The organism is Streptomyces sp. NPDC041784, from assembly GCF_055591025.1.
Genome location: NZ_JBVJAB010000001.1, coordinates 674,633 through 728,506, shown reverse-complemented (window position 1 = coordinate 728,506; position 53,874 = coordinate 674,633). Strand labels below are relative to the sequence as shown.

At 70.9% G+C, this 53,874-nt stretch carries 59 protein-coding genes, 1 tRNA gene, 2 pseudogenes and 1 riboswitch (2 of these 63 only partly in view); of the genes and pseudogenes, 32 read left to right on the top strand and 30 right to left on the bottom strand.

The annotated features are described in order from the left end of the window. The 5 genes and pseudogenes from ACZ6D7_RS03240 to ACZ6D7_RS03220 form a co-directional block, all read right to left on the bottom strand. Window positions 1-813 carry the 5' portion of a glycine betaine ABC transporter substrate-binding protein gene (locus tag ACZ6D7_RS03240; protein ID WP_469482813.1) on the bottom strand. 159 nt of this gene lie to the left of the window's left edge, so 813 of the gene's 972 nt are visible here — the first part of the coding sequence; the start codon lies at window positions 811-813; its stop codon lies off the left edge, out of view. A 92-nt stretch (window positions 814-905) separates the two neighbouring features. Beyond that, a pseudogene (locus ACZ6D7_RS03235) lies at window positions 906-1,697 on the bottom strand (ABC transporter permease); the annotation flags it as partial. Further along, window positions 1,694-2,875 carry a betaine/proline/choline family ABC transporter ATP-binding protein gene (locus ACZ6D7_RS03230; RefSeq protein WP_469482811.1) on the bottom strand — a complete coding sequence of 394 codons (1,182 nt, stop codon included), beginning with the start codon at window positions 2,873-2,875 and terminating at the stop codon, window positions 1,694-1,696. The pseudogene ACZ6D7_RS03235 and the gene ACZ6D7_RS03230, both read right to left, overlap by 4 nt. Next, window positions 2,868-3,515, bottom strand: coding sequence for an ABC transporter permease (locus tag ACZ6D7_RS03225; protein ID WP_469482808.1), 648 nt, complete (start codon window positions 3,513-3,515; stop codon window positions 2,868-2,870). The genes ACZ6D7_RS03230 and ACZ6D7_RS03225 overlap by 8 nt, the downstream gene beginning before the upstream one ends. A 33-nt stretch (window positions 3,516-3,548) precedes the next feature. Continuing rightward, window positions 3,549-4,028 (bottom strand): Lrp/AsnC family transcriptional regulator, encoded by a 480-nt coding sequence (locus tag ACZ6D7_RS03220; protein WP_469482806.1) that lies wholly within the window; start codon window positions 4,026-4,028, stop codon window positions 3,549-3,551. 122 nt (window positions 4,029-4,150) lie between these two features. Here ACZ6D7_RS03220 and hppD point away from each other — a divergent pair, with 122 nt between their 5' ends. After that, window positions 4,151-5,296 (top strand): 4-hydroxyphenylpyruvate dioxygenase, encoded by a 1,146-nt coding sequence (gene hppD / locus ACZ6D7_RS03215; RefSeq protein WP_469482804.1) that lies wholly within the window; start codon window positions 4,151-4,153, stop codon window positions 5,294-5,296. Between the two features lie 17 nt (window positions 5,297-5,313). Here hppD and ACZ6D7_RS03210 read toward each other — a convergent pair whose 3' ends face one another. Further along, on the bottom strand, window positions 5,314-6,732 hold the full coding sequence (locus ACZ6D7_RS03210) for a tetratricopeptide repeat protein (protein WP_469482802.1): 1,419 nt from the start codon (window positions 6,730-6,732) through the stop codon (window positions 5,314-5,316). A gap of 92 nt (window positions 6,733-6,824) precedes the next feature. Between ACZ6D7_RS03210 and ACZ6D7_RS03205 the strand changes: the two genes are divergently transcribed. Next, complete coding sequence (locus tag ACZ6D7_RS03205; protein ID WP_469482800.1) at window positions 6,825-8,231, top strand: FAD-binding oxidoreductase; 1,407 nt, start codon at window positions 6,825-6,827, stop codon at window positions 8,229-8,231. Window positions 8,232-8,290: 59 nt separating this feature from the next. On the opposite strand, the gene ACZ6D7_RS03200 is transcribed toward ACZ6D7_RS03205, so the two are convergent. Beyond that, the gene (locus tag ACZ6D7_RS03200; protein ID WP_469482798.1) at window positions 8,291-8,767 is read right to left on the bottom strand and encodes an SsgA family sporulation/cell division regulator; all 477 of its coding nucleotides are present in this window, start codon (window positions 8,765-8,767) and stop codon (window positions 8,291-8,293) included. Between the two features lie 242 nt (window positions 8,768-9,009). Here ACZ6D7_RS03200 and ACZ6D7_RS03195 point away from each other — a divergent pair, with 242 nt between their 5' ends. Together ACZ6D7_RS03195 and ACZ6D7_RS03190 are read left to right on the top strand one after the other, a co-directional pair. Next, complete coding sequence (locus ACZ6D7_RS03195) at window positions 9,010-10,560, top strand: RDD family protein (RefSeq protein ID WP_469482796.1); 1,551 nt, start codon at window positions 9,010-9,012, stop codon at window positions 10,558-10,560. A gap of 101 nt (window positions 10,561-10,661) precedes the next feature. Then, window positions 10,662-11,372 carry an RDD family protein gene (locus ACZ6D7_RS03190; RefSeq protein ID WP_469482794.1) on the top strand — a complete coding sequence of 237 codons (711 nt, stop codon included), beginning with the start codon at window positions 10,662-10,664 and terminating at the stop codon, window positions 11,370-11,372. Window positions 11,373-11,471: 99 nt separating this feature from the next. On the opposite strand, the gene ACZ6D7_RS03185 is transcribed toward ACZ6D7_RS03190, so the two are convergent. After that, window positions 11,472-11,747: a hypothetical protein gene (locus tag ACZ6D7_RS03185; protein ID WP_469482792.1), complete on the bottom strand. Its 276-nt coding sequence runs from the start codon at window positions 11,745-11,747 to the stop codon at window positions 11,472-11,474. Window positions 11,748-12,098: 351 nt separating this feature from the next. Between ACZ6D7_RS03185 and ACZ6D7_RS03180 the strand changes: the two genes are divergently transcribed. Continuing rightward, complete coding sequence (locus tag ACZ6D7_RS03180; RefSeq protein WP_469482790.1) at window positions 12,099-14,450, top strand: immune inhibitor A domain-containing protein; 2,352 nt, start codon at window positions 12,099-12,101, stop codon at window positions 14,448-14,450. A 121-nt stretch (window positions 14,451-14,571) separates the two neighbouring features. Further along, a complete protein-coding gene (locus ACZ6D7_RS03175; RefSeq protein ID WP_469482788.1) occupies window positions 14,572-14,904 on the top strand; it encodes a hypothetical protein in 333 nt (110 codons plus the stop codon). Window positions 14,905-14,926: 22 nt separating this feature from the next. Here the strand turns inward: ACZ6D7_RS03175 and ACZ6D7_RS03170 are convergent, their stop codons facing one another. Together ACZ6D7_RS03170 and ACZ6D7_RS03165 are read right to left on the bottom strand one after the other, a co-directional pair. Further along, a complete protein-coding gene (locus ACZ6D7_RS03170; RefSeq protein ID WP_469482786.1) occupies window positions 14,927-15,511 on the bottom strand; it encodes an isochorismatase family protein in 585 nt (194 codons plus the stop codon). Window positions 15,512-15,641: 130 nt separating this feature from the next. Beyond that, window positions 15,642-16,982: a nicotinate phosphoribosyltransferase gene (locus ACZ6D7_RS03165; RefSeq protein WP_469482784.1), complete on the bottom strand. Its 1,341-nt coding sequence runs from the start codon at window positions 16,980-16,982 to the stop codon at window positions 15,642-15,644. Window positions 16,983-17,060: 78 nt separating this feature from the next. Between ACZ6D7_RS03165 and clpS the strand changes: the two genes are divergently transcribed. The 7 genes from clpS to ACZ6D7_RS03130 all read left to right on the top strand — a co-directional run bounded on the left by clpS (window position 17,061) and on the right by ACZ6D7_RS03130 (window position 22,106). Continuing rightward, window positions 17,061-17,435: an ATP-dependent Clp protease adapter ClpS gene (clpS, locus tag ACZ6D7_RS03160; protein ID WP_469482782.1), complete on the top strand. Its 375-nt coding sequence runs from the start codon at window positions 17,061-17,063 to the stop codon at window positions 17,433-17,435. An 11-nt stretch (window positions 17,436-17,446) separates the two neighbouring features. Further along, window positions 17,447-18,055 carry a DUF2017 domain-containing protein gene (locus ACZ6D7_RS03155; protein WP_469482780.1) on the top strand — a complete coding sequence of 203 codons (609 nt, stop codon included), beginning with the start codon at window positions 17,447-17,449 and terminating at the stop codon, window positions 18,053-18,055. Between the two features lie 365 nt (window positions 18,056-18,420). After that, on the top strand, window positions 18,421-19,845 hold the full coding sequence (locus ACZ6D7_RS03150) for an amino acid permease (protein ID WP_469482778.1): 1,425 nt from the start codon (window positions 18,421-18,423) through the stop codon (window positions 19,843-19,845). A 143-nt stretch (window positions 19,846-19,988) separates the two neighbouring features. Continuing rightward, window positions 19,989-20,414 (top strand): M67 family metallopeptidase, encoded by a 426-nt coding sequence (locus tag ACZ6D7_RS03145; RefSeq protein ID WP_469482776.1) that lies wholly within the window; start codon window positions 19,989-19,991, stop codon window positions 20,412-20,414. 258 nt (window positions 20,415-20,672) lie between these two features. Then, entirely contained in the window at window positions 20,673-20,768 is a 96-nt protein-coding gene (locus tag ACZ6D7_RS03140; protein ID WP_469482774.1) for a putative leader peptide, read from the top strand. 93 nt (window positions 20,769-20,861) lie between these two features. Continuing rightward, the gene (locus ACZ6D7_RS03135; protein ID WP_057574449.1) at window positions 20,862-21,140 is read left to right on the top strand and encodes a MoaD/ThiS family protein; all 279 of its coding nucleotides are present in this window, start codon (window positions 20,862-20,864) and stop codon (window positions 21,138-21,140) included. 15 nt (window positions 21,141-21,155) lie between these two features. Next, window positions 21,156-22,106: a PLP-dependent cysteine synthase family protein gene (locus ACZ6D7_RS03130; protein WP_469482772.1), complete on the top strand. Its 951-nt coding sequence runs from the start codon at window positions 21,156-21,158 to the stop codon at window positions 22,104-22,106. 74 nt (window positions 22,107-22,180) lie between these two features. On the opposite strand, the gene ACZ6D7_RS03125 is transcribed toward ACZ6D7_RS03130, so the two are convergent. Beyond that, a complete protein-coding gene (locus tag ACZ6D7_RS03125; protein ID WP_469482770.1) occupies window positions 22,181-22,723 on the bottom strand; it encodes a type II toxin-antitoxin system PemK/MazF family toxin in 543 nt (180 codons plus the stop codon). Window positions 22,724-22,939: 216 nt separating this feature from the next. Between ACZ6D7_RS03125 and ACZ6D7_RS03120 the strand changes: the two genes are divergently transcribed. Further along, a complete protein-coding gene (locus ACZ6D7_RS03120) occupies window positions 22,940-23,692 on the top strand; it encodes an MBL fold metallo-hydrolase (RefSeq protein WP_469482769.1) in 753 nt (250 codons plus the stop codon). A gap of 107 nt (window positions 23,693-23,799) precedes the next feature. Here ACZ6D7_RS03120 and ACZ6D7_RS03115 read toward each other — a convergent pair whose 3' ends face one another. Beyond that, window positions 23,800-25,050, bottom strand: a complete 1,251-nt coding sequence (locus ACZ6D7_RS03115) for a PTS transporter subunit EIIC (RefSeq protein WP_469482767.1) — start codon at window positions 25,048-25,050, stop codon at window positions 23,800-23,802. Window positions 25,051-25,275: 225 nt separating this feature from the next. Then, the gene (locus ACZ6D7_RS03110) at window positions 25,276-26,568 is read right to left on the bottom strand and encodes a PTS transporter subunit EIIC (RefSeq protein ID WP_469483018.1); all 1,293 of its coding nucleotides are present in this window, start codon (window positions 26,566-26,568) and stop codon (window positions 25,276-25,278) included. A gap of 186 nt (window positions 26,569-26,754) precedes the next feature. On the opposite strand from ACZ6D7_RS03110, the gene ACZ6D7_RS03105 reads away from it, so the two are divergent. The 4 genes from ACZ6D7_RS03105 (at window position 26,755) to rdgB (ending at window position 29,018) form a co-directional block, all read left to right on the top strand. Further along, on the top strand, window positions 26,755-26,988 hold the full coding sequence (locus tag ACZ6D7_RS03105) for a PTS sugar transporter subunit IIB (protein WP_469482765.1): 234 nt from the start codon (window positions 26,755-26,757) through the stop codon (window positions 26,986-26,988). 81 nt (window positions 26,989-27,069) lie between these two features. Then, a complete protein-coding gene (rph, locus tag ACZ6D7_RS03100) occupies window positions 27,070-27,807 on the top strand; it encodes a ribonuclease PH (protein WP_469482763.1) in 738 nt (245 codons plus the stop codon). A 139-nt stretch (window positions 27,808-27,946) separates the two neighbouring features. Then, window positions 27,947-28,360: a hypothetical protein gene (locus ACZ6D7_RS03095; protein WP_469482761.1), complete on the top strand. Its 414-nt coding sequence runs from the start codon at window positions 27,947-27,949 to the stop codon at window positions 28,358-28,360. A gap of 55 nt (window positions 28,361-28,415) precedes the next feature. Continuing rightward, the gene (rdgB, locus tag ACZ6D7_RS03090) at window positions 28,416-29,018 is read left to right on the top strand and encodes an RdgB/HAM1 family non-canonical purine NTP pyrophosphatase (protein WP_469482759.1); all 603 of its coding nucleotides are present in this window, start codon (window positions 28,416-28,418) and stop codon (window positions 29,016-29,018) included. A gap of 44 nt (window positions 29,019-29,062) precedes the next feature. Here the strand turns inward: rdgB and ACZ6D7_RS03085 are convergent. From ACZ6D7_RS03085 to bcp, 3 genes are all read right to left on the bottom strand, one after another. Further along, a tRNA-Leu gene (locus ACZ6D7_RS03085) sits at window positions 29,063-29,147 on the bottom strand. A 54-nt stretch (window positions 29,148-29,201) separates the two neighbouring features. Then, a complete protein-coding gene (locus ACZ6D7_RS03080) occupies window positions 29,202-30,224 on the bottom strand; it encodes an HNH endonuclease (RefSeq protein WP_469482757.1) in 1,023 nt (340 codons plus the stop codon). Between the two features lie 129 nt (window positions 30,225-30,353). Continuing rightward, the gene (gene bcp / locus ACZ6D7_RS03075) at window positions 30,354-30,821 is read right to left on the bottom strand and encodes a thioredoxin-dependent thiol peroxidase (RefSeq protein WP_469482755.1); all 468 of its coding nucleotides are present in this window, start codon (window positions 30,819-30,821) and stop codon (window positions 30,354-30,356) included. A 134-nt stretch (window positions 30,822-30,955) separates the two neighbouring features. Between bcp and ACZ6D7_RS03070 the strand changes: the two genes are divergently transcribed. The 3 genes from ACZ6D7_RS03070 to sugE all read left to right on the top strand — a co-directional run bounded on the left by ACZ6D7_RS03070 (window position 30,956) and on the right by sugE (window position 32,188). Next, entirely contained in the window at window positions 30,956-31,285 is a 330-nt protein-coding gene (locus ACZ6D7_RS03070; RefSeq protein WP_469482753.1) for a DUF3618 domain-containing protein, read from the top strand. A 106-nt stretch (window positions 31,286-31,391) separates the two neighbouring features. Beyond that, entirely contained in the window at window positions 31,392-31,694 is a 303-nt protein-coding gene (locus ACZ6D7_RS03065; RefSeq protein ID WP_469483016.1) for a GroES family chaperonin, read from the top strand. 64 nt (window positions 31,695-31,758) lie between these two features. After that, window positions 31,759-31,836, top strand: a riboswitch (guanidine-III (ykkC-III) riboswitch). A 31-nt stretch (window positions 31,837-31,867) separates the two neighbouring features. Beyond that, window positions 31,868-32,188, top strand: a complete 321-nt coding sequence (sugE, locus tag ACZ6D7_RS03060) for a quaternary ammonium compound efflux SMR transporter SugE (protein WP_469482751.1) — start codon at window positions 31,868-31,870, stop codon at window positions 32,186-32,188. A 12-nt stretch (window positions 32,189-32,200) separates the two neighbouring features. Here the strand turns inward: sugE and ACZ6D7_RS03055 are convergent, their stop codons facing one another. Continuing rightward, the gene (locus ACZ6D7_RS03055; protein WP_469482749.1) at window positions 32,201-34,606 is read right to left on the bottom strand and encodes a transglycosylase domain-containing protein; all 2,406 of its coding nucleotides are present in this window, start codon (window positions 34,604-34,606) and stop codon (window positions 32,201-32,203) included. Between the two features lie 213 nt (window positions 34,607-34,819). Between ACZ6D7_RS03055 and ACZ6D7_RS03050 the strand changes: the two genes are divergently transcribed. The 4 genes from ACZ6D7_RS03050 to ACZ6D7_RS03035 are packed head-to-tail and all read left to right on the top strand — an operon-like array spanning window position 34,820 to window position 38,188. Next, window positions 34,820-35,620, top strand: coding sequence for an ABC transporter permease (locus tag ACZ6D7_RS03050; protein WP_469482747.1), 801 nt, complete (start codon window positions 34,820-34,822; stop codon window positions 35,618-35,620). A gap of 49 nt (window positions 35,621-35,669) precedes the next feature. Beyond that, window positions 35,670-36,434, top strand: a complete 765-nt coding sequence (locus ACZ6D7_RS03045; protein ID WP_469483014.1) for an ABC transporter permease — start codon at window positions 35,670-35,672, stop codon at window positions 36,432-36,434. Between the two features lie 17 nt (window positions 36,435-36,451). Further along, a complete protein-coding gene (locus tag ACZ6D7_RS03040; RefSeq protein WP_469483012.1) occupies window positions 36,452-37,468 on the top strand; it encodes an ABC transporter ATP-binding protein in 1,017 nt (338 codons plus the stop codon). Between the two features lie 9 nt (window positions 37,469-37,477). After that, window positions 37,478-38,188, top strand: a complete 711-nt coding sequence (locus tag ACZ6D7_RS03035; protein ID WP_469482745.1) for a DUF1707 SHOCT-like domain-containing protein — start codon at window positions 37,478-37,480, stop codon at window positions 38,186-38,188. A gap of 22 nt (window positions 38,189-38,210) precedes the next feature. On the opposite strand, the gene ACZ6D7_RS03030 is transcribed toward ACZ6D7_RS03035, so the two are convergent. After that, window positions 38,211-39,548, bottom strand: a complete 1,338-nt coding sequence (locus tag ACZ6D7_RS03030) for an SGNH/GDSL hydrolase family protein (protein ID WP_469482743.1) — start codon at window positions 39,546-39,548, stop codon at window positions 38,211-38,213. Window positions 39,549-39,724: 176 nt separating this feature from the next. On the opposite strand from ACZ6D7_RS03030, the gene ACZ6D7_RS03025 reads away from it, so the two are divergent. After that, window positions 39,725-41,035, top strand: a complete 1,311-nt coding sequence (locus ACZ6D7_RS03025; RefSeq protein WP_469482741.1) for a DUF445 domain-containing protein — start codon at window positions 39,725-39,727, stop codon at window positions 41,033-41,035. Window positions 41,036-41,100: 65 nt separating this feature from the next. On the opposite strand, the gene ACZ6D7_RS03020 is transcribed toward ACZ6D7_RS03025, so the two are convergent. Together ACZ6D7_RS03020 and ACZ6D7_RS03015 are read right to left on the bottom strand one after the other, a co-directional pair. Continuing rightward, window positions 41,101-42,627 carry an alginate lyase family protein gene (locus ACZ6D7_RS03020; RefSeq protein ID WP_469482739.1) on the bottom strand — a complete coding sequence of 509 codons (1,527 nt, stop codon included), beginning with the start codon at window positions 42,625-42,627 and terminating at the stop codon, window positions 41,101-41,103. 190 nt (window positions 42,628-42,817) lie between these two features. Beyond that, window positions 42,818-43,267, bottom strand: a complete 450-nt coding sequence (locus ACZ6D7_RS03015; protein WP_469482737.1) for a hypothetical protein — start codon at window positions 43,265-43,267, stop codon at window positions 42,818-42,820. Between the two features lie 102 nt (window positions 43,268-43,369). Between ACZ6D7_RS03015 and ACZ6D7_RS03010 the strand changes: the two genes are divergently transcribed. After that, window positions 43,370-44,401, top strand: coding sequence for a GlxA family transcriptional regulator (locus tag ACZ6D7_RS03010; protein ID WP_469482735.1), 1,032 nt, complete (start codon window positions 43,370-43,372; stop codon window positions 44,399-44,401). A 124-nt stretch (window positions 44,402-44,525) separates the two neighbouring features. Continuing rightward, a complete protein-coding gene (locus ACZ6D7_RS03005) occupies window positions 44,526-45,599 on the top strand; it encodes a hypothetical protein (protein WP_469482733.1) in 1,074 nt (357 codons plus the stop codon). A gap of 33 nt (window positions 45,600-45,632) precedes the next feature. Here ACZ6D7_RS03005 and ACZ6D7_RS03000 read toward each other — a convergent pair whose 3' ends face one another. Continuing rightward, window positions 45,633-45,935, bottom strand: a complete 303-nt coding sequence (locus ACZ6D7_RS03000) for a hypothetical protein (RefSeq protein ID WP_469482731.1) — start codon at window positions 45,933-45,935, stop codon at window positions 45,633-45,635. Between the two features lie 144 nt (window positions 45,936-46,079). Between ACZ6D7_RS03000 and ACZ6D7_RS02995 the strand changes: the two genes are divergently transcribed. After that, window positions 46,080-47,354 carry an alpha/beta fold hydrolase gene (locus tag ACZ6D7_RS02995; RefSeq protein ID WP_469482729.1) on the top strand — a complete coding sequence of 425 codons (1,275 nt, stop codon included), beginning with the start codon at window positions 46,080-46,082 and terminating at the stop codon, window positions 47,352-47,354. On the opposite strand, the gene ACZ6D7_RS02990 is transcribed toward ACZ6D7_RS02995, so the two are convergent. Next, entirely contained in the window at window positions 47,355-48,461 is a 1,107-nt protein-coding gene (locus ACZ6D7_RS02990; protein ID WP_469482727.1) for a CU044_5270 family protein, read from the bottom strand. Continuing rightward, window positions 48,458-49,096: an RNA polymerase sigma factor gene (locus ACZ6D7_RS02985; RefSeq protein WP_469483010.1), complete on the bottom strand. Its 639-nt coding sequence runs from the start codon at window positions 49,094-49,096 to the stop codon at window positions 48,458-48,460. Before ACZ6D7_RS02985 ends, ACZ6D7_RS02990 begins: the two co-directional genes overlap by 4 nt. Window positions 49,097-49,167: 71 nt before the next feature. Between ACZ6D7_RS02985 and ACZ6D7_RS02980 the strand changes: the two genes are divergently transcribed. Next, a complete protein-coding gene (locus tag ACZ6D7_RS02980) occupies window positions 49,168-49,440 on the top strand; it encodes an SRPBCC family protein (protein ID WP_469482725.1) in 273 nt (90 codons plus the stop codon). Window positions 49,441-49,615: 175 nt separating this feature from the next. Beyond that, window positions 49,616-49,966, top strand: coding sequence for a hypothetical protein (locus tag ACZ6D7_RS02975; protein WP_469482723.1), 351 nt, complete (start codon window positions 49,616-49,618; stop codon window positions 49,964-49,966). A 157-nt stretch (window positions 49,967-50,123) separates the two neighbouring features. On the opposite strand, the gene ACZ6D7_RS02970 is transcribed toward ACZ6D7_RS02975, so the two are convergent. Further along, a complete protein-coding gene (locus ACZ6D7_RS02970; protein WP_469482721.1) occupies window positions 50,124-50,675 on the bottom strand; it encodes a GNAT family N-acetyltransferase in 552 nt (183 codons plus the stop codon). Between the two features lie 194 nt (window positions 50,676-50,869). Between ACZ6D7_RS02970 and ACZ6D7_RS02965 the strand changes: the two are divergent. Further along, window positions 50,870-51,728: pseudogene (locus tag ACZ6D7_RS02965) on the top strand (hypothetical protein). Here ACZ6D7_RS02965 and ACZ6D7_RS02960 read toward each other — a convergent pair. From ACZ6D7_RS02960 to ACZ6D7_RS02935, 6 genes are all read right to left on the bottom strand, one after another. Continuing rightward, a complete protein-coding gene (locus tag ACZ6D7_RS02960) occupies window positions 51,716-51,841 on the bottom strand; it encodes a hypothetical protein (RefSeq protein WP_469482719.1) in 126 nt (41 codons plus the stop codon). The pseudogene ACZ6D7_RS02965 and the gene ACZ6D7_RS02960 overlap by 13 nt on opposite strands. A gap of 19 nt (window positions 51,842-51,860) precedes the next feature. Continuing rightward, entirely contained in the window at window positions 51,861-52,148 is a 288-nt protein-coding gene (locus ACZ6D7_RS02955; RefSeq protein ID WP_469482717.1) for a hypothetical protein, read from the bottom strand. Next, window positions 52,145-52,441, bottom strand: a complete 297-nt coding sequence (locus ACZ6D7_RS02950; protein WP_469482716.1) for a DUF6247 family protein — start codon at window positions 52,439-52,441, stop codon at window positions 52,145-52,147. The genes ACZ6D7_RS02955 and ACZ6D7_RS02950 overlap by 4 nt, the downstream gene beginning before the upstream one ends. Before the next feature lie 122 nt (window positions 52,442-52,563). Continuing rightward, on the bottom strand, window positions 52,564-52,935 hold the full coding sequence (locus ACZ6D7_RS02945; protein WP_469482715.1) for a hypothetical protein: 372 nt from the start codon (window positions 52,933-52,935) through the stop codon (window positions 52,564-52,566). Window positions 52,936-53,014: 79 nt separating this feature from the next. Further along, entirely contained in the window at window positions 53,015-53,455 is a 441-nt protein-coding gene (locus ACZ6D7_RS02940; RefSeq protein WP_469482714.1) for a glycine-rich domain-containing protein, read from the bottom strand. Window positions 53,456-53,675: 220 nt separating this feature from the next. After that, on the bottom strand, window positions 53,676-53,874 hold the 3' end of the coding sequence (locus ACZ6D7_RS02935) for a helix-turn-helix domain-containing protein (RefSeq protein ID WP_469482713.1). It continues 650 nt past the right edge of the window; only the last 199 of its 849 coding nucleotides appear in the window; its start codon lies beyond the right edge, outside the window; its stop codon occupies window positions 53,676-53,678.

The following is a 53,874-nucleotide window of genomic DNA, read 5'->3' as shown; positions in this document are numbered from 1 at the left end:
CGTCTTCGAGTTGATCTCGGGTGCCGCGTTGTAGTGGGGGAAGAACGCCCGATCGTCCGCCATCACCACCAGGTCCATCGACGTGATCCGGCCGTCGGTCGTGTACACCTCCCCGTACGTGCACCGGCCCTTCGCCGCCTCGGTGTAGATGATCCCGGTGTCCATCTGGGTGATCCGGGACGCCGGCACGTCCATCCCGTACGCCTTCCGCATCCCCGGCAGCCCGTCCGCGCGGTTGGCGAACTCGCCCTCCACGCACAGCGTCACGGCGCCCGGCACCGCGATGGCCAGGGCCGCCACCTGGGAGAGCGTGTCCGTGTCGTACTCCTCGTGCGACGCCCGGTTCATGGCCAGCGCGTAGGTGTTGTCCAGCCGCGACTGCGGCAGCCAGGTCAGCCCGTTCCTCAGGTCGGCGTCGCGCACGGCCTGCCACTGTGCCCGCGGGTCGGCGAGCGGCTTGCTGTTGCCCTGGTACGTGATCCAGGCGGTGCCCGTGTACTCGTACATGGCGTCGGCCTCGCCCCTGCGGACCGCCTCGCGGGAGCCGATGGAGCCCTGGATGCCGGTGCGGTCGACGACCTCCGCGCCCGCCGCCTGGAAGGCGATGCCCATCATCGCGCCCAGGATGAGGTTCTCGGTGAACGACTTGGACGTCACGGTGAGCCGCGCGCCGTCGAGCGGTGTGCCCTTCCCGATCGTGCCGGGGGAGACGTCGTCGACCATGGGGGAGCCGCTGCTGAGCCCGCACCCGGACACCACGGCCCCGCCGCCGCACACCAGGGCCAGCGCCAGCACCGGGGCCAGGCGCCTCACCCCCGCGTCTCCGGTCCCCGCGCCTCCGGTCCTCCCGTCTCCGGTCCCCGCGTCTCCGGTCCTCCCGTCTCCGGTCCCCGCGTCTCTGGTCCTCCCGTCTCCAGTCCCCGCGGCCGCAGCAGCAGCTCCGCCAGCGAGGCCAGCCAGTCCACCAGCAGGGCCAGGGCGACGGTGAGGATCGAGCCCAGCACCAGCACCGGCATCCGCTGGTTGGTGATCCCGGCGGTGATCAGCACGCCCAGGCCGCCGCCCCCGCCGAAGGTCGCCAGCGTCGCCGTCCCGACATTGAGGACGAGGGCCGTACGGACGCCGGCCAGGATCAGCGGGACGGCCAGCGGCAGCTCCACCCTCTTCAGCACGCCCATGGGGGACATGCCGATGCCGTGGGCCGCCTCCAGCAGCGTCGGGTCGTTGGCCCTGAGCCCGGCGACGGTGTTGGCGAGCACGGGCAGGACGGCGTAGGCGACCATGCCGATCAGGGCGGCCCGCATCCCGGTGCCGAGCCAGATCACCAGCAGCGCGAGCAGACCGATCGCCGGGGTCGCCTGGCCGGCGTTGGCGACGGCCAGGGCGATCGGCGTGGCCCGGCGGAACCCCGGGCGGGTCAGCAGGATGCCCAGCGGGATCGCGACGACCAGCACGAAGAAGGTGGAGATCACGGTCAGTTCGACGTGCTGCCACAACGCCTCGGAGACCTGGCCGTGGGAGAGCGCGTTCTCGGAGACCGCGTCCAGGTCCGCCTGCCGGAACCACAGCCAGGTCCCGAGCAGCAGGGCCACCAGGAACGTGGGCAGGACGGTCAGCTTCCGCCAGCCGACCTGCCGGGTCCGGCCCCGCGCGGGCGGCAGCGCCGTCGCGGTCTCCTCCCAGTCGACAGCGGTCACGCCCGGCGCCCCCCTCCGTCGCCCTCCTGTCGCCGCCGGCGCCGGTCGGCCTCCAGCAGGTCGCGCACGGAGTTCATCAGCGTCTGCACGTCCACCACTCCCGTGTACTCGCCGTGCCGTCCGGTGACGGCGACCCGCCCGGAGCCGTCCGTCAGCACCGCCTCCAGCGCGTCCCGCAGGGTCGCGTCCCGGGTCACCGTGTCGCCCACCGGCGTCCCGGCGCGCTCCAGCGAGCCCCGGGCCCGCAGCAGGTCGCCGCGCCGCAGCCACTTGGCGGGGCGGCCGCGCCGGTCGAGGAGGAGGATCTCGCCTCGGCCGCTGGTGCGCAGCCGGTTGACGACGTGCTGGAGCGGGTCGTCGACGGACGCCGTCGGGAAGTCGGTGATCCCCACGTCCCGCACCCGGGTCAGCTGGAGCCGCTTCAGTGCCGAGCCCGCGCCCACGAAGCCCGACACGAAGTCGTCCGCCGGATGGCTGAGGATGGCCTCCGGGGTGTCGAACTGGGCGATCTGCGAGCGCTCGCGCAGCACCGCGATCCGGTCGGCCAGCTTGATCGCCTCGTCGACGTCGTGGGTGACGAAGACGATCGTCTTGCGCAGCTCGCGCTGGAGCCGGATCAGCTCGTCCTGGAGGTGGTCGCGGGTGATCGGGTCGACCGCGCCGAACGGCTCGTCCATCAGCAGCACCGGCGGATCGGCCGCCAGCGCCCGTGCCACGCCCACCCGTTGCTGCTGGCCGCCGGAGAGCCGGCGCGGATAGCGGTCGTGGAACTCCCGGGGGTCGAGCCCGACCAGGTCGAGCATCTCCTCCACCCGGTCCCGGATCCGCGCCTTCGACCAGCCGATCATGCGGGGGACGAGCGCGATGTTCTGGGCGACGGTCATGTGCGGGAAGAGCCCGGACGACTGGATCGCGTACCCGACCTTGCGGCGCAGCCGCACCGGGTCGATGCCGGTGACGTCCTCGCCGTCGATGCGGATCCGGCCGCCGCTCGGCTCGATCAGCCGGTTGATCATCTTCAGGGTGGTGGACTTGCCGCAGCCGGACGGCCCGACGAAGACGATGGTCTCGCCGGCCCTGATCTCCATGGTCACGTTGTCCACGGAGGGTCCGGAGCTGCCCGGGTAGCGCTTGGTGAGGTTCTCCAGCTCGATGCTCGCCCCGTGCGACTCAGCCACGGATCCCCCTCGCAATCGTCAGCCGCCCGAGAAGGACGTATCCGGCGTCGAACAGCAGCGCGAGGACGATGATCCCGAGCGTGCCGGCGAGGACCTGGTTGAGCGCGTTCGCGCTGCCCAGGGAGGCGATGCCCCGGAAGATCTCGTTGCCGAGCCCCGGCCCGGAGGCGTAGGCGGCGATGGCCGCGATGCCCATCAGCATCTGGGTGGAGACCCGGATACCGGTGAGGATCGGCGGCCAGGCCAGCGGCAGCTCGACCCGCAGCAGCCGGGCCGGCCGGGACATCCCGATGCCCTGGGCCGCCTCCACCAGCGCGGGATCGACCCCGCGCAGCCCGACGATCGTGTTGCGCACGACCGGCAGCAGCCCGTACAGCGTCAGCGCGAGCACCGTCGGCGGCACACCGAGCCCCACCACCGGGATCAGCAGACCGATCATGGCGAGGGAGGGCACGGTGAGGAGGGTGGCGGTGGCGGTGGTGGCGAGGTCGCCGGCCCATGCGCTGCGGTAGGTGGCGACCCCGACGAGCACCCCGAGGACGGTCGCCACGACCATGCACTGGAAGACGGCGCTCGCGTGTTGCCAGGCGTCCGTGAGCAACTGCTGGTGACGGCCCGCCAGGTACTCCCAGAAGCTCACACGCGCTCACCGCCCATGCCGCACAGCCCGCCGCTAGGTCCTCTCCCGGTCCCGGGCCGCCTGCTCCACCAGCGGGATGATCCGCAGCGGGACGGCGTTCTCCATCACGATCGCGGTGGAGGCCCGGACGATCCCATCAAAACCGACAACCAGGTCGATGACCCGCTGGAGATCGGCGTTGGAGCGGGCCACCAGCCGGCACAGCATGTCCCCGCTGCCGGTGGTGGTGTGCAGCTCCAGCACCTCCGGCACGGTCGCCAAGTGGGCGCGTACGTCGGGCCCTTGGCCCTGTCGGATCTGGAGCGTGGCGAAGGCGGTGACCGGGTAGCCGAGGGCCGCCGGGTCCACGTCCGGACCGAAGCCGCGGATGACGCCATTCGACTGAAGCCGGTCCAGCCGCGCCTGCGCGGTGCCCCGGGCGACCCCCAGCCGCCGGGACATCTCCAGCACACCGATCCGCGGCTCCCGGGCGAGCAGCCCGATGATGCGTCCGTCCAGATGATCGATCGCCACCGCCGCCTCCTAGATGGTCACCCTGTACAGAAAGTCCGCCGACACCGTCGTGCCGCTGGACAGATTGCCCAGCGATGAAGCGAACTATTGCGCACCTTGCGGGCGAAGGCGAGGCTTCCGCTATGACGCAGACCACACACCACACTCCCGACACCGCCCGGCAGGCCGACCCCTTCCCGGTCAAGGGAATGGACGCGGTCGTCTTCGCCGTGGGCAACGCCAAGCAGGCGGCGCACTACTACTCCACCGCCTTCGGCATGAAGCTGGTCGCCTACTCCGGACCGGAGACCGGCAGCCGCGAGACCGCCTCGTACGTGCTCACCAACGGCTCGGCCCGCTTCGTCCTCACCTCCGTCATCAAGCCCGCCACCCCCTGGGGCCACTTCCTCGCCCGGCACGTGGCCGAGCACGGCGACGGCGTCGTCGACCTCGCGATCGAGGTCCCGGACGCCCGCGCCGCCTACGCCTACGCGATCGAGCACGGCGCCCGCTCGGTCGCCGAGCCCTACGAGCTGAAGGACGAGCACGGCACGGTCGTCCTCGCCGCGATCGCCACCTACGGCGAGACCCGCCACACCCTCGTCGACCGCTCCGGCTACGACGGCCCCTACCTCCCGGGCTTCGTCACCGCCGACCCGCTCGTCGAACCGCCCGCCCACCGCACCTTCCAGGCCATCGACCACTGCGTCGGCAACGTCGAGCTCGGCCGCATGAACGAATGGGTCGGCTTCTACAACAAGGTCATGGGCTTCACGAACATGAAGGAGTTCGTGGGCGACGACATCGCCACCGAGTACTCCGCCCTGATGTCGAAGGTCGTCGCCGACGGCACCCTGAAGGTCAAGTTCCCGATCAACGAGCCCGCGATCGCCAAGAAGAAGTCCCAGATCGACGAGTACCTGGAGTTCTACGGCGGCGCCGGCGTCCAGCACATCGCGCTGAACACGGGCGACATCGTCGAGACGGTCCGCACCATGCGCGCGGCCGGTGTCCGCTTCCTCGACACCCCCGACTCCTACTACGACACCCTCGGAGAGTGGGTCGGCGACACCCGGGTGCCCGTCGAGACCCTGCGCGAGCTGAAGATCCTCGCCGACCGCGACGAGGACGGCTACCTGCTCCAGATCTTCACCAAGCCGGTCCAGGACCGTCCGACCGTGTTCTTCGAGATCATCGAACGGCACGGCTCGATGGGCTTCGGCAAGGGCAACTTCAAGGCCCTCTTCGAGGCGATCGAACGGGAGCAGGAGAAGCGCGGCAACCTGTAGGACCGGTCCCTGGTCCGTCAGTCGGGCGGCTCGACGTCCGGTACCTCGCCCAGCTTCGCCAGCGCCGCACGCGCCGCCGGGGCGTGCAGCGGGGAGAAGTACGGATTGAGCCGCAACGCCTCCTGGAGATGACGCCGGGCGGGCGCGGTCTTCCCCAGCGCCCGCTCGATCATCCCCCGGTGGAAGGCGTACGGCGCGCTGCGCACCGCGCCGCCGTGCGCGTGGTCGGTGGCGATCGCCGCGAACCGCAGCGCCTCCTCGTGCTTCCCGGCCCGGTGCAGCGCCCACCCCAGCGCGTCCGCCACCGCGATCCCCGGCTGGCGCCGCCACTCGGCCCGCAGCCGCCGTACCGCCGACCCCGGGTCCCCGTGGTCCGCCTCGAAGCGGCCCAGCACCAGCTCCCCGTCGACCCCGCCCGCCGCGTCCCGGCGCACCCGCTCGCGCAGCAGGTCGTACTGCGCCCCGGCGGGCCGGGTCAGCCCCAGCGACTCGTACAGCTCGCCCAGTTCGAGGGCGTACTGCGGCAGCGGCTGCCCGGCGAGCGCGTCCTGGTACGCGCTGAGCGCCTCCGGCATCCGGCCCAGCGCCGCCAGCGCCCGCCCCAGCCCGGCCTGTGCGGCCCGCTGGTCGGGGTCGAGCCGCACCGCCTCCCTGAAGCTGCGCAGCGCGTCCTCGCGTTCACCGCGCTCGAAGGCCAGCTGCCCGGCCCGCTCCCGCCACGCGGCCTCCTCGGCGGGGGAGGCGGCCGCGGCCGCCGCGTCGGAGAGCGCGGCCTGCGCGTCCTCCCGCCGGCCCCGGTCCCAGTACACGTCCGCCGCCCGCCCGAGCACGGGCGGACCGGACCGCAGCCGCATCAGCCGGTCCAGCGCCCCATGGGCCTTCTTGTACTCGCCGAGCCCGGTGTAGGCGTCGATGAGCTGCGAATACGTCGTCCAGCGCCGCGGTGCCGCCGTGCGCGCGGCCTCGCCCCAGGCCTTCGCCGCCCGGAAGTCGCGGCGCGCGTTGGCCAGCGCCGCCAGCCCTCCCAGGGCCTCGGCGTTGCCCCGCGGACCCACCGACAGCGAGGTGCGCAGCGCCCGCTCCGCCTTCGGGTACTGCCCGGCCGCGTCGGCGGTGCGCCGCCCCTGCTCGACATAGGCCGCGCCGAGCACCGCCCAGGACCGCGCGTCCCGCGGATGCTTCCGCACCCGGCTCTCGCGCTCCTCGATCAGCACCGCCAGATCGGGCAGCGCGGCCGCCACCCCGGTCCGCACCGCCGAGTGCGCCTGCGCCCCCGGCGCCGCCGCCCCGCCCCGGTCCGGCCCGCCGGGCGCCCACAGCAGCAGGGCGCCGCCCAGCACGAGACACCCCGCCAGCGGGCCGACGAACAGCGGCCGGCGGTACCAGGAGGCCTTCCGGGGGGCCACGTCCGGGGCGGTGCCCTCTTCGTTCTCCATGCGGTTCACTCTGCGTCCCCACGGTGACCGCACCCGGGCAGGTGACGGCTCCCGTGGCCGGGGTTCACACCGATGGCCCCGGGTGCGAGGCTGTGATCATGAGCCGTATCGAAGCGCCGCACGACAACGTCACGGGCAGCCTCGTCGACCGTCTGCTCGCCGGCCTGCCCGCCGAGGCCGTCCTCACCGACCCCGACGTCACGGTCTCGTACGCCAACGACATGGCCAGCTTCTGCCCGGCCGGCACCCCGGCCGTCGTGGTGCTGCCGCGCACGGTCGAGCAGGTGCGGCACGTGATGCGCACCGCGACCGAGCTGCGCGTCCCGGTCGTCCCGCAGGGCGCCCGCACCGGTCTGTCCGGCGGCGCCAACGCCTCCGACGGCTGCGTCGTGCTCTCCCTGACGAGGATGGACCGCATCCTCGAGATCAGCCCGGTCGACCGGATCGCCGTCGTCGAACCGGGGGTCGTCAACGCCGCGCTCTCCCGGGCGGTCGGCGAACACGGCCTCTATTACCCGCCGGACCCCTCCAGCTGGGAGACGTGCACGATCGGCGGCAACATCGGCACCGCCTCCGGCGGCCTGTGCTGTGTGAAGTACGGGGTGACGGCCGAGTACGTCCTCGGCCTCGACGTGGTGCTGGCCGACGGCCGTCTGATGTCCACCGGCCGCCGCACCGCGAAGGGCGTCGCGGGGTACGACCTGACCCGGCTGTTCGTCGGCTCCGAGGGCTCGCTCGGCATCGTCGTACGGGCGGTCCTGGGGCTCAGGCCGCAGCCGCCGCAGCAGCTGGTGCTGGCAGCGGAGTTCGCCTCGGCGGCCGCCGCCTGCGACGCGGTCTGCCGGATCATGGCGGGAGGGCACGTGCCCTCGCTCCTCGAACTCATGGACCGTACGACCGTCAAGGCCGTCAACGACCTCGCCCACATGGGCCTGCCGGAGTCCACCGAGGCCCTGCTGCTCGCCGCCTTCGACACCCCGGACCCGGCCGCCGACCTCGCCGCGGTCGGCGCGCTGTGCGAGGCGGCCGGCGCCACCCAGGTGGTCCCCGCCGACGACGCCGCCGAGTCCGAACTCCTGCTCAAGGCCCGTCGGTCGTCGCTCGTCGCCCTGGAGGCCGTCAAGGGCACCACGATGATCGACGACGTGTGCGTGCCCCGCTCGCGCCTCGGCGACATGATCGAGGGCGTGGAACGCATCGCGGACAAGCACCGGCTGACCATCGGCGTCGTCGCCCACGCGGGCGACGGCAACACCCACCCCACCGTCTGCTTCGACGCGCAGGACCCCGACGAGAGCCGGCGCGCCCGCGAGTCCTTCGACGAGATCATGGCCCTCGGCCTGGAACTCGGCGGCACCATCACCGGCGAACACGGCGTCGGCGTCCTGAAGAAGGAGTGGCTGGCGCGCGAGATCGGCCCGGTGGGGCTGGAGATGCAGCGGGCGGTCAAGCACGTCTTCGACCCGCTGGGCATCCTCAACCCGGGCAAGCTGTTCTGATCCACCCCGCTCTCCACCCCGCTCTCCATCCCGTTCTCCATCCCGTTCTCCACCCCGCCTCATTCACCGTCCACCGACTCGTCCGAGGGCCACGGGTCGCGCGGCCACAGGTCGTCCGCGGGGGTCGGGGCGAGCAGTTCGGCCAGACCGTCGTCGATGCCGAGCTGCTCCCCTTCCGCCCCCGGGGGCACCACCCGCAGCGTGCGCTCCAGCCAGGCCGAGACCTGGGCGGCCGGCCCTTGCAGCAGGGCGTCGCCGTCGGGTGAACTCAGCGCCATCAGCACGACACTGCGGCCGTCCACCTTCGTCGGCCACACCCGCACGTCCCCGTGCCCACAGGGCCGGAACACCCCCTCCACCAGCAGCTCGCGGGCGAAGGTCCAGTGCACGGGGTGCTCGGAGTTGATGTGGAAGGTGACATGGACGGCGAACGGGTCGTCACTGCGGTAGCCCAGCCGGGCCGGGACGGGAATGCTGCGCTCCGGCGACAGGATGAGCCTGAGTTCCAGTTCGCGCTCCACCACGGTGTGATGCATGGTCGTTCTCCTCTCGGTACGGATCTGTACGGAGGGAGAGAGCGAGAAGGATGCGGAGCATTACGCGGGTTCGGAGAAGTTTTTTTCCGCGAGACGTGGCGGACGGTTCCGAACGTGTGAAGGGCCTGCACGGGGATGCCCGGAAAGGGGCGGGTCCGCCGGGAGTGCGGGTGGGGGTTGCGCCGGTCTGATAGATGTGGATCCCCCCAAGCCCACCTCCGAGCAGATACGGGACGACGGACATGAGCGCCCCAACCCCGGCCCCCGGCGACGACCGGCCCCGCGAAGGGTTCTACCCGGACCCCTCCATTCCCGGATACGTCCGGTACTGGAACGGTTCCGCCTGGGTCCCGGGCACCAGCCGCCCGGCCCCCTCGGCCGGTGAACCGCTCACGCCTCCGGCGGCCTCCGTCGAGGAGACCGGCCCGCACTTCTTCGACGAGGACCCGAACCCGGCGCAGCCGTACGGCGGCCGGGCCGAGCCCGCCGCGTCGTGGGGCGCCGACCGTTCCCACCAGTCCGGCTTCGGCGGTGACCAGGACCGCCGGATCTCCTGGGGCACCCCGCAGGGCCCCGACCCGAGGCTCCAGGCGGCGGCTCCGCAGGCGGAGCCCGAGCCCGAGTCCGGAGCCGGCGCGGGTGCCGGTGCCCCTCCCCACGACCCCGGTACGGTCATCTTCCGCGCGCCGGCCCCGCGCACGGCCGACAGCCCCGGCGCGTCCGGCGCACAGACCGGCCCGTCCGGCGCACAGGAGGGCGCCGCCGGACCGGGGGCGGCGGGCACGGGCGGTCCGGCCTTCGGCCCGCAGAACGCGACCGGGCAGGCGGGTGCCGGTGCCGAGGGCGGCTTCGGCCCACCCCCCGGTACCGCGAGCGCCGCTCCCGCTCCCGCTCCTGCCCCCGCTCCCGCCAAGCCCGGCTTCGGGGCCGGGAAGGCGGCGGCCGAGCGGGCCGCGGCCGCGCAGTCGGCACCGGCGCCGGGTCCCGCCGCCCCGCACGGCGTGCCGCAGGGCGGCGCCGAGGGCTTCCCGCCCGCCGCCGGCCAGGCGACCGCCCTCTCCGGCGCCCCGGGTGTGCCCCAGCAGTCCGCCGGCCCGGCGCCGGCGCCCGCTCCGGCCGCCGGCCAGGTACCCGCCCCGGCCCAGGCCGCCGCCGCCGTCCAGGCGTCCGCACCGATGAGCCCCGGCTTCGGTGGCGGGCAGTCGTCCTGGGCCCAGCAGGTGCACCGGCTCGCGGGCGGCGACGAGCCGCCCGCGCCCTGGAAGCCGCCCGTCGACGACATCTTCCAGGCGGCTGCCCGCCGGCAGGCGGCGGCCCGGCCCGCGGGCCTCGGCAAGCGGCTCGCCGCGCGTCTCGTGGACACCCTGGTCCTCGCGGCGGTCACCGCCGCCGCGGCGGTGCCGCTCGGCATCAAGGCCCTCGGCCACGTCAACGAGAAGATCGACGAGGCCAAGCTCACCGGAGAGACCGTCACCGTCTGGCTGCTCGACGGCACGACCTCTGTCTACCTGGGCATCGTCCTCGCCGTGCTGCTCGTCTTCGGGGTCCTGTACGAGGCCCTGCCGACCGCCAAGTGGGGCCGCACGCTCGGCAAGAAGCTGTTCGGTCTTCAGGTGCGGGACATCGAGGGGCACGAGCCCCCGTCCTTCGGGGCCGCGCTGCGCCGCTGGCTCGTCTACAGCGTGCCCGGACTGCTCGTCGTCGGTGTCGTGGGTGTCGTCTGGGGCCTGTTCGACAAGCCGTGGCGCCAGTGCTGGCACGACAAGGCGGCCCACACGTTCGTCGCGGGCTGACCCGGGCCGCCCCACGCACAGCCGCCGCACCCCGTGCGGCCATACCCCCGTACGGCCGCTCGCCGGATGCGGCGGTCCGGGGTTCGCGGTCCACTCGGGCCATGACCACCGAACCGCCCTCCGACTCCGGCGGCCCGCCGGAGGACGACCCGTTCCGGAAGCAGCCCCCGCAGCAGCCTCCGCAACAGCCCCCGCCGGGGCCGTCGCAGGGGCCTTCGGGGGGCTCGCCCTACGACAGGCCGTACGACGGGGAACCGCCCCCGCCGTACACCGGCGGTGGCGGTGGCGGTGGTGGGGGTGAAGCCGGCGGCGGCCCTTACGGCGGTGACCCCTACGGGGGTTACCCCGCCGACCCGCTGGCCGGCATGCCGCCGCTCGCCGACAGCGGCAGACGCACCCTCGCCCGGATCATCGACATGATCCTGGTCTACACCGTGGTCGTGCTGCTGGCCTGGGTCTTCCGGGTGGACCAGTACACGGTCGACGCCGACGAGATCGAGTTCGGCAAGACCTTCGGACGCGAGCTGATCACCGCGATCCTCTATGTCGCGTACGACACGATCCTGACCGCCCGAGGCGGCCAGACCCTCGGCAAGAAGTGGTTCGGCATGCGGGTGGCCAACCTCGACAACGGCTCCACGCCCTCCGTGCAGACCTCGCTGAGCCGCGCCCTGGTGCTGTGGTTGCCGTTCGCGTTCTGCTGCGCCTGTGTGTGGACGGCGATCTGCGGCGGCTGGAGCTACTTCGACAAGCCGTACAAGCAGGGCCTGCACGACAAGGCGGCCAAGACCGTGGTGGTCGCCGTCACCTGACGTGCCGGAGCCTGCGTGCCGGTGCATGCGTGCGGAGCATCCGTGCCGGTGCATGCGGAAGGGCCCGTACCGGACGGCTCGGGCCCTTCCGCAGGTCGGTCAGGGGGCCGTCGGCTCCCGGACGGGCTCGGGTGCGGCGGTGACGGAGGCGGGTACGGGTACCGCCTCGGGCTGTGCTCGCCGGGCCGGTGGCGTGGGGGACGGCCGCGGTACCGGTACCGTCATCGCGACGAGCAGGCCGAGTCCGAGTGCGGCGATGGCGATGACCGCGATCCCGGGGCCGGAACTCGTCTGTGACAGCAGCAGCATGGCGAGCGTCGAGAAGATGACGGTGCAGGAACCGTACGTGAGCTGTGCGACAGTCGGACGAGGCATGGCAATCGTGTCCTCGGATGCGGGGGAGATCTCGACTCTATTCGCCTGCATGCCCGAGTGGAACGAACGGTAAGCGTGACCTAACCCACGGTGCCGGAGCACAGGGGGCGCACGGAGTCATGGAGTCCGCCAAGTGGACGGCTCCGCGCGCCCTTCACGTGACTGTCACATGTCCGCAATGCGAACACCGGCTCCCAATAATGCAGTTGACTTGTCCAAGTCAAGGTCTGTCTTTTCTTTCCAACCAGTAGTCAAATGGCGTCACTTGACTACACGCGTATAACAGCGCGCGGACCTTCCTTGACAGGGATTCCTCCTTCCGCGCGGACGGGCGCGTGAGGGAGGCTTCAAGTGACGAGTAGAACCTGGACGTTCAGGACGGCCGCGACGGTCGTCGCTCTTGCGGCGGCGTCGGCGACGTTCTCGACGTTCGCCGTGGCGCAGGCCGCTGGGAGCGGTGCGGCCCAGGCCGCGGCGGTGGACCGGCAGGATCCGCAGCCTGCCAAGGCCAAGGAGCACGACTTCGACGGCCCGCTCAGCAAGACGCAGGAAGCGCAGCGTCAGGAGGCCCTCCAGCAGGTCATATCCGGCGAGGCGTCGGTCAAGGACCGGGACGGCTCGAAGGTCGTCCAGCTGGAGAGCCGCAAGGGCGACAGCAAGTACGTCGAGCTGGGCCGCGAGAAGACCGACAAGATCTTCACGATTCTTGTCGAGTTCGGCGACCAGATCGACAGCCGCTACGGCGGCACCCCCGGCCCGCTGCACAACCAGATAGCCGCGCCGGACCGCTCGAAGGACAACTCCACGGCCTGGCAGGCGGACTACGACCAGGAGCACTTCCAGGAGCTGTACTTCGGCACCGGCAAGAAGACCGAGTCGCTGAAGAAGTACTACGAGAAGCAGTCCTCGGGCCGCTACTCGGTCGAGGGCGAGGTGACCGACTGGGTCAAGGTCCCCTACAACGAGGCCCGTTACGGCTCCAACAGCGCCTCCACCGGCGCCTGGTACGCGGTCCAGGACGGCGTGACCGCCTGGGTCGCCGAGCGCGAGGCCGCGGGTGCCACGCCCGCCGAGATCAAGGCGGAGCTGGCCGAGTTCGACCAGTGGGACCGCTACGACTTCGACGGCGACGGCGACTTCAACGAGTCCGACGGCTACATCGACCACTTCCAGATCGTGCACGCCGGCGAGGACGAGTCCGCGGGCGGCGGCGCCCAGGGCGCGGACGCCATCTGGGCCCACCGCTGGTACGCCTTCGGTACCGACGCCGGTTCCACCGGCCCGGACACCAACAAGCTCGGCGGCACCGAGATCGGTGACTCCGGCATCTGGGTCGGCGACTACACCATCCAGCCGGAGAACGGCGGCCTCGGTGTCTACGCCCACGAGTACGGCCACGACCTCGGCCTGCCCGACGAGTACGACACCTCCGGCGGCGGCGAGAACTCCACCGGCTTCTGGACCCTGATGTCCTCCGGTTCCTGGCTCGGCACCGGCAAGGAAGCCATCGGCGACCTCCCCGGCGACATGAACGCCTGGGACAAGCTCCAGCTGGGCTGGCTGGACTACGACGTCGCCACGGCGGGCAAGAAGTCCACCCACAAGCTGGGCGTCGCGGAGTACAACACCAAGAACGCCCAGGCCCTCGTGGTCGAGCTGCCGGAGAAGGAGGTCACCACCGAGGTGGTCGCCCCGGCACAGGGTGCCACTCAGTGGTGGAGCGGCAGCGGTGACGACCTGCGCAACACCCTGACCCGCTCGGTCGACCTGACCGGCAAGTCGTCGGCGTCCCTCACCCTCGACGGCTGGTGGGACATCGAGACCGACTACGACTACCTCTACACCGAGGTCTCCACGGACGGCGGCGCCAGCTACACGCCGATCGACGGCACGCTGGCCGACGGCACCGCCATCCCGCGCGACGGCAGCGGCAAGCCGGCCCTCACCGGCACGGTGGACGCCTACCAGAAGCTGACGTTCCCGCTGGACGCCTACGCCGGCAAGCAGATCAGCCTGCGCTTCCGCTACGCCACCGACGGCGGCGTGGCCCAGAAGGGCTTCGCGGCCGACGAGATCACGGTGACGGCGGACGGCGCCGCGCTCTTCTCGGACAACGCGGAGGCGGCGGACGCCGCTTGGACCGCGACCGGCTTCTCGCGTATCGGCGCGTCCATCACGGACGACTACGCGCAGTACTACATCGCCGAGAACCGCCAGTACGTGTCGTACGACAAGACCCTCAAGGTCGGCCCGTACAACTTCGGCTTCTCGACGACCCGTCCGGACTGGGTGGAGCACTACCCGTACCAGAACGGCCTGTTGATCTGGAAGTGGGACACCTCCCAGGCGGACGACAACACCAGCCAGCACCCGGGTGAGGGCCTGATCCTCCCGATCGACTCGCACCCGACCCCGCTGAAGTGGGCCGACGGCAGCGTGATGAACGCCCGTCTGCAGAGCTTCGACTCGCCCTTCAGCTGGTACCGGACGGACGCGATCACGCTGCACAGGGCGGATGTCGCGGTCAAGATCAAGTCGCGTCCGGGTGTCCCGGTCTTCGACGACGGCAAGTCGACGTACTACGACGCGACGACCCCGCTCGCGGGCGTCAAGGTCACTGACACCAACACCTCGATCAAGATCGTCAACGAGCCCCTGAGCGGCTCGACGATCACGGTGAAGGTCGGTCCCTCGACGAAGTAGTCCGTATCGTCGCAGGTCAGAAGCGTATCGGCGGCAACCCCTTGGCGGGTTGCCGCCGGTCGTGTTTAGGTGCGTCCTGTGAATTCCTTATTGACACCGACGCGCACGGGGGTGTGACCGTATGGCCGCAGGAGGCTTCTGCAAGTTGCCCAACGGCAGGGTGGTGGTGGCGCTGAATCTGCCCAGTCCCACCGCCACCGACCCGGCCTCGGGGGTGCGCGTCCTGGTCCACGCCCAGAACCGGGCCCGGGCCCTGACCAGGCTCCGCAACCTCGGCCTGCGCGCCGTCTACCTCCGCGGCAACGCGGCCCCGCCGACCCCGGACGAGATCACGGCCGTACTCCACCACCCGGACGGCCTCATATGGCGCACCACACCTGACAACGGTGTCGTCACCACGGCTCCGGAGCTGTGGCGGCCGATCCGCTCGCTGCTGCGGCCGGCCGCGGCGTAGCTCCCGCCGTGCGTGCGGCGGGTCAGACGACCGGCTTGCCCGACAGTTCGACGCCCGCCTCGCGCAGTTCCTCCAGGGCGCGGTCGGTGGTCTCCTTGGTCACGCCGGCCGTGAGGTCGAGCAGGACATGGGTGCGGAAGCCCTCGCGGGCCGCGTCCAGCGCGGTGGCACGCACACAGTGGTCGGTGGCGATGCCGACCACGTCGACCTCGTCGACCTGGCGGGCCCGCAGCCAGTCGCCCAGCGTCACGCCGTTCTCGTCGGCGCCCTCGAAACCGCTGTACGCGGCCGCGTAGGCGCCCTTGTCGAAGACGGCGTCGATCGCGCCGGAGGCGACCGCCGGCGCGAAGTTCGGGTGGAACCCGACGCCCTCGGTGCCGGCGACGCAGTGCGCCGGCCAGGAGTGGACGAAGTCCGGGTTGTCGGCGAAGTGTCCGCCGGGCGCGATGTGGTGATCGCGGGTGGCGACCACGTGCCGGTATCCGGCGGGGGCCTGCCCGATCAGCTCGGTGATCGCGGCGGCCACATCGGCACCCCCGGCCACCGCGAGGCTGCCCCCCTCGCAGAAGTCGTTCTGCACGTCTACGACGATCAAGGCGCGGCGCATGGTCGGTGTCCTTCGATGGGGGTCCCCCCAGCTCTTCGAGCCTGGGGAGGGTGAAGTAAGCAAGCCTAGAGAGTTTGCGGCCGGTACGGGAGGGGGCGTCACCGGCTGTGCACCGGGCGCCCCCGTCGCGTCAGGGCCGGCCGTGGAGGTACTCCGTGGGGAGGACCGGTTCGCCGCGGGAGAGCTGGGTGGCGGAGAGGGGCAGGTTCGCGAGGACCGCCCTGTGGCGGTCGCGGGCGACGTCCAGGGGCTCGCGGGCGACGACCTCGCCGCCCTTGACCAGTTCCACCAGCAGCTGCCGGTCGGCCAGCTCGGCCGGCACCGCGCCGGTGCCGATCACCTCGGCCTGAGCGACCCCGTCCCCGTCCAGCCGCCGCGCGGCCCACTTGCGGCCGCCGACGGAGGTCTTCCCGCCGGTCGACTTCTTCGCCACCGGCACCAGCGGCGCCTTCGGGTCGGTGGACTCGGCGCGCGCGACCAGCTTGTAGACCATCGAGCAGGTCGGGTGCCCGGACCCGGTCACCAGCTGCGTCCCGACGCCGTAGGCGTCCACGGGCGCCGCGGCCAGCGAGGCGATGGCGTACTCGTCGAGGTCGGAGGTGACGATGATCCGCGTCCCCGTCGCGCCCAGCTCGTCCAGCTGATGGCGTACCCGGTGCGCGACGAGCAGCAGGTCCCCGGAGTCGATACGGACCGCGCCCAGCTCGGGCCCGGCCACCTCCAGCGCCGTCCGGACGGCCTCGGCGACGTCGTAGGTGTCGACGAGCAGCGTGGTGCCCCGGCCCAGCGAGTCCACCTGGGCCCGGAAGGCGTCCCGCTCGCTGTCGTGCAGCAGGGTGAAGGCGTGGGCGCTGGTGCCCACCGTCGGGATGCCGTAGCGGAAACCGGCGGCCAGGTCGGAGGTGGTGGCGAAGCCGCCGACGTACGCGGCGCGGGAGGCGGCGACCGCGGCCAGCTCGTGGGTGCGGCGGGCGCCCATCTCGATCAGCGGCCGGTCGCCGGCGGCCGAGGACATCCGGGAGGCGGCGGCCGCGATCGCGGAGTCGTGGTTGAGGACGGAGAGGATCACCGTCTCCAGCAGCACGCACTCGGCGAAGGAGCCCTCGACCCGCATGATCGGTGAGCCGGGGAAGTAGACCTCGCCCTCGGGATAGCCCCACACGTCACCCGAGAAGCGGTATCCGGCGAGCCAGTCCAGGGTCTCGTCGTCGACGATCGACCGCTCGCGCAGGAAGCCGAGGACGCCGGCGTCGAAGCGGAAGTTCTCCACCGCGTCCAGGACCCGCCCGGTGCCCGCGACGACGCCGTAGCGCCGGCCCTCCGGCAGCCGCCGGGTGAAGACCTCGAACACGCTGCGCCGCTCGGCCGTACCGGCCTTCAGCGCGGCTTGCAGCATCGTCAGCTCGTACTGGTCCGTGAAGAGCGCCGTCGAGGGAACGTCCACCGGCAGCCCAAGGTCCGCTACGTCCACCAAACTCTCCTAGCTATGACTTTCCGGGTGGCCCGGCGCCGGCCGGGGGTCCGGGGGGCGTCCCCCGGTGTGTGCAGCATGGCAAGCATCGTAACCCCATTTCGTCAGTGTGACGATTTCGGCGATGCGTGGCAGCATGGCCATGTGACGTCACCCGCGCCCCTTGAGATCGAACGCACCGAGTCGGCGGAGGAGGCCTTCGCCGTACCCGAGCCCGACGTCCCCTGGGTCACGATCGTCCACAACGACCCGGTCAATCTGATGAGCTACGTGACGTACGTCTTCCAGACGTACTTCGGCTACACCAAGGACAAGGCCACCAAGCTCATGCTCGACGTCCACCACAAGGGCCGGGCGGTCGTCTCCAGCGGAACCCGCGAGGAGATGGAACGCGACGTGCAGGCCATGCACGGCTACGGACTGTGGGCCACCCTCCAGCAGGACCGGAAGTAGCCTCCTCACCCATGCCCGGACACTTCGAACCGCTCCCCGGCGGCGGCGCGGCCGTCGCGCTCGACGACGTCGAGATCTCCATCATCCGGTCGCTGGCCGTACAGCTCCTGGAGCTGATCGGCCCCGGCCCCGCGGAGGACGCCCCCGACGACCCGCTCGCCGAACTGTTCGCCGAGGGGCCGACCGAGCCCCCGGCCGACCCGGTGCTGCGCCGGCTCTTCCCGGACGCGTACACCGACCCGGAGGGCACCCCGGGGCCGCGGCAGGCGGACGAGCAGAAGGCGCACTCGGCGGAGTTCCGCCGCTACACCGAGAACGACCTCCGGGCCGGCAAGCGCGAGAACGCCCTCGCGGTGGTCCGCTCGCTGGACGCGCTCGCCGCGGAGTCGGCCGGTGACGGCGGCGCGGTGCTCGAGCTGACGCCGCAGCAGTCCCGGCAGTGGCTCAGCGCGCTCAACGACCTGCGGCTCGCGATCGGCGCCCGGCTGGAGATCACCGACGAGGACGACACCGATCTCCTCTTCCGGCTGCCGGACGACGACCCCCGCAAGCCGATGGTGATGGCGTACCTGTGGCTCGGCGGCCTCCAGGAAACCCTCGTCACGACCCTTATGCCGTAGTTCGTACGCCTTTCAACCGTCGTTCGCACCCCCTCCTGTTCGCTCAGAGGACACTCAAATCCGGATAACGATCGCGTCACCGCGACAGCCGGGAGTGTCCTCTTTGTGTCTCATTCATCCGCTTCTTCTTGTGCCGTGCGCCACACGTCATACCCGCGATCAATGGTGCGGGCGTGATAAATCTTCACGACCGCCCGGCGAACACCACCCACTGTTCCGCCGGGTGCGCCACCGAGCCGGCGACCGCCGGCCAGGCACGGGCGGGTCCCCACGAGACCGCCCAGCTCCATCAATCCGGGGGGATCGAAACCCGATCCGAGGCCGACGAGAGGCCCGGATCGGCATGGAGAAAGGCGCACCACAACATGACCTCCGCTCAGGTCGACACGGAGAAGACGTCCGAAGAGGGATACGAGCGAGGACTCGGCAGCCGCCAGGTCCAGATGATCGCGATCGGCGGTGCCATCGGCGTCGGCCTCTTCCTGGGAGCCGGGGCGAACATCGCCAAGGCCGGTCCCAGCCTCATCCTGATGTACGCCCTCGCGGGCGCGATCGTCTTCTTCATCATGCGGGCCCTCGGTGAGCTGCTGCTCTACCGGCCCGTCTCGGGCTCCTTCGCGGAGTACTCCCGCGAATTCCTCGGCCCGTTCTTCGGCTACTTCACCGGCTGGACGTACTGGCTGATGTGGGTGGTCACCGGCATGGCCGAGCTGACCGCCGCCGCGATCTACGTCCACTACTGGTTCCCGGACGTCCCGCAGTGGGTGACGGCCCTGGTCTTCCTGGTGATCCTCTTCGGGGTCAACCTGATCTCCGTGAAGGTCTTCGGTGAGCTGGAATTCTGGTTCTCGATGGTCAAGGTCACCGCGCTGATCGGCATGATCGTGATCGGCCTGGGCGTCCTCACCTTCGGCTTCAGCTCCGCCGGCGACACCGCCGCCGTCTCCAACCTCTGGGCCTTCGACGGCTTCTTCCCCAAGGGCATCGGCTCGTCCCTGATGACCCTCCAGGGCGTCATGTTCGCCTACCTCGCCGTCGAGCTGGTCGGCGTCACGGCCGGCGAGTCCGAGGACCCCGAGAAGACCCTCCCCAAGGCCATCAACACGCTCCCGTGGCGTATCGCGCTGTTCTACGTCGGCGCGCTCACCGTCATCCTCTGCGTGGTCAAGTGGACCGAGTTCGCGCCGGGCGTGAGCCCCTTCGTCGCCGCCTTCGCCAAGATCGGCATCCCGGCGGGCGCCGGCATCGTGAACTTCGTCGTCCTCACCGCGGCCCTGTCCTCCTGCAACTCCGGCATGTACTCCACCGGCCGCATGCTGCGGAACCTGGCCGACAGCGGCGAGGCCCCGGCGGCCTTCAGGAAGCTGTCCTCGACCAAGACCCCGGCCCTCGGCATCGCCGTCTCCGTCGCCTTCATGGGCATCGGCGTGGTCCTGAACTACATCGTCCCGGAGAAGGCCTTCGGCTACGTCATGTCCGTCGCCACCGCGGCCGGCATCTGGACCTGGCTGATGATCCTGATCAGCCACGTCCTCTACCGCCGCGCGGTCGTCGCCGGCCGCCTGCCCGCCTCGTCCTTCCCGGCGCCCGGCGGCGCGGTGTGCAGCTGGATCGCCATCGCCTTCCTGCTCTTCGTCACCTGCCTGATCGCCTACGACGCCGACTCGCGCGTCTGCCTGTACGTGATGGCGGGCTGGGCACTCGCCCTCGGCGCCGGCTGGTTCGTCCTCAAGCGCCGCAACCCGCAGATCACGGACCGCGGCGAGCGAGAGCTCCAGAAGGTCGGCTGACCGGCCTCAAGGGCCATCCAGGACGCCCGGCCGCAGGGAGCACTCGTGGCGCCCCCTGCGGCCGCCGCTCAGGGCGTCCGCCATGTGGGCCGTTCCGTACCGCACCTCGGTACGGAACGGCCCCGTTGCTTATCCTGGCGACCATGCTGACCATCACCCAGGACCTCGTCGACCAGATCGTGGCGCACGCGCGCAAGGACCACCCCGACGAGGCGTGCGGCGTCGTCGCGGGCCCGGAGGGCTCGGACCGCCCCGAGCGCTTCATCCCGATGCTGAACGCGGCGATGTCGCCCACGTTCTACGAGTTCGACTCCGGCGACCTCCTCAAGCTCTACCGCGAGATGGACGACCGCGACGAGGAGCCGGTGGTCATCTACCACTCCCACACGGCCACCGAGGCCTACCCCTCCCGCACCGACATCTCCTACGCCAACGAGCCCGGCGCCCACTACGTCCTCGTCTCGACCGCCGACACCGACGGCGGCGGCCCGTTCCAGTTCCGCTCCTTCCGCATCGTCGAGGGCGTGGTGACGGAGGAGGACGTGAAGATCGTCGAGTCGTACGCGTGACCACACGGTCCACCGTGGCCGTGTTCCTGGATCCGCTCGTCGCCGGCCGCGCGCACCAGCCCGCCTCCCGGAAGCCGGCACCGAGCACGCGTGACGACTGCCGCCGCCGCGATGCCGCCGCACGAAGGCCGTCCCGGTCGTGCCGACCCGGCCGGTCCGGCGCCGCTCCAGCCGGACGGTCTCACTCCCCGGCCCGATATCGTCCACGATATGGGATCACATTCCAGGAGCCGGACCGGGAATCGATACGATGAGCCCATGGTTTTGAACGACGTGAGCACGAGGACGCCGGGCGCACTGCTCGTGGCGCGGCTGCACGTCGACCTGTGCAGGCTCGCCAGCGCCATCTGTTGACGCAGGACCCTGCCGCCGTACGGCCGTGCGCCGCGGCGCCGCCTCACATGCACGTACCCCGCGCTGCCCACCTTCCGACAGGAGCCCTGAGCCATGGCCATCGAGGTCCGCATCCCCACCATCCTCCGCCAGTACACCGACGGTCAGAAGGCGGTGGAGGGCAGTGGTGAGACCCTCGCCGACCTGTTCACCGACCTCGAGACCCGGCACGCGGGCATCCACGCCCGCATCGTGGACGACGGCAAGCTGCGCCGCTTCGTCAACGTCTACCTCAACGACGAGGACGTCCGCTTCGTCGACGGCATCGACACCAAGCTGACCGACGGCGACACCGTGACGATCCTGCCGGCCGTCGCCGGCGGCATGGCCTAGGCCCGCTGACCACCGATGCGTTACGACTCCCCGCTGGCCGCGGTGGGCAACACCCCTCTGGTGCGCCTGCCGCGGCTCTCGCCGTCCGCCGACGTCCGCATCTGGGCGAAGCTGGAGGACCGCAACCCCACCGGCTCGGTCAAGGACCGCCCCGCCCTGCACATGGTCGAGCAGGCGGAGAAGGACAGCCGGCTCACCCCCGGCTGCACCATCCTCGAACCGACCAGCGGCAACACCGGCATCTCCCTCGCCATGGCGGCGAAGCTCAAGGGCTACCGCATGGTCTGCGTGATGCCCGAGAACACCTCGCAGGAACGCCGGGACCTGCTCGCCATGTGGGGCGCCGAGATCATCTCCTCCCCGGCCGCGGGCGGCTCCAACACCGCCGTACGCGTCGCCAAGGAACTCGCCGCCGAGCACCCCGACTGGGTGATGCTCTACCAGTACGGCAACCCGGACAACGCTGGCGCGCACTACGCCGGCACCGGCCCGGAGATCCTCGCCGACCTGCCGTCGATCACCCACTTCGTGGCCGGCCTCGGCACCACCGGCACCCTGATGGGCGTCGGCCGCTACCTGCGCGAACACAAGCCGGACGTCAAGATCGTCGCCGCCGAGCCGCGCTACGACGACCTGGTCTACGGCCTGCGCAACCTCGACGAGGGCTTCGTACCCGAGCTGTACGACGCCTCCGTCCTCACCACCCGCTTCTCCGTCGGCTCGGCGGACGCGGTCACCCGCACCCGGGAACTGCTCCAGCAGGAGGGCATCTTCGCCGGCGTCTCCACCGGCGCCGCGCTGCACGCCGCGATCGGCGTCGGGAACAAGGCCGTGAAGGCCGGCGAGAGCGCCGACATCGTCTTCGTGGTGGCCGACGGCGGCTGGAAGTACCTGTCGACGGGCGTCTACACGGCCGCGACCACGGAGGAGGCCATCGAAACCCTCCAGGGCCAGCTCTGGGCCTGACTAACCTGGGGGGCGAGTCTTCCTGCGTGGCAGGTTCTCCTGCGCGGCGAGTTTTTCCTACGTGGCGAGTTTTCCTACGTGGCGAGGTGACGGACCTGGTCCCACAGGACCGGGTCCACCACCCCCACCCGCCGCCGGAAGTCCCCCAGCGGAACCTGCCGCAGCTCGTCGGTCTCCAGAAAGCTCGGCCGCCCCTGCGCGTCACCGACGGCACCCGGCGGCAACGGGATCACCCCGGGCCGCTCGTCGCGGTACTTGCTGGTGATCTTCGCGACCGTCACCCGGTCGCCCCGCACCCCCAGCACCAGACACGGCCGGTCCTTCGCCCGCCCGTCTCCCGCCGCCGCCCCACCCGGCGCTCCCCCGGTGCCGAACGCCTGGGGGGACCCCCATCGCGCGGCCCCTCCTGATTCCGGCCCTTCCTCGAACGGCACGCCGGCCCACCAGATCTCCGCCGGCTGCGGCCGCCCCACCGCGCCCCGCGCCCGCCCCGGCCGGCCCGGCGACCGGCCCCCGCGTCGCGCCGGACGGTGCCCCCGCCCCCAGCCGTCCACGAGCGTGACGAGCAGCGCCAGCAGCACCACCGCCGCGAGCGCCAGCCACCAGGACGTGTCCATGAGGACGACGTTACCGGCGCGGGCACGACAACGCGCGCCCTCCCGCACCCCTCATACGCCCCGGGTCCAGCCGAACCGGTGACAGCACAGGTGAGTTCGCCCACAACAGACCTTGGCGGAGGAGCGACCCGGCGTTTTGCGCCTTACGCTCGACGAACCGCACGACCCCCGTCGCCCCCTATCTCTCGATTTCCCGCCAGCGGAGGTTTCTGCTTTATGAAGCTCACCGTCGTCGGCTGCTCGGGGTCGTTTCCGTCCGCGGAATCGGCCTGCTCGAGCTACCTCGTCGAGGCCGACGGCTTCAGGCTGCTTCTCGACATGGGCAACGGCGCCCTGGGCGAGTTGCAGCGCCACTGCGGTCTCTACGACCTCGACGCGATCTTCCTGAGCCATCTGCACGCCGACCACTGCATCGACATGTGCGCGTACTTCGTGGCGCGCTACTACCGGCACGACGGCGGCCGCTGCGATCCGCTACCGGTCTACGGACCCGAGGGCACGGAACACCGGCTGACCACCGCCTACGCCGACACCCCGTCGGCCTCCTCCATGAGCGAGGTCTTCGACTTCCACACGGTCAAGCCGTCCACCTTCGACGTCGGCCCCTTCACGGTCCACACCGAACGCGTCGCCCACCCGGTGGAGGCGTACGGCATCCGCGTCGAACACGGCGGCAGGTCGCTCACCTACTCCGGTGACACCGGCCTCAGCCCGGCGCTGGAGGAGCTGGCCCGCGACACCGACCTGTTCCTGTGCGAGGCCGCCTTCACGCACGGCAAGGAGAACATCCCCGACCTGCACCTCAACGGCCGCGAGGCGGGCGAGACGGCGACCCGGGCCGGCGCCCGCCGCCTGGTCCTCACCCACATCCCCCCGTGGACCGACCCCCAGATCAACCTCGCCGACGCCCGCGAGGTCTACGACGGCCCCGTGGAACTGGCGGTGCCGAGGGTGACGTACGAGATCTGACCGCCGCGCCCCGCGCGGAGCGCCGTACGAGGTTCAGGCGGACGGTACGCGAGAAGGCCCCCGGATCGTTCCGGGGGCCTTTGTCGTACCTCGACGTGAGCCGTGGCCTACGCCTTGGTGAGGTCCTCGATCTCCTCGTCGGACTCGCGGCCCGGGGTGGGGAGGTTGAACTTGGTGATCGCGAAGCGGAACACGACGTAGTAGATCGCGGCGAAGACCAGACCGATCGGGATGATCAGCCATGGCTTGGTCGCCAGGTTCCAGTTCAGCGCGTAGTCGATGAAGCCCGCGGAGAAGGTGAAGCCCGCGTGCACCCCGAGCGCCCAGGTCACCGCCATGGACAGGGCCGTCAGCACCGCGTGGATCGCGTAGAGCACCGGCGCGATGAACATGAACGAGAACTCGATGGGCTCGGTGACACCGGTGACGAAGGAGGTCAGGGCGAGCGAGATCATCATGCCCAGCACGGCCTTGCGGCGCTCGGGACGGGCGGAGTGGGCGATGGCCAGGGCGGCGGCCGGCAGACCGAACATCATGATCGGGAAGAAGCCGGACATGAACAGACCGGCGCTCGGGTCACCGGCGAAGAAGCGGTTGAGGTCGCCGTGGACGATCTCGCCGGCCGCGTCCTTGAAGTCGCCGAGCTGGAACCAGGAGACCGTGTTCACGAACTGGTGCATGCCGATGGGGATCAGCGCGCGGTTGATCAGACCGAACAGGGCCGCACCGAAGGCACCGAGACCCGTCATCCACTCGCCGAAGTCGGAGATGACCTCACCGATCGGCTCCCAGACCAGACCGAAGAAGACACCCATGAGCGTGCCGACGAACGCCATGATGATCGGCACCAGGCGGCGGCCGTTGAAGAAGCCGAGCCAGTCCACCAGCTTTGTGCGGTGGAAGCGCTGCCACAGCACGGCCGACAGCAGACCCATGATGATGCCGCCGAGGACACCGGGGTTGTTGTAGGACGCGGCTATGTCCGCGCCGTCCTGGATCTTCGCCTCGGTCACCGGGAACGCCTTGAGGACGTTGCTGTAGACGAGGAAGCCGACCAGGGCCGCGAGGGCCGTGGAGCCGTCCGACTTCTTGGCGAAGCCGATGGCGACACCGATGCAGAACAGCAGCGGCAGGTTGTCGAAAATCGCACCGCCGGCCGTGGCGAACACCGCCGTGACCTTGTCGGGCAGGTTCAGCTTGTCGTGGATGTCCTGCTGGCCGAACCGGAGCAGGAGCCCCGCCGCCGGCAGCACGGCGATCGGGAGCTGGAGGCTGCGGCCGACCTTCTGCAGACCCTGGAACAGACCGGATCCCCACTTCTTCGCGGGGGCCGCCGCTGGCGCTGTGGCGGTGCTCATAGACTTCCTCCATCGGTGATGGTCTACACCACTCAGTGGTGTAGACCATGTTGTAGCACGGTGAAGGCGATATAAGGAACCCGTCAAACCTGCAACCGGAGCGCTACGCGCCGTGCCGGATCTTGGACGTTCGCCCGTTATGCGCCGGGCACGCGAAAAGGCCCCCGGAACCGTGTTCCGAGAGCCCCGCGACCCGTGCGGCGACAGGCCGCAGCAGACCTTCGCTCAGGCCTTGGTGACGTCCTCGTGCTCCTCCTCAGGCTCCCGCCCCGGCGTCTTCAGATCGAACCTCGTGATCGCGAAGCGGAACACGACGTAGTACGCCGCCGCGAAGCACAGACCGATCGGAATGATCGCCCACGGCTTCGTCGCCAGGTTCCAGTTGATGACGTAGTCGATCAGACCCGCCGAGAAACTGAAGCCGTCATGCACCCCCAGCCCCCACGTCACCGCCATCGACACACCCGTCAGCACCGCGTGCACCACGTACAACAGCGGCGCGACGAACAGGAACGAGTACTCGATCGGCTCCGTGATCCCCGTGACGAACGACGTCAGCGCCACCGACAGCATCAGCCCGCCGACCTCCTTGCGCCGGCTCGGCCGCGCGCAGTGCGTCATCGCCAGCGCCGCCGCCGGCAGCGCGAACATCATGATCGGGAAGAAACCGGTCGTGAACTGCCCCGCGTCCGGGTCACCCGCCAGGAACATGTTGATGTCACCGTGCACCACCGTGCCGTCCGCCTTGGTGTAACTGCCGAACTGGAACCAGATGGGCACGTTCAGGAACTGGTGCAGACCGATCACCAGCAACGCCCGGTTCGCCATACCGAAGATGCCCGCACCCCACGCGTCCAGCCCGTCCAGCCAGTCGCTGAAGCTCTCCAGAGCGTCACCGATCGGCGGCCAGATCCACAGACACAGCGCCGCGAACCCGATCGCCACGAACGACATGATGATCGGCACCAGCCGCCGCCCGTTGAAGAAGCCCAGCCAGTCCACCAGCTTCGTCCGGTGATACCGCTGCCAGAAGAACGCCGACAGCAGCCCCATCACGATCCCGCCGAACACCCCCGGATTCTCGTAGGTGAACGCCACCGCCGTCTGGTCGACCGACGCGATACAGCCGATGTTCGGGACCGCCTCCGACCCCGACGGACAGTCCTCCGGAAACTGACGCAACACGTTGTAGTAGACGAGGAACCCGGCGACCGCCGCCAGCGCCGTCGACCCGTCCGCCTTCTTCGCCATCCCGATGGCCACACCCACACAGAACAGCAGCGGCAACCCCAGCTCCGAGTTGAGCAGCGCACCACCCGCCCCGGCCATCACCTTCGAGATGTCCGTCCACCCCAGCCCCTCGTCCCCGAACACGTCTGGCTGCCCGAGCCGGTTGAGAATGCCCGCCGCCGGCAGCACCGCGATCGGCAGCTGAAGACTGCGCCCCATCTTCTGCAACCCCTGGAACACCGCGTTCCAACGGGCCCGAGCGGGACTCACCGCGCTGTCGGCACTCATCCGGATCCTTCCGCGGAGGAAGCTGGCTTGGCGACCGCCCACCCGGTGGTGTAGACCAGTCGCGAGACGGTTCCGCTGTCGTGACGCCATCATTCGATACGCACGACACGACCGCTCGCGAAGTTGGGCCAACTGTGGGTTACTGCGACCAAGCGGTTCGCACCAGGGAATTCAGGGAGACCGAACATGGCCACCAAGGCTGAGAAGATCGTCGCCGGGCTCGGCGGCCTCGACAACATCGAAGAGATCGAAGGCTGCATCACCCGCCTGCGCACCGAGGTCTCCGACCCCTCACTCGTCGACGAAGCCGCCCTGAAGGCCGCCGGCGCCCACGGCGTCGTCAAGATGGGCACCGCCATCCAGGTCGTCATCGGCACCGACGCCGACCCCATCGCCGCGGAGATCGAAGACATGATGTGAGCCCGACCCCCGCTCACCACCGAGGGGCTCCTTCCCACCAGGGGAGGAGCCCCTTCCGCAGCTACGGCTAGGCTCGACGCCATGTCACGCATCGACGGCCGCACCCCCGAACAGCTCCGCCCCGTCACCATCGAACGCGGCTGGAGCAAGCACGCCGAAGGCTCCGTCCTCGTCTCCTTCGGCGACACCAAGGTCTTCTGCACCGCCTCCGTCACCGAAGGCGTCCCCCGCTGGCGCAAGGGCAGCGGCGAGGGCTGGGTCACCGCCGAATACTCCATGCTCCCCCGCGCCACCAACACCCGCGGCGACCGCGAATCCGTCCGCGGCAAGATCGGCGGCCGCACCCACGAGATCAGCCGCCTCATCGGCCGCTCCCTGCGCGCCGTCATCGACTACAAGGCCCTCGGCGAGAACACCATCGTCCTCGACTGCGACGTCCTCCAGGCCGACGGCGGCACCCGCACCGCCGCCATCACCGGCGCCTACGTCGCCCTCGCCGACGCCATCACCTGGGCCCAGGGCAAGAAGCTCGTCCGCGCCGGCCGCCAGCCCCTGACCGGCACCGTCTCCGCCGTCTCCGTCGGCATCGTCGGCGGCATCCCCCTCCTCGACCTCTGCTACGAGGAGGACGTCAAGGCCGACACCGACATGAACGTCGTCTGCACCGGCGACGGCCGCTTCGTCGAGGTCCAGGGCACCGCCGAGGCCGAGCCGTTCGCCCGCGAGGAACTCAACTCCCTCCTCGACCTCGCCGTTTCCGGCTGCACCGAACTGGCGTCCATCCAGCGCGCCGCGCTTGATACCGTCCTCGGAAAGTAAAGAGCGCACAAAGAAGGGTGCCGCGCGGGGGCAACCCCGGCGCGCGCCCCGGCGTCTTGGGCAATACGCAGAGCAATACGCAGGGCAGTACGCCGACGGGGGGCCTCCCTGGGGGCCTGACAAAGGGAGGAACACAGCCATGGCCAAGTTCGCGAGCCGAGTACGACACCGAGGCGGCCGCACCGCCGCCGTTGCCGCAACGGCCGTCGCGCTCACACTGGGGCTCACGGTGACCGGCTGCGACGCCGTCAGCAAGGCACTGGACTGCGTCCAGACCGCCGACGCCATCGCCGACAGCGTCACGGACCTCCAGCAGGCCGTGGAGAGCGCCTCGAACGACCCGACCCAGCTCGAGGAGTCCCTCAACTCCATCGACAAGAACCTCGACGAGATCGGCGACAAGACCGACAACGCCGACGTCAACAAGGCCGTCGACGACCTCAGCAAGGCCGTCGGCAACGTCCGCACCGCCGTCGAGAACGGCGACAACACCCCCGACCTCAGCCCGGTCACGGACGCGGCCGGCGAACTGACCAAGGTCTGCACCCCGTAACGAACGGCGGACCGGGGGCCCCGGACACGGGCGGCGAGGACGGGATACTGGGCGCATGACCCGCCTGATCCTCGCCACCCGCAACGCCGGAAAGATCACCGAACTCAGGTCGATCCTCGCCGACGCAGGTCTGCCCCACGACCTCGTCGGCGCGGACGCCTACCCCGACGTGCCCGACGTCAAGGAAACCGGCGTCACCTTCGCCGAGAACGCCCTCCTCAAGGCCCACACCCTCGCCCGGGCCACGGGCCTGCCGGCCGTCGCCGACGACTCCGGCCTCTGCGTCGACGTCCTGAACGGCGCCCCCGGCATCTTCTCCGCCCGCTGGTCCGGCACCCACGGCGACGACCGGGCCAACCTCGACCTCCTCCTCGCCCAACTCGCCGACATCGCCGACGAACACCGGGGCGCCCACTTCGCCTGCGCGGCCGCCCTCGCCCTGCCCGACGGCACGGAACGCGTCGTCGAGGGCCGCCTCACCGGCACCCTGCGCCACGCCCCCGCCGGCACGGGCGGCTTCGGCTACGACCCGATCCTCCAGCCGGACGGCGAGACCCGCACCTGCGCGGAACTGACGGCACAGGAGAAGAACGCGATCAGCCACCGGGGGAAGGCGTTCCGGGGGCTGGTACCGGTGGTTCGGGAGTTGTTGGGCTGAGACACGGGAGAGGGGCCACCCGGCTGGGCGGCCCCTCTTTTGCGTGCGGCCGGTGGGACTCGAACCCACACGGGTGTTAACCCACTGGGACCTAAACCCAGCATGACTGCCAAATTCCATCACGGCCGCTCAAAAACGGTCATCGTGCTCGACCGGCGGCACTCAGTGTACGGGGCTGTCGGGTCACCCGGCGAGTGGGACTCTGCCCTTCTGGCGGCACCACGTCTCCGTAAGCGCATGGCAGTTGGGGCACAGATATCGAAGGTTCTCCCGGCGATTGTCCCGCCAGTTGCCGTTGACGTGGTCGATCTGCAAGGTGATCGGACGCCCGCGCCACTCACCGACGTTGCCGCACTCCACACACGCGTATGGCACCCCAATCTCGATCAGGGCCTGATGAAGTCGGGTCCTGTTCGTCCGTCCAGCTTGCTCCGGCAGGACGACCAGCACTCGATGCGCAGTCGGTGGGGGTGCCGGGCGCTCCGGGCGCCCCCAAGGCCTGCGCTTGAAGTGGCTGGTGTCGAGATTGAGGCGGGAGGCGGCGCGCCGTACGCGCCGGTGATTGGCGTTGTTGACGTCCATGCCGAGACCGCGCATGACATCGGCGTAACTGGTGGCGTTCTGTACCAGGCTCCGCAACTTGTCTTCGGGAATCACCGCACGTCGATTGGAGAAGTGACTGATGTCGATGTGTTGGGCCGCCAGCATGCGACTCAGTGTCGCCCGGGATCTGCTGTCATCGGGAACGCCCAGTGCACGCGCCACGCCACGCACGCTCGTGGCTGCGGATGCGGCTGCCCGGAGTTCGTCCGGAGTGAAGGGCAGGTCCAATTCAGGGCGGCCAATGCCGGGGAAGTGGCTGACGTCGATGCCGGCCGCATCGATGCGGCGTCGGATATGGGAGAGGGTTCCTGTGGCCGGCGTGGCACCCAGCTTCAGGGCCATTTCCCGCAGCGAGGACGATGAGACGGCGGCTTCCGCGATGGCGGCGTCGGGGTACTTGCGCCATGGGCTGCGCTTGACGAAGTGGCTTGTATCAAGTCCGTGACGTGTTATGTGCTCCTGCAGCACCCGCCGTTGGCCGCCGCTCGGGTTGAGGCCGAGCCGCCGCATCAGATCAGTCCAGTTGCGCGCTTCGGCAACCTCCGGCGCGAGCCGTTCCTTGCCGTATGCGTCCGATCGTTCCGATGCGCCCCGCACGTCCATGTACCCCTCCGTCCCCGGCCACCCGTTCGTGGCCCGTACGGAGTAACGAACCGTTTATCGGACGGTCACGCCCGGAACGTGGAGCGGCCCGCGGCGGGGGGTCCCCGTGCGGGCCGTGGGAGTGGAGGGTCAGATACCCAGGTCCTTGATGATCTTGGCCACGTGGCCCGTCGCGCGGACGTTGTACAGGGCGTGTTCGACCTTGCCCTGTTCGTCGACGACGATCGTGGAGCGGATGACGCCCATGTAGGTCTTGCCGTAGTTCTTCTTCTCGCCGAAGGCGGCGTACGCGTCGAGGACCCGCTTGTCGGGGTCGGCGAGGAGGGTGACCTTGAGGGACTCCTTCTCGCGGAACTTGGCCAGCTTCTCGGGGCTGTCCGGGGAGATGCCGATGACGTCGTACCCGGCGCCGGCCAGGAGGTCGAGGTTGTCGGTGAAGTCGCAGGCCTGCTTGGTGCAGCCCGGGGTGAGGGCCGCGGGGTAGAAGTACACGATGACCTTGCGGCCCTTGTGGTCCGACAGGGACACCTCGTTGCCGTCGGCGTCGGGGAGGGTGAAGGCGGGGGCCACGTCCCCGGGCTGGAGTCGCTCGCTCATCGTTCCAGCGTAACCGGGGGTCCTGACAGTGCGATCGCGGGCAGAGCTGACAGACTGTCCAGAACAAGCATCACCAGACAGCATTACCAGACCGCATCACCGGACAAGTACCGGCTTACTTCGGAGGCCTTACCGTGGCGGACACGTCGGACACCAGAACCCCGGCGCAGATCGAGGCGGACATCAGGACCCGCCGAGCGGCGCTGGCCGAGACGCTGGACGAGATCGGGGTGCGGGTGCACCCGAAGACCATTGTCGGGGACGCCAAGGCCAGGGTCGTCGCCAACGTCGACCACACCCTCGGCAGGGCCTATGTGCAGGTCAACCGGGCCGTCACCGACGTACGGGCGAAGTTCGTGGACGACGAGGGCGCACCGCGGCTCGAGCGGGTCGTGCCGGTGGCGCTCGTGATCGTGGGTGTCGTGGGGCTGCTCGTGCTGAGCGGACGGCGCCGCAGGTCCTGAGAGGCGGCCCGGCGGCTGTCCGTACGGCGAAGGCAGGTAGGTTCGAGGCGTGAGCGGTAACAGAAGCGACCAGAGCGGTCCCCAGCACGACAAGCTGCCCATCCGGATGCTGCACGACCGTGTTCTCGTGCGGCAGGACGCCAGTGAGGGTGAGCGGCGTTCCGGCGGCGGCATCCTGATCCCGGCGACGGCGGCCGTGGGCCGTCGGCTGGCGTGGGCGGACGTCGTCGCGGTGGGTCAGAACGTACGGACCGTGGAGCCGGGCGACCGGGTGCTGTACGACCCGGAGGACCGGGCCGAGGTGGAGGTGCGGGGCATCGCCTATGTGCTGATGCGGGAGCGGGATCTGCACGCGGTGGCCGCGGACCGGTTCGAGGGGTCGGAGGACACCACCGGGCTGTACCTCTAGATCGACGGCGAGAAGCGTTCGAAGGGGCTGGTGACCATGGTCACCAGCCCCTTTGGTATTCCTTTGCTAGCTTGGAGGGAGCCAGCCCGACGAGACGCGCCGTACCGGGAAGCCGAAGGCAGGATCGCGAAGACGACGCACCCCCGTTTGTGATCACGTCTCGGAGGTGCCCCATGGCCTGGGTTCTGCTTGTCGTCGCCGGTCTGCTGGAAGTCGGCTGGTCCATCGGTATGAAGTACACCGACGGTTTCACCCGGCTGGTTCCCAGTCTGTTCACCGGTGCCGGCATTGTCGCGAGCATGCTGTTGCTGTCGTACGCCGCCCGTTCGCTGCCCATCGGTACCGCTTACGGCGTGTGGGTGGGGATCGGGGCGGCCGGGGCGGCGGTGGTCGGCATGGTGGTGCTGGGTGAGCCGGCCACCGCCGCCCGGATCTTCTTCGTCTGTCTGCTGCTGGTCGCGGTGATCGGGCTCAAGGCGACCGGCGGTCACTGACGGGGTCGTGTTCTAGTCGGTCTCGCGGCGGGCGGTGAGCTGGGGGTCCGTGCCCGCGATGGTGCCCGCCGTGCCGCCCTCGATGGTGCCGGCGGTCGTGCCGTCCGTGGTCGCGCCGCTGTCGCCGGTGCCGCTGCTGGTGCCCGTGGTGGTGCCCGAGGTGTCCGTGCCGCCGTCGGTGGTGCCGGCGGTGGTGCCGCCGTCCGTGGTGCCGGCGCTCGTGGTGGGGGTGCCGCCGTCCGTGGTGCCGCCGCCGGTCTGGCCCTGGGTCTGGCCCTGCGTCTGGCCCTGGGTCTGGCCATGGTCGTCCTGGCCGCCGGTGGTGGTGCCGTTCTCGTCGGGGGACGTGCTGGGCTCCGCTTCCGTGGCGGGTGCCGACGGGTAGGCGGACTCCTCGGCGCCGTCCTGGAGCTGGAGGCTGAAGTCGCTCGGCGGGGTGCCCTTCAGGGCTTCCTTGGTGAACTGGGCCCAGATCTCGGTGGGCGCGCCGCCGCCGTTGATGCGTTGCAGGCCCATGACGCCGTAGAGGGACTTGTGGGCGGCGGTGGTCGGGTCCTGGCCCATGACGGCGACGACGGTGGCGAGGTCGGGGGTGTAGCCGGCGAACCAGGCGGCCTGGTCCTCCTCCGCGGTGCCGGTCTTGCCGGCGGCGGGGCGGCCGGCGGCCTGGGCGGCGGTGGCGGTGCCGTTCTGGACGACGCTGCGCAGGACGGCGGTGGTGGTGTCGGCGGCCTCGCGGGTGATGACCTGGGAGGCCTTCGGCGAGGGCAGGTCCACGACCTCGTCGCCGTGCTTGGTGACCTTCTTGATGATCGTGTACGTGCCGTGCTTGCCGTGGTTGGCGAGCGTGGCGTACGCCTCGGCCATGTCCAGGACGCTGGCGGTGGCGGTGCCCAGGGCGATGGAGGGGTAGGGCTGGAGGTCGGGGGTGTCGGTGGGCAGGCCGAGGTCGACGGCGGTCTTCTTGACCTTTTCCGGGCCGACGTCGACGGCCATCTGGGCGTACACGGAGTTCACGGACTTGTCGGTGGCGCTGCGCACGGAGATGTCGCCGTAGTTGACGTCGTCCTCGTTGGCGGGGGAGTAGGCGCCGCCGGGCCAGCCCTGGACGGTGCGCTTGTTGGTGCCGTCGTAGATGGTGTTCGGGGTGATGGGGCGGCCGTCCTGGGTCTCGGAGTCGTTCTGGACGGCCGAGGTGAGGACGAACGGCTTGAAGGTGGAGCCGACCTGGAAGTCCCGGCGGGTGGCGTTGTTCGTGTACTGCTTGACGTAGTCGATGCCGCCGTAGAGGGCGAGGATCTCGCCGTTCTTGGGGTCGACGGCGGCGCCGCCGGCGCGGACGTAGGTGTCGACCTTGCGGTTCTTCTTGTCGAGCTTGTCCATCAGCTTGTCGTTGACGGCGTCGACGAAGGCGTCCTGCTTCTTCTTCTCTATGGTCGTGGTGATGCGGTAGCCGCCGGCCTCCAGTTCGTCGGAGGTGACGATCTTGTTGTTCTTCAGGTAGTCCTTGATCGCGGTGACGAGGTAGCCGCGCTGGCCGGACATGCCGGTGTCGGCGCCGGAGGTCTCCTTGGGGGTGGGGAACTTCATGCCCTCGCGCTCGGCGGCGTCCAGCCAGCCCTTGGTGACCATGCCGTCGAGGACGTAGTTCCAGCGGGCCTCGGCGGCGTTCTTGTTCTCGGGGTGGGCGATCACGTCGTACTCGCTGGGCGCGTTGACGAGCGCGGCGAGGTAGGCGCCCTGGGCGGGGGTGAGTTTCATGGCGTCGATGCCGTAGTAGGCCTTGGCGGCGGCCTGGATGCCGTAGGCGTTGCGGCCGAAGTAGCTGGTGTTGAGGTAGCCCTCGAGGATGTCGTCCTTGGACTTCTCGCGGTCGAGCTTGATCGCGATGAAGAACTCCTTCACCTTGCGCTTGGCGGTCTGTTCCTGCGCGAGGTAGTAGTTCTTGACGTACTGCTGGGTGATCGTCGAGCCGGACTGCTTGCCCTTGCCGGTGGCGGTGTTCCAGCCGGCCCGCAGCATGGCCTTGGGGTCGATGGCGGACTCGGTGTAGAAGTCGCGGTCCTCGGCGGCCAGTACGGCGTGCTGGGCGTCCTTGGAGATCTGCGAGAGGTCGACGCTCTCCCGGTTGATCTGGCCGTCACGGGCGATCTCGGTGCCGTCCGCGTACAGATAGACGTTGGACTGCTTGGTGGCGAGCGCGTTGGCCGGCGGGATCTTGACCATGGAGTAGCCGACGAAGAACAGGCCGACGAGCAGCAGGACTCCGAGGACGAACGTGCCGAGTACCATCCGCCAGGTGGGGATCAGGCGCCGCCAGCCGGTGCGCTTGGGTCGCTTCGGCTTCGTGCCGTCCCCCTCGGGTTCACCCGGTGCCAAGCCCTCGGTCGGCTGCTGCGGCTGTGGCTCGTCGCTCATGTGCTGCTCGGACTCCTGTTTCGCGTCGTACGTCCACGTACGTCTCGTACGCGTTCTGCGCCCCCTGTTGAAGACTCTCGCACCAAGCGTTCCGTTCCCGGCAATCGGCACGCGTTGCGGGGGAAAACGCGTGGCACGCCGCCGCGCCCGGGGACTAGGCTCCTGCGCTTCGGTGTCGCAGTGGGAGACAAGCGGGCGAGGAGGAAGGTTGCCGTGGGTTCGGCGCGGTTGTACGCGGCCGTCGCAGCGGGGGGTTTCAGAAGGTACGCGACGTATCGGGCGGCCACGGCCGCCGGAGTGTTCACGAACACGGTTTTCGGCCTGATCCTCGTCTACACATATCTGGCGTTGTGGGACGAGCGGCCGCACCTGGGGGGTTACGACCAGGCGCAGGCGGTGACGTTCGTGTGGCTGGGGCAGGCGTTGTACGCGACGTTGGCCATTCAAGGCGGGGGCTTCGAGGCCGAGTTGATGGAACGCGTCCGTACGGGCGAGGTGGCGATCGACCTGTACCGGCCGGCGGATCTCCAGGCGTGGTGGCTGGCGGCCGACTTGGGGCGGTCGCTCTTCCAGCTGATCGGGCGGGGGGTGGTGCCGTTCGTGTTCGGGGTGCTGTTCTTTCCGACGGCGCTGCCGGACGATCCGCTGCTGTGGCTTGCGTTCCTGGTCGCCGTGGTGCTGGCGATGGTGGTGAGTTTCGCGATCCGTTTCCTGGTGGCGCTGAGCGGGTTCTGGCTGATGGACGGCACGGGCGCGTTGCAGGTGCTGATGGTGACGGGCATGTTCTGCGGCGGGATGGCGCTGCCGCTGAACGCGTTTCCGGGGGCGCTCGGGGACGTCGTGCGGCAGTTGCCGTGGGCGGCGTTGCTCCAGATGCCCGCGGATCTGCTGATGGGGGAGGCCGATCCGCTGTCCGTGTTCGCGTTCCAGGCGGCGTGGGCGGTGGTGCTGCTGGGGGTGGGCCGGCTGGTGCAGTCGGCGGCGACCCGGCGGGTGGTGGTCCAGGGTGGGTGAGGGCGGCCGGGTGGTGCTGGGTGTGCGTGCCTATGGGCTGATCGCCGGGATGTGGATCCGTTCCACGCTGGCCTACCGGGTGTCGTTCGCGCTGACGGCGCTGGGCGGGCTGGTGGTGACCGGGCTGGACTTTGTCGCGATCTTGCTGATGTTCGCGCAGGTGGACGTGCTCGGCGGCTACACACTGCCCGAGGTCGCGTTCCTGTACGGGCTGTCGGCGACGTCCTTCGGGCTGGCGGATCTGCTGATCGGTTCGGCGGAGCGGCTGGGCAGGCGGGTGCGGGACGGCTCGCTGGACACGTTGCTGGTGCGTCCGGCGCCGGTGCTGGCGCAGGCCGCGGCGGACCGTTTCGCGCTGCGCCGGATCGGCCGGGTCACCCAGGGCGCGCTGGTGCTGGGGTATGCGCTGGTCGCGCTCGACATCGGGTGGACGCCGGTGAAGGTGCTGCTGCTGCCGGTGATGGTGATCAGCGGTGCGGGGATCTTCGGTGCGGTGTTCGTGGCGGGCGCCGCGTTCCAGTTCGTGGCGCAGGACGCGTCGGAGGCGCAGGCCGCGTTCACCTATGGCGGGCAGACGCTGCTCCAGTATCCGCCGACGGTGTTCGGCAAGGAGCTGGTGCGCGGGGTGACGTTCATGGTGCCGCTGGCCTTCGTGAACTGGGTGCCCGCCGCCCATGTGCTGGGCCGGCCGTACCCGGTGGGGCTGCCGGGGTGGGCGGCGTTCGCGTCGCCGCTGGTGGCGGTGGTGTGCTGTGCGCTGGCCGGGCTGGCGTGGCGGGCGGGTCTCAGGTCGTATCGGAGCGCAGGGAGTTGACGGTGGGCGAGTTGACGATGGGCGCCTTCATTGAACTGGACCGCGTCGAGAAGGTCTTCGATGTGCGGAGGAAGACCGGCTTCCTGAGGCGGGAGGTGCGGCGGGTGCGGGCGGTCGACTCGATCTCCTTCACGGTGGCGCGCGGTGAGATGGTCGGTTACATCGGGCCGAACGGCGCGGGGAAGTCGACGACGATCAAGATGCTGACGGGGATCCTGACCCCGAGCGGCGGCCGGCTGCGGGTGGCGGGTATCGATCCGTCCCGCGAGCGGACCCGTCTGGCGCACCGGATCGGGGTGGTGTTCGGGCAGCGGACGACCCTGTGGTGGGATCTGCCGCTGATCGACTCCTACCGGCTGATGCACCGCATGTACCGGATCCCGGAGGCCCGTTACCGCGAGAACCTCGACCGGCTCGTGGAACTCCTGGAGCTGGGTGCCCTGTTGGATGTGCCGGTGCGTCAGTTGTCGCTCGGCCAGCGGATGCGCGGCGACATCGCGGCGGCACTGCTGCACGATCCCGAGGTGCTCTACCTCGACGAGCCGACGATCGGTCTGGACGTGGTCTCCAAGGGGCGGGTGCGGGAGTTCCTGCGGGAGCTGAACGCCGAGCGCGGCACCACGGTCCTGCTCACCACGCACGACCTCCAGGACATCGAGCAGCTCTGCTCCCGGGTGATGGTCATCGACCACGGGCGTCTGGTGTACGACGGTGCGCTCACCGGGCTGCACGAGGCGGGCGGCGCGGAGCGGATGCTGGTGGTGGATCTGGAGCGGGAGCTGCCGCCGATCGAGGCGGGTCCGGCGGCCCGGGTGGTGAAGGTGGAGGGGCCGCGGCAGTGGCTGGCGTTCGGGGCGTCGGAGTCGGCGGCTCCGCTGGTCGCCCGGATCGCGGCGGAGTATCCCCTGGTGGATCTGTCGGTCCGGGAGCCGGACATCGAGGCGGTGATCGCGAAGATGCTGCATTCCCTGGGGGACAGCCCTGAGCCGCCGCCGGAGCGGGAGACCGTAGTGCCCGGCGGCCGTAGCTCGTAGGCTGCTGGCATGAGCGACGACGCAGTCCCGGATCTCCGTGCCTCCGACGCCGACCGTGAGCGGGTCGCCGAGGTGTTGCGGGACGCCCTCGCGGAGGGCCGTCTGGACATGACGGAGTTCGAGGAGCGGCTGGACCAGACGTACCGGGCGCGCACGTACGGGGAGTTGACGCCGATCACGCGGGATCTGCCGGTCCCGGGTGTCGCCCCGCCGCCTGTGGTGTCGTTGCGCAAGGACGCGGTGGCGGACGGCGGTTGGGCCGGGCGGATCGTGGGCGGTGAGGGCTCGTCGGCCTGGGCCGTCGCCGTCATGTCGGGCTTCCAGCGCAGGGGGCGCTGGACGGTGCCCAGGCGGTTCAACTGCTTCGCGTTCTGGGGCGGCGGGGAGATCGACCTGCGTGAGGCGAACTTCGCCGACGGTGAGGTGGAGATCAACTGTGTCGCGATCATGGGCGGGATGCAGATCATCGTGCCGCCGGGGGTGGAGGTCGTCGTCCGGGGCATCGGGGTCATGGGCGGGTTCGACCAGCGGGAGGCCGGTGTGCCGGGGGATCCGGGCGCGCCGCGGGTGGTGGTGACCGGGTTCGCCTTCTGGGGCGGGGTCGGCATCGAGCGGAAGCTGACGCGGGCGGCCCGGCGGCAGCAGAAGCTGGAGCGGAAGTCGGCTCGGCGTGAGCTGCACGAGGGCGCCGGGGACGAGCGCCGGCACTGGGAGCACTGACCGTCCGGCCGCGGCCCGGCGCTCACAGCACGGTGGGCGCCGTGCCTGCCAGGTCGTCCAGGTCGATCGCCTCCGCCAGCTTCCGGTAGCCCAGGTCGTCGGGGTGGAGGTGGTCGCCCGAGTCGTACTCCGGGCGCAGGCTGCGCGGGTCGTAGGGGTCGCGGAGGGTCTTGTCGACGTCGACGACGGCGTCGTAGACCCCGCCGTCCCGGATCGCCTCGTTGATCCGCTGCCGTACGTCCTCGCGGGCGGTGCTGTAGCCGCGGTGGCCGCCGAAGGGGGCGAGGGTGGTGCCGACGACCTTGATGCCGCGGGCGTGGGCCCGCTCGGTCAGGGTGCGCAGGCCGGCCACGACCGCGTCGGGGTCGGCGAGCCGTTTGTTGCGCAGGATGTCGTTGACGCCGAGGTCGATCACGACGACCTTGACGTTCGGGCGGGCGAGGACGTCCCGGTCGAGGCGGCTGAGGCCGCTGGGTCCGCCGCCGCGGCCGTCGGCGAGGACCTGGTTGCCGCTGATGCCCGCGTTGACCACGCCGTAGCGGGGCGCGTCCGTGCCGCGGGCGGCGGCGGTGCGCAGCCGGTCGGCGAGGACGTCGGGCCAGCGGCGGTTGGCGCCCTCGGCGGAGGAGATCCCGTCGGTGAGGGAGTCGCCGAGGGTGACCACGGTGCCGTCGGCCTGGTCGCCGAGGACGTCCAGCGCGGTCAGGTAGCGCCAGTACGGGCTGGTCCCGGTGTACGGGTCGCCCGTGACGTCCTCGGTGTGCTCGCCGTCGGCGACGTAGCTGGTCTGGCGGGCGTGCGGGTGGTAGGTGACCGGGCCGGCCGAGGTGGGGGAGTAGGTGCTGACCAGGACGTCGGAGTCGGCCCGCAGGGGCAGGGCGACGGCGTCGCTGACGGCCTGTCCGCCGGGCGGTACGACGACCGTGCCGGTGCCGCCGAAGGTGAGCCGGCGCAGGGTGCCGGCGGCCGCCGCGGGGCTGTCGTCGGCGGCCGCGACGGCGAGCGTGGCGTGGGTGACGGTCAGCGGGCGGGTGCCGTAGAGGTTGGAGAGCGTGATGCGGGCGCTGGTGCCGCCGACGCTGGTGTGCACGATGTTGCGGACCGTGCGGTCCGCCGTGCCGAGGGCGGCGCTGCCGGGTTCGCCGCCGGTCGGGGCGGCGGCCCAGGTGCCGGCCCAGACGCCGCTGGAGGCGGGCTCGGCGGGGTCGGCGGGGTTGTGGGGCGCGCGGGGCGCGGCGAACGTGTCCGGGCGGGCCGTGCCCTCGTCCGCGGAGACACCGGCGTAGATGGCGGCGGACACGGCCACGATCACGGCGACGAGGGCGGACAGCAGGGCACAACCACTGGGGCGCCTGGTCATGCGGGTGTGGTTCTCCTCGGCGAGGGGAGCCGGTGAGGCTCCGGGATCGTTCAGGAGTTCACCGTCGAGCTCCCCCACCTGACAGACGTCGGGAACTCTTGTTCCGTTCCGGGAGTCGGTCAAGCAGGGACAATGTCCGCGTGCGGGACGCGGGGAATCGGGTACGGGTGGAGTCGATGGATCGTACGGAAGCGGAGCCGACCGTGACGAGCGCGGCACGCACGATGACCGTCTTCAGTGCCGCCGACGAGGAGAAGCAGCGCGGGGTGCGGCGGATGAAGGTCACCGCGGCCGGGCTGCTGCTGTTCGTGGCGCTGGTGTACGTGCTCGCCGAGTGGGCCGGCCACCGGGGCGCGGGGCCCTGGGCGGGGTATGTGGCGGCGGCCGCCGAGGCCGGCATGGTCGGCGCGCTCGCCGACTGGTTCGCGGTCACGGCCCTGTTCCGGCACCCGCTGGGCCTGCCCATCCCGCACACGGCGATCATCCCGAACAAGAAGGACCAGCTGGGTGTCTCGCTCGGCGAGTTCGTCGGCGAGAACTTCCTCTCCGAGGACGTCGTACGGCAGCGGCTGCGCGCCGTCGGCATCGGCAGCCGGCTGGGCGGCTGGCTGGCGGAGCCGGAACACGCCGACCGGGTGACGGCCGAACTGGCGACGGCGCTGCGCGGCGCTCTGGCCGTGCTGCGCGACTCGGACGTCCAGGCGGTGGTCGGCGAGGCCATCACCCGCCGGGCGGACGCCCAGGAGGTCGCGCCCGGCATGGGCAAGATGCTGGAGCGGATCGTCGCCGACGGCGGGCATCGCCGGGCCGTGGACCTGGTGGTGTCCCGGGCGTACGACTGGCTGGTGCTGCACGCCGACTCCGTGATGGACGCGGTGGAGGGCGGCGCCCCCGGCTGGACGCCGAGATTCGTCGACAAGCGGATCGGCGAGCGCGTCTACAAGGAGCTGCTGCGGTTCTGCGCGGAGATGCGGGACATGCCCTCCCACCCGGCCCGCGGCGCCCTCGACCGCTTCCTCACCGACTTCGCGTCCGACCTGCAGTCCGACACCGAGACCCGCGCGCGCGTGGAGCGGCTCAAGGGCGAGGTGCTGGGCCGGGGCGAGGTGCAGGACCTGATCGCCTCCGCCTGGACGGCCGTCCGCTCCATGATCGTCGCCGCGGCGGAGGACGAGCGCAGCGAGCTGCGGCTGCGTGTGCGGGCCTCGCTGCTCACCCTGGGCGCCCGGATGGCGACCGAGCCCAAGGTGCAGGAGAAGGTCGACCGCTGGGTCGAGGGCGCGGCCGTGCACGTCGTGACGACGTACCGGAAGGAGATCACCTCCCTGATCACCGAGACGGTGGCGGGCTGGGACGCCGAGCACACCACGCGGAAGATCGAGGCGAACATCGGCCGGGACCTCCAGTTCATCCGGATCAACGGCACGGTCGTGGGCTCGCTGGCGGGGCTGCTGATCTACACGGTCGCGCGGGCGCTGGGGGCGTAGCCCTCCGGGGGCGGGGGCCACGCCCTCGCGCCTTCGGGGGCCGGGGCCACGCCCTCGCGCGCGGGCTACTCGGCCCCGCCGTCCTCCCGCACCCGTCCCCGGCGGCGCAGCATGAGCAGGCCGCCCGCGAGGGCGGTGAGGCCGGTGGCGGCGGTCCAGGCGACGACGTCGGTGGAGCCGGTGGAGGCGAGGCCGCCGGTCCGAGGGCTCTTGCCGGCGGCGGAGGGGGAGGGCGTGGCGGCGGACGGGGAGGTGGGGGTGGACGGGGAGGTGGGGGTGGAGGCGGAGGTCGCCTGGTCCGACGCGGCGGAGGCGGTGGGGGACGGGGAATCGGTGGCCGTGGCCGTCGTCCGGTCCCGGGTGAACGCCAGGGTGCCGAAGCCGAGCTGGTCGTAGCCGCCGCTGTTGGGGCCGTAGTCCCCGCCGCCGCCCTCGGGGGCGGCCTTCGCGGCGATCCGGGTGAGATAGGGGGCGGAGAGGCCGCGCCGCTTGGTGTAGTGGTTGGCGATCATCGCCCAGATCGGGCGGGTCATCGCCGGGTCGACGCCGGCCGCGCCGGACGCGGTCTCCGTCCCCGACCAGCCGCCGATCGCGCCCTTCTTCCGGGTGTTGGCCGTGTAGGCGACCTCGCCGCCCATGCTCCACTTGGCCACGTACTGGGCGCCCTTGAGGAAACGGCTGTCGTCGTGGCCGTACAGGTCGATGCCCTGGTTCCAGGCCATCTCGCAGACGGTGCCCATCAGGCCGACGCCGAGCAGCGCGTGCCCCTGGTCGCGGCCGGCCTCCAGCCACTCGGCGAGGCCGTCGTCCCGTACGACGGGGATGGCGTTGCGGACCGAGCCGAGCCCGGCGCCGTGCTTGAAGTAGTCGACGGCGCGGGCGACCTGGGCCCGGTCGTCGCAGAAGATGCCGGTGGCCAGGACGCAGGCCAGGGCGGTGAGGTCCCAGTTGGTCCAGTAGTTGGTGACGACGGCGCCGTTGTGCCGGACCAGGAAGTCGTCGCTGAGCGGGGCGAAGACCTTGGTCAGCATCTCCTGGAAGCGGTCGAGCGCGAAGTCGGGGTGGTCCCGGACGAGCTCGGCGGCGTTGGCGATCTGGTAGCCGTACAGCCCGGCGGCCAGGAAGCGGTCGGCGTTGCCCGCCAGGGAGGTGAGCTTCGCGGACCAGGCGTTGAGGATCGCCACGGCGGTGTCGGCGTGGGCGCTGTCGCCGCCGACGTGGTGGCGCAGGCCGTTCTGGTAGGCGGCGTGGATGTCGTTGTAGAGGATCGCGTAGTTCTGGCCGGTGCCTCCCCGCACCACGGTCGCCTGCGGGTTGGCCGTCCAGCCGCTCTGCGCGTGCCGGTTGGCGGTCAGCCTGGCGTACCCGGCCGTCTGGGGTGCGGCGCCGGCCTTCACCTTGGCGGCCATCCGCTCCAGGTCGGCGCGGGTGTGCAGCAGACCGGGGTGCGCGTAGCCGGCGGAGGGCGCCGAGGGGGGCGCTGCGGTCGCCGAGGGGGCCGTGGCGGCGCCGAGGGCGGTGGCCCCGGCCGCCACGCCCGTGACCTTCAGCATGCCGCGGCGGCTGATCTGCGGGGGTCGCGTCGTGTGCATGCAGGGGAGACGGGCGGGGGCCGGCGGGGATAACAGAAACCGGCGGGGCGAATTCCGCCGAGGTACGGCAGCTCCCCCAGGGGCGCGGGGAACTGCGCGACCAGCCACCTCGATGCCACCTCGATGCCACCTCGATGCCACCTCGATGCCGCGGAGAACCGACGGCCCGTCGCGCCGCTCGGCGGAGCCGTCACGCTCCGGTCGTCGATCCCGGCCGCACGATCATCAGCACCGTCACCGTCGCCCACAGCAGGTTGAACACGCCGGTGAACATGGCGAGCCGCACCGTCACCTCACGGCTTCCGCCGCCCTCGGCCAGCACCTCCTGCCGGGGCAGCACCAGCACGAGGAGCACCCCCGCGGCCAGGACGGTCAGCACCGTCGACGCGATGAGCCAGGCGTCGCCCATCACACCCATCGCGCCCGCCGTGGCGAACCCGAGGACGGGCACGGCGATGCCGACACCGGCGTACACCTGGCAGATGCGGTGCAGCAGCCGTACGGTCCCGGCCGCCCCCTCGTCGTCGGGCGCGGCCAGGGCACGGCGCGCGGCGGGCGGGAACATGCTGGCGGCGACGGTGACGGGACCGACCGCGACGATCGCGGCGAGGACGTGGAGGGCGAGGAGCAGTTTGGTCACGGGCCCGACGCTAGGCCGCGCCAGGATCTTGGAGAAGTGGCAGGAGTGCCAGGGGTCGACGGATTCTCGCCAGGAGGCCCTTCCCTTCCGTACGCTCTCGCCATGCACACCGTGGCCGTACTGGCGCTGGAGGGGGTCATCCCCTTCGATCTCTCCGCCCCGATCGACACCTTCGGCTGGGCCCGCCTTCCGGACGGCCGGGAGGCGTACCGGGTGAAGGTCTGCTCGGTGAGCGACTCGGGGAGCGGCTCGGTGAGCGACTCGGCGAGCGGCTCGGTGAGCGGTTCGGGGAGCGGTTCGGGGGAGGTGAGCGCGGGAGGGTTCACGATCCGGGCGCCGTACGGGCTGGAGGCGCTCGCGGAGGCGGACACGATCGTCCTGCCCGGCGTCGCGCAGCCGCCGCCCACGCTGCCGCCGGGTGTCGCCGAGGCCCTGCGCGCGGCCGCGGCGAACGGCACCCGGATCGCGTCGGTCTGCGTGGGCGCGTTCCTGTTCGCCGCGACGGGCCTGCTGGACGGGCTGCGCGCGACCACGCACTGGATCGCCGCGCCGGACCTGGCGGAGCGCTACCCGAGGGTGACGGTCGACCCGAACGTCCTCTACGTCGACAACGGCCAGTTCCTCACCTCGGCGGGCGCGGCCGCCGCCATGGACATGTGCCTGCACATGATCCGCCGCGACCACGGCTCGGCGGTCGCCGCGCAGGCGGCGCGGATGGCGGTCATGCCGCTCGAACGCGAGGGCGGCCAGGCCCAGTTCATCGTCCACGACGTCCCGCCGGCACCGGCCGGGGCGACCCTGGAGCCGCTGCTGTCCTGGCTGGAGGACAACTGTGAACAGGACCTGACCCTGGACCGGATCGCCGAGCGGGCCGGCCTGAGCACCCGCACCCTCAACCGCCGCTTCCGCGAACAGACCGGTACGACGCCGTCGCAGTGGCTGCACCGGGCGCGGGTGCGGCGGGCGCAGCACCTGCTGGAGACGACGGCGTACCCCGTCGAACAGATCGCCCTCCGGACCGGGTTCGGCTCGCCGACGGCCTTCCGGGAACGTTTCCGCAAGGTGGTGGGGACGAGCCCGCAGGGGTACCGGCGGACGTTCCGGTCCGGCCGGTCGGCCGACGGAGGAGCGTGATCGCTGACGAGGCGAGGATCAGGGCGAGCTGAAGATCATGGTGAAGTGAAGATCGTATAAGGTGTCCCGCCGTGGCACGTGCGAACACGTGAACCACCGTCACGTACTCGGGGGAGACACACGCGTGAACACCACGGGCCGGACCACGTCCGCGCACTTCCGTTCCCTGCCCAATCCGCACGCCCTCGCCACGCGCCTGGCCGCGCCGTCCCGCACCGACCGCATCGAGGACCCGGTCGTGCAGGGGCTCCAGTGGGCCCGCACGGTCGTCGGGCTGGTGGCGACGGTCTGGCTGGTGATGGCGTACCCGATCACCGAGGGCCGCGAGCAGTTCGTCATGGGCAAGCTCGAGGACCTGCTCTTCGCGTGCGCGATCATGTTCAGCACCGCGTTCCTCGCGGTGACGGCCTTCATCTGCGCGGCCCGCTCCCCGCTCACCGGCGTCTACGCACGCCGCCTGGCCGGCCCGCTGCTCACCGTCGGCGCGATCCTGGCGAGCTTCGGGGCGTGCTGGTTCATGGTGGCGTGCCTCAAGGGCGACATCATCTCCACGGCCGACATCGGCTACCACGGCATCCTCGTCGGCCTGCTGATGGTCGTGCTGTTCATCCTCGGCGGCCTGGCCTGCTTCCTCGGCCTCCTCCTCGCGGTGCCCCTGACGCTGCTGCTCATCGTGTACGGCGTCAACTCCAGCTTCCGCGTGGGTGACGTGCACGAGCTGCTGCCGCCGCTGCTCTCCCCGCTGCTGGTGTGGTCCCTGTTCGCCCTGAGCATGCTCGACGACCCGGAGGTGGCCGCCCCGCCGCTCGTCCTCTACAGCTTCCTGCTGGGCGGCCCGCTGTCGGTGACCGTCCTGTCGGTGTGGGAGATACGACGACTGAAGCGGCGGCACGGGGTGACGGTGCGGTCGGCGTTGGGGCGGGGCGCACAGCCGGTGCCGGAGCCGGTACCGACACCGGCGCCTTGGCCCGGTCCGGCGGTGGGGCCGTCGTACGCCCCGCACACCCCGGACGCGGCGGGCTACCCGTACGACCCGGATGCGGCGGGCTACTCGTACGCCCCGGACGCGGCGGGACACCCGTACGACCCGGATGCCGCGGGCTACCCGTACACCCAGCACCCGGATGCGGCGGGCTACCCGTACACCCAGCACCCCCCGCAGCCTCCGCAGCCTTCACACCCGCCGCAGTCCTACTGAGGGTCGGGGTGCCGGTGAGGGTCGGGGTGCCGGTCAGCCCCGGCGGTCGGCCACCGCCCACGAGGCCAGCGCGACGGCGCCCGCCACCCCGAAGACGGCAGGCCAGGCGCCGACCTTCTTGGCCAGCGGGTGGGACCCGGCGAACGCGGCGACGTACGCGACGCCCAGCGCCCCCGCGGCCTTCCCGCCCGCCCGCTGCCGCCACTGCTGCGCGGCCGCGGCCCCCGCGACGGCCAGCACGGCCCCGCCCAACTGCCGCTTCTTCGTCCACCGGGCCACGCCGTACCCGCCGACGAGTCCGCTCGCGGCGATCAACGAGCTGGGAACCTTGGCCATGCCTGCCTCCTCCTGGTCCTTCCGGTCGCTACGAGGCTAGCCGAGGCCAGCGCGCCCAATTCGCTGGCGGCGGCCCCGGGGGAGAGGGGAGCCTGGGCCGTACGCAGTCGATGTGACCCTCTCCCAGGACGGATACCGCCCGAGTTGCCGACCCTCACCACCGCCGACGGCACGACCCTCGCCTACCGCGACGAGTCCCCCGAGGAGCCCGGGCCCTCGACCGTACCCCCCGTCGTCCTGCTGCACGGCCTCGCGGGTCACCTCGGTGAGTGGGACGACCTGGCCGCCCGCCTCCTCGCCGACGGCCACCGCGTGGTCCGCTACGACGCCCGGGGCCACGGCGCCAGCACCCGCACCCCCGCGGACATGAGCCGGGCGGCGGCCGTACGGGACGCCGTGGAGCTGGTCCGGGCCCTCGGCCTCGCCCCGGCCGTCCTGCTCGGCCAGTCCCTGGGCGGCCTGACCGCCCTGCTCACGGCGGCCGCCCACCCCTCCCTCGTGACCTCCCTGATCCTGGTGGAGGCGGGCCCGGCGGGCGGCGACGAGGGGCTCCCCGAGACGATCGGGGGCTGGCTGGACAGCTGGCCGGTCCCGTTCCCGACCCGGGAGGAGGCGGTGGCCTTCCTGGGCCACGAGGCCTGGGCCCGCGGCCTGGACTGGCGGGCGGACGGCGGTCACGCGCGCGTCGACCGCGCCACCATGGTCGCGGCGGTGGCCGAACCGGCCACCCAGGACTACTGGGAGCCCTGGTCCCGGATCGCCTGCCCCACCCTGGCCGTACGGGGCGAGAAGGGCAGCATGCCGGCGGCGGAGCACACGGAGATGCGCTCCCGCCGGCCGTCGGGGACGCGGCTGACGGTCGTCCCGGACGCGGGCCACGACGTCCACCTGGACCGGCCGGACGCCCTGTACGAGGCGGTGACAGCGTTCCTGGCGGAGACCGCGTTCCTGGCGGAGACCGCGCCCGAGCCTGCCGAGCACACCCGGTTCGCGGCGCACCTGCGCGCCCTCGACGAGGTGGAGCCGGGGAAGGAGGCGGCCCTCGTCCACCGGATCCTCACCGGCGACCCGGACCGCCAGATGGCCCGCTCGGCGGTGGTCCGCCACCTGGACCGCAGGGCGACGGCCCTGGTGTCCGGCGGCCCCGACGCGACCTGGGAGGAGTGGGGGGCAGGGATGACGGAGGCGGTCCGGACGGACGCGTTCGTGACGACGCGCCTGGAGGAGTGGACCGTCCTGCACACCCTCCTCACCCGCCCCGACCGCCCCTGGGAGCCGACGACCCTGACCGCCGCCTCGGACTGGCTCCAGCGCCGGCTCACCGAGACCGACGGCACCCCCGCACCCGTACTCGCCTTCCTGGCCGAGCACGGGAGGACGCGGAAGGTGCGGGCCGCCGCGGCGAGACGCGTGGGCTAGCTAACTCCGCCCGGCCCGGCGGCGCTCGTCGGGCTCCTGCCCGCGCTTGTCCACGACGGCCCGTTCCAGCACGGCGCTGTTGTCGACGACCGTCCCGGCCTTGCCCCGCTTGGTGTCCCGGCTGAAGACGGTGCGTTCGCCGAGGTAGCCGAGGGTGGCCCGGTCGAAGATCCACTCGGTACGGGTCCCGTACAGGGTGTCCTCCCGGGCGATGGCGATGCCGTGCCGGCCGACGGCGTCCACCGCGTCGTCCGCCTCGGTCACGCCGGGGATGCGGGCGGTGGCCTTGTAGAACGCGGCGGCCGTGGCGGACGGCATGATCTGCTCCCGGATGAGATCGCCGATCCGGTCGAAGACCTCCTGGTCCTTGTCGCGCCCCTTCTCGACCCGGGTCTCGGCGTAGAGCAGCTTCAGCAGGGCGTCGGGATCGGTGGGCAGCGAGGCGAGCCAGGCGTAGGTGGGCCGGTCGATGCCGGCCGGTACCGCGGAGTTCTTCGGATCCGTACCGTCCGGCACCCCGATCTCGATCGGCCAGTCCTGCCCGTCCTCACGGATCAGCCCGACGTCGATGACGGCCTTCTCCTGCTGCGAGTACCACACCTGCCGCTCATGCGGCCTGCCCAGCTCGACGGGCCCGTCGAAGACCCCCTCATTGCCGGAGACCTTGCTCCGCACGTAGACGAACTCACTGTCGTCCACCGGCTCGACGTCCGTGCGCAGGGCGACGGCGGCGATCCGGTCGAGGGTCACGACGGCACTACGACTCCCTCCTCCCGTACTGCTCGCCCCGGGCCGGGCAGCCGTACCGCCACCGCCGCCGTGCTCTCCCGCCCCGATCCCGACGGTGAGCCCGGCGGCCAGCGCGACGGCGACGGCACCGGCGACGAGAGCGGGCCGTGCGAACCTGCGGGGCGACCTGGCCGGGGAGCCGCTGCTCTCCCTCTCGTCACGGCGATCGCGATCGATGAGCTGCATCAGTACATCCTTGTGATGGGAGTGACGCCCAGGAGACAGCTGCTGCTCGCGGGGAACGACGGGCAGCAGCCGAACCAGCTCCTCCCGCTCCCCCCGCTCCTCCTGCTCGGATCCGGCCGGAGTGGCAGTCATCGGGTCTCCTCCTGAAGGGGCAGGGCCACGAACGCGGCCTCACTCTCTACCTCTCCGCGACGGGAACGAGGTTCCATAAATCCTTTAGGCGAGATATGCGCTGAACGCTCCTCCCGCTCGACGAACTCCCGCAGCCGCTTCCGAGCCCGCGACAGCCGCGACCGTACGGTCCCCACCGGCACCCCGAGCGCCTCGGCGGCCTGCGCGTAGTCCAGCCCGCCCCAGACACACAGGGCGATGACCTCGCGCTCGTGCCGCCGCAGCCGCCCGAGCACCCGCCGTACCTCGGCGAGCCGCCGGGCGTCGTCGACCCGCCCGGCGAGTTCCTCGGCGAAGTCGCCCACGACGTCCACCTCGGACCGCCGGGCGAGAAAGGCAAGCCGCCGCCGAACCCCCCGCTCGGCATTACGGGCCTTGTTGGTGGCGATCCCGAACAGCCAGGGCCGCAACGACCCGCCGTCCACCTCCACGTCCTGCCGCCCCCGCCACGCGGCCAGGAACGTCTCCGACATGACTTCCTCGGCCGCCGACCAGTTCCCGGTCAGCCGCAGGGCATGGTTGTACACAGCCTGGGAGTGAAGCTCGTACAACTCCCCGAACGCCTCCCGCTCCCCACCCCGCACCCGCGCCCGCAGCCGCCCGTCGTCGTCACCGTCGTCCTTGTCACGGCCGCTGCCGTCACCGTCGTCATGGTTGGAACTCACGCATGTACCTCTCCGCGCCACCGGAGGGGTTCCGGTGGCGTGGCTCACAGCGGACAGTCGACCCGGAACGCCTCCTCCGCTACAGCTTCGCGGACGGCAGCCTCGATACGACGATCACCTGGCGCCTGGAACCCGAGGGCAACGGCACCCGTCTCTTCCTCACCCACGAGGGCTTCGACCTCGATTCACCGCTGGGCAAGGCGGCGTTCGAAGGGATGGGGGAGGGCTGGCCGCACGTCCTCGCCCACCTCACGAAGATCCTGGATCAGGCGTAGGCCGACCACCGGCGTGTGGCGTGCAGCGACGATCTCCTTCCGACAAGTTGTGATCACCTACGGAGACACCCGTGTGTCGCGCACGGGCCGGTGCTGTCCTGGTGACGTGACCCGGGATGGCGGCCGACATTCCGGTGGCACCCTCCATCACACCGGAAGGAACCACATGAGTGGCATGAGCGCTGCTGCCCGACGGCCCGCCTACGCCCTGGCCGCGGTCACCGTGATCCTCCTCGCCCTGGTCGCGTTCAACTCGTTCCCCTCCTCCTCGGCCGACGCTGCGGTAGCCAGCCCCGTCGTCAAGTCCAAGTACTTCACCTCCGGAGAAACCACCATCTCCTGCCCGTCCGGCTGGACCGCCACCGGCGGCGGCGTCGGAGCCGACATCGTCGAGAGCATGTACGTCGCCCGCACCGAACCGACGCGCAACTCCTCCGGCAAGCCCGTCGGCTGGAAGGGCAACATCCGCCAGAAGTCGAACGGCCGGGCGGGGAGCGGCACGATCTACGTGGTCTGCCTGCCCTGACCTGACTGTCCCGTAGCGCAGCGAAGGCCGCGGCCCGCGCGGTCCGGCCTTCGCTGTCGGGTACGTCCCAGGGGTGGGTGGAGCCACCTGCTCCAGTGATCCATTCTTGGCCGCCTGCGCCACGGACGCGCGGACCGCTCATCTCCCGTCGAAGCTGTCATCCCCGGTGCAGGGGGGCGCGCATCATCGCGGTGAAGACCGGGGAGTCCGAGAAGGGCTGCTGCTCGCCGATCTTCTCGTATCCCCAACGTTCGTAGACCGCCTGGACCTTGCCGTCACAGGCCCTCGGGTTGACCAGAAGGGTGACTCGCTCCTCTGCCCTGTCCGCCAGGAGCGCTTCGTGGATACGACGGGCCAGTCCCGTGCCGCGCCACGGCTGCCGAACCACGATCTCGTTCAGCGCGAGTGTGCGCCTCCCCGTCTCCGTGGTGTACCCGTCGGGCAGCGGCGTGGTCATGGCCGACCACCAGCGCGTGCCGGCACTCAGCGGGGTGGCGTACGCGAAACCGGCGGGCTCATGTCCGTCGTACGCGACGACCGTCCCCCAACCGGGGAGCGAACTGTGGCCGGCCAGTCGCTCGGCGAAGCGTTCGGCGGAGTAGAAGGGCCCGGTGAGGCCGAAGTCGCGCTGACGGACCTCGACATGGATGTCCACGATCGTCCGCCGCACCGGCTCGACGCTGCTGTGGTGCCGCAGCTCAAGGTTCACAGAAGCTCCGTTTCAAACCATTCGCGCGTGGCAGGGGAATGCGGGGCGAGGGGCTCGGCCCATCACGGCGAAACGCCCAGGAGGGAGCACGGTTGAGGGAGGCGGCGCGGCGGCACGAGATCACGCGTCGAGGCCGTGGGGGCATGTCGCCGGGTGCTCTTTCAGCGGTTCGAACCGCTGCTACGGTCGCTTTCATGACGCTTTCGGTGTCCCCTGGTCGTTCTGCTGATCTGCGCACCCAGCCGGTCGACGAGGCTCTTGATCGCGTCGAGCGCGCCTTTCAGGTGCGTTTGGACCCGGAAACGGTCGTACGCAAGCGTCGCTCCGTGGGAGCCCGAACAGACTGCGGCACCTGGGATACGTGTTGAACGCCGCCCGCTAGACAAGATCGGGGACCAGGGATGGAACGGCACTGAGTCCGCCGCGCGACTGGACGGCGTCGCACAGCCCCTATGGCAGGGGTGTGTGGTCTGGCGGGACGCCGACGAGCCCGCGATGCGGCGTGCCGACGAGACCGAGATCCTGCCCGGAACCCCGATCGGCACCGCCGTACTGAGCGAAGACCCGAAGCTGGTGGACGCGTGGTGGCAGGCGCTCAACACCTCGCTGGACGCGCTCGCGGTGCAGCGCACGAGGCGCATCGCCACCCCGGACACCGTCACCGTCACCCAGGCGCTCGTCACCGAGTCCCTCCGCACCGCCTTCCCGGGCGACTTCGACACGACCGTGGAACGATGGGTTCCGGCTCACGCGGATCTGACCTGGGCCAACATGACCGCGCCGACGTTCTGTCTCTTCCACTGGGAGGACTGGGGGAACGCGCCACGAGGGCTGGATTCCGCCACGCTGTGGGGAAGTTCGCTCGCTGTGCCGGCGCTGGCCGATCGGGTCCGTCGTGAACGGCGTCGCGATGTCGAGAGCCGGGACGGCAAGCTGATGACCCTGTTCACCTGCTCGAAGATCCTCGGACCGGGCGCGCACCCGGAGGACCCTCGGCTGGAGCCCGCCCTCCGTACGGCGCAGCGGATCGTCACGGAGCTTCAGACGGGCTGACCGCGGGACCGGTCTGCCAGGAGGGTCCGGTACTCGTCGATCACCCGCTCGTCGACCTCAGCGGCCAGGGCGCCGACCGGTTCGCCCAGGTGAGCCGAGCGGGAGCTCGCCACCTGCCGCTGGGAGGACGGCCTACTCGGCGAGGGCGCCGTCGTCCGGGGTCACCGAGACGATTGCGACCGTCGGCGGCGGAGGCGACGGGGTGTACACGTACGCCACCGCCAACCCCGGCAGATCGCCTCGGGGCTCGATTCGCGTTTTGCGGACCTCTGTACCGTCTGGCCGGGTCGGCCCGAGCAGCACCCCGAGCCGCGGCACCTGCTCCAGCTCCTGCCGCAAGACTTCCAGGGCGCGCTCGACGCCGAGGGCCTTCGCTCGATCGGCTGCCCTGACTGTCACGGCCGCGATGACGCCGGTCACCGGTCCCGGGCCTCCCGCTTCAGCCGGGCCGTGAGGTCGACGCCCTCTTGCACCGCGATGTCGAATTCAGGGTCCTGGTAGAGACGGATCCTGCCTCGGTAATCGACGATCACCGCAGCGACCGCGTTCAGGTCTGTCTCCGTCGACGTTTCCAGCGCATGCTGAAGATCCGCTTCGAAGGACTCCCGGTCACCGGGAAAGCCGTGCCCGGACCGCAGAGCCGCTCGAATGTCGCCGATGGTCCTCAATGACAACGGCGCAGGAACGGGCGTTTCCTCGTGCTGTGCGCTCACGATCTGCTCCTTGATCCTCTGTCCTACGGGCAGTGTCCTACAGATCCCGATGCCAGGATCCATCTTCCCTCAGCCGGCCGGACGTCCTTGCGGCAAGGACGCTACGCATGAGGGAGCGGTTGTCAGAGGCTCGGCCGGACGATCCGACCGGTCATGAGGACTTCGTGGTTCGCGAACAGGGCGTCGAGTTCGAAGCGCCGACGGATGTGCGCCGTCCACCTGGTGTCCGGCAGGTCGGTGTACGACTTGACCAGGCGGGCTCGGCTTGCCTGGGTGAGGATCCAGCGGGCCTGGTCTCCGTCATGGGCGCGTCCGCCGAGGTCGCGGGCGAGGTGCCACAGTTCGTCGCCGTCGCTCTGTTCGTCCACGACGGTGACGAGTCCGATGTCACCGAGGCCGCGTGCGTCGCTGGACTGGGTGGTGTAGGCGACGGTGAGGCCTTCGAGGGGGAAGACGGTCACACGACTGGTCGCGGTCAGCTCGGTCAGGAACACGCGGGTGAGTCCGTTTCTGGCGCGGGGAGGGGCGGGCCGGCCGTGGGGACGCCGGCCCGCAGACGTGGGGGAGGGGGTGTCAGCAGCCGTCGCCGTCGCCACAGCAGGCGGGCGGGTTGCACTCGGCAGCCGTACCCCACAGCCGTTCGTCGACGTCGAAGCCCGCGGCCCGGATCCGGCCCATGACGTCGACCATCAGCCCGCGCGTGCGGACCCTGGAGTTGGGCTGGTGGTGCAGGAAGTACCCGAAGCTCCGCTCGCACCAGCCGGCGTACCACCCGGTGTGCAGGATGAGCGTGTGCCAGCCAGGGTCGACCTGCTGCGACGGCGCCATGCTCGCGCCCTCACCGCTTTGGCCCATGACGAAGACGAGCGCGAGCGCCTGGTCGATGACCCGGTCGGCGACGCCCCGCTCCAGGCCGTACTCGTCGGCGCAGAACGCGGCCAGCGTTTCGAACTCGGGGGCGGTGACGAGGGAACGACCGGTGCGGGTCGCGGTGGCGACGGTGGTGGCGGTCATGGGGTGGGCTCCTTCGAGGTTGGAGGAGGTTCGGGCAGCCCCTCACCCGGAGTGCCGGACGTGTGGCGGGTGCGTGTTCCGGAGAGGAGCACGTCACGTGCCTGCCGGGTGGATGGGGCGGCCTCGTGGCCATGACCAGGAAGTTAGGCGGCGCGATTACGCACCTGCGCGGCGATTGCGCGTGATTGCGCAGGCGGCCGTGCTGCTTGCGGCGGATTGCCTACGAGAGGTCCAAGGACGCCCTCGCCCGCCCGATCAGGCGACGCGCGGGCGCCCCGTACTCGGCGGACTCGGCGAGCCAGTCCCACGCCCGCTCGTACAGCCGGATGTCCTCGTCTCCGGTGAGCCACAGCTCTTCGCTGATCGTCTCGACGATGACCAGTCGGCGGTCGTAGATCCAGAAGGCGTGCGGGGCCGTA

Bases quoted from the DNA above. Each gene is read 5' to 3' on its own strand.
- ACZ6D7_RS02975 (WP_469482723.1), top strand. From the start codon at position 49,616: ATGAGCGCTGCTGCCCGACGGCCCGCCTACGCCCTGGCCGCGGTCACC.
- ACZ6D7_RS03185 (WP_469482792.1), bottom strand. From the start codon at position 11,747: ATGCCTCGTCCGACTGTCGCACAGCTCACGTACGGTTCCTGCACCGTC.
- ACZ6D7_RS02980 (WP_469482725.1), top strand. From the start codon at position 49,168: ATGTACCTCTCCGCGCCACCGGAGGGGTTCCGGTGGCGTGGCTCACAG.
- ACZ6D7_RS03010 (WP_469482735.1), top strand. From the start codon at position 43,370: ATGCACACCGTGGCCGTACTGGCGCTGGAGGGGGTCATCCCCTTCGAT.
- ACZ6D7_RS03080 (WP_469482757.1), bottom strand. From the start codon at position 30,224: ATGGACGTGCGGGGCGCATCGGAACGATCGGACGCATACGGCAAGGAA.
- ACZ6D7_RS03030 (WP_469482743.1), bottom strand. From the start codon at position 39,548: ATGACCAGGCGCCCCAGTGGTTGTGCCCTGCTGTCCGCCCTCGTCGCC.
- ACZ6D7_RS03020 (WP_469482739.1), bottom strand. From the start codon at position 42,627: ATGCACACGACGCGACCCCCGCAGATCAGCCGCCGCGGCATGCTGAAG.
- ACZ6D7_RS03000 (WP_469482731.1), bottom strand. From the start codon at position 45,935: ATGGCCAAGGTTCCCAGCTCGTTGATCGCCGCGAGCGGACTCGTCGGC.
- ACZ6D7_RS03175 (WP_469482788.1), top strand. From the start codon at position 14,572: ATGGCCGCAGGAGGCTTCTGCAAGTTGCCCAACGGCAGGGTGGTGGTG.
- hppD (WP_469482804.1), top strand. From the start codon at position 4,151: ATGACGCAGACCACACACCACACTCCCGACACCGCCCGGCAGGCCGAC.
- ACZ6D7_RS02940 (WP_469482714.1), bottom strand. From the start codon at position 53,455: ATGACCGCCACCACCGTCGCCACCGCGACCCGCACCGGTCGTTCCCTC.
- ACZ6D7_RS03145 (WP_469482776.1), top strand. From the start codon at position 19,989: ATGCTGACCATCACCCAGGACCTCGTCGACCAGATCGTGGCGCACGCG.
- ACZ6D7_RS03065 (WP_469483016.1), top strand. From the start codon at position 31,392: ATGCTGCACGACCGTGTTCTCGTGCGGCAGGACGCCAGTGAGGGTGAG.
- ACZ6D7_RS03120 (WP_469482769.1), top strand. From the start codon at position 22,940: ATGAAGCTCACCGTCGTCGGCTGCTCGGGGTCGTTTCCGTCCGCGGAA.
- rdgB (WP_469482759.1), top strand. From the start codon at position 28,416: ATGACCCGCCTGATCCTCGCCACCCGCAACGCCGGAAAGATCACCGAA.
- ACZ6D7_RS03115 (WP_469482767.1), bottom strand. From the start codon at position 25,050: ATGAGCACCGCCACAGCGCCAGCGGCGGCCCCCGCGAAGAAGTGGGGA.
- ACZ6D7_RS02990 (WP_469482727.1), bottom strand. From the start codon at position 48,461: ATGACTGCCACTCCGGCCGGATCCGAGCAGGAGGAGCGGGGGGAGCGG.
- rph (WP_469482763.1), top strand. From the start codon at position 27,070: ATGTCACGCATCGACGGCCGCACCCCCGAACAGCTCCGCCCCGTCACC.
- ACZ6D7_RS03200 (WP_469482798.1), bottom strand. From the start codon at position 8,767: ATGCATCACACCGTGGTGGAGCGCGAACTGGAACTCAGGCTCATCCTG.
- ACZ6D7_RS03195 (WP_469482796.1), top strand. From the start codon at position 9,010: ATGAGCGCCCCAACCCCGGCCCCCGGCGACGACCGGCCCCGCGAAGGG.
- ACZ6D7_RS03210 (WP_469482802.1), bottom strand. From the start codon at position 6,732: ATGGAGAACGAAGAGGGCACCGCCCCGGACGTGGCCCCCCGGAAGGCC.
- ACZ6D7_RS03155 (WP_469482780.1), top strand. From the start codon at position 17,447: ATGCCCGGACACTTCGAACCGCTCCCCGGCGGCGGCGCGGCCGTCGCG.
- ACZ6D7_RS03040 (WP_469483012.1), top strand. From the start codon at position 36,452: ATGGGCGCCTTCATTGAACTGGACCGCGTCGAGAAGGTCTTCGATGTG.
- ACZ6D7_RS03045 (WP_469483014.1), top strand. From the start codon at position 35,670: ATGTGGATCCGTTCCACGCTGGCCTACCGGGTGTCGTTCGCGCTGACG.
- ACZ6D7_RS03125 (WP_469482770.1), bottom strand. From the start codon at position 22,723: ATGGACACGTCCTGGTGGCTGGCGCTCGCGGCGGTGGTGCTGCTGGCG.
- ACZ6D7_RS03025 (WP_469482741.1), top strand. From the start codon at position 39,725: ATGGATCGTACGGAAGCGGAGCCGACCGTGACGAGCGCGGCACGCACG.
- sugE (WP_469482751.1), top strand. From the start codon at position 31,868: ATGGCCTGGGTTCTGCTTGTCGTCGCCGGTCTGCTGGAAGTCGGCTGG.
- ACZ6D7_RS03150 (WP_469482778.1), top strand. From the start codon at position 18,421: ATGACCTCCGCTCAGGTCGACACGGAGAAGACGTCCGAAGAGGGATAC.
- ACZ6D7_RS03110 (WP_469483018.1), bottom strand. From the start codon at position 26,568: ATGAGTGCCGACAGCGCGGTGAGTCCCGCTCGGGCCCGTTGGAACGCG.
- clpS (WP_469482782.1), top strand. From the start codon at position 17,061: ATGGCAAGCATCGTAACCCCATTTCGTCAGTGTGACGATTTCGGCGAT.
- ACZ6D7_RS03135 (WP_057574449.1), top strand. From the start codon at position 20,862: ATGGCCATCGAGGTCCGCATCCCCACCATCCTCCGCCAGTACACCGAC.
- ACZ6D7_RS03190 (WP_469482794.1), top strand. From the start codon at position 10,662: ATGACCACCGAACCGCCCTCCGACTCCGGCGGCCCGCCGGAGGACGAC.
- ACZ6D7_RS03105 (WP_469482765.1), top strand. From the start codon at position 26,755: ATGGCCACCAAGGCTGAGAAGATCGTCGCCGGGCTCGGCGGCCTCGAC.
- ACZ6D7_RS03170 (WP_469482786.1), bottom strand. From the start codon at position 15,511: ATGCGCCGCGCCTTGATCGTCGTAGACGTGCAGAACGACTTCTGCGAG.
- bcp (WP_469482755.1), bottom strand. From the start codon at position 30,821: ATGAGCGAGCGACTCCAGCCCGGGGACGTGGCCCCCGCCTTCACCCTC.
- ACZ6D7_RS03055 (WP_469482749.1), bottom strand. From the start codon at position 34,606: ATGAGCGACGAGCCACAGCCGCAGCAGCCGACCGAGGGCTTGGCACCG.
- ACZ6D7_RS03095 (WP_469482761.1), top strand. From the start codon at position 27,947: ATGGCCAAGTTCGCGAGCCGAGTACGACACCGAGGCGGCCGCACCGCC.
- ACZ6D7_RS03140 (WP_469482774.1), top strand. From the start codon at position 20,673: ATGGTTTTGAACGACGTGAGCACGAGGACGCCGGGCGCACTGCTCGTG.
- ACZ6D7_RS03035 (WP_469482745.1), top strand. From the start codon at position 37,478: ATGAGCGACGACGCAGTCCCGGATCTCCGTGCCTCCGACGCCGACCGT.
- ACZ6D7_RS03130 (WP_469482772.1), top strand. From the start codon at position 21,156: ATGCGTTACGACTCCCCGCTGGCCGCGGTGGGCAACACCCCTCTGGTG.